Raw genomic sequence first — 57,671 nt, 5'->3', positions numbered from 1 at the left:
CATCTACATGGATGCCGTCCAGGCGATGACCGGGCGTGGCGGCTGGCCGATGACCGTCTTCCTCACCCCCGACGGCAAGCCGTTCTACGGCGGCACGTACTTCCCGAAGGACGCGTTCCTCAAGCTCCTCACCGCCATCGACGACGTCTGGGTCAACAAGCACGACGACGTCACCAAGAACACCAAGCAGCTCATCGAGGCGATCGACAAGACCTCGAAGATCGAACCCGCCGACGACTTCCCCACCGTCGAGCAACTGAACAAGACCGTTCAACTCCTCGGCCGCGCCCACGACCCCGAATGGGGCGGCTTCGGTCAGGCCCCGAAGTTCCCGTCGACGTTCAACACCGAACTGATCCTCCGCGCCTACATGTCGAGTGGTGCCGAAGCTGCCAAAGACGTGGTCGTCACGACCCTCGACGCCATGGCCTCCGGCGGCATCTACGACCACATCGGAGGCGGGTTCGCCCGCTACTCCACCGACCGCGAGTGGCACGTCCCGCACTTCGAGAAGATGCTGTACGACCAGGCGCTCATCACGAAGACGTTCCTCCACGCCCTCGTCGTGCTCCGCCTCCCGCAGTGGCGTCAGGTCGTGCAAGAGACCATCGAATACGTCCTCAACACGCTCACCCATGCCGACGGCGGGTTCTACTCGGCCGAAGACGCCGACTCCCCCGATGCCGACGGCAACGGCGTCGAAGGGCTGTTCTACACGTGGACGCCCGACGAGGTCCGAGGCGCACTCCACGACGTCAAGCCGGAGTTCGTCGAAGAAGCACTCGTGTGGTGGGACATCACCGACGACGGCAACTGGCCCGACGGCCCGGGCGTGCGCCGCTCGATCCCCACCCGACGTCACGCCCGCGGACAGCTCGAACGAAGCGACGCCCAGAACTTCATCCGACAGCGCCTCTTCCAGGCACGCGAGCAACGGCCCCGACCCGGCCTCGACGACAAGGTCCTCCTCGAATGGAACGGACTGTTCCTCGGCGCCATCAGCGAAGCCGGCGCCGTGTTCGGGCACCAACCGTGGCTCGACGCGGCGATCAAGAACGCCGAGTTCCTCTGCGACGAGATGCGCGACGACAACGGCCGCTGGTACCGGAGCTGGCACGCCGACGCCGAGCCCGGCGCCAACGGCCTCAAGGCCCGCCAGATGGCGCTCGCCGCCGACCACGCTGCCATCCTCGACGGCTTCACCCGGCTCGCCGAAGCGACCGGCAAGGCCCGCTGGATCGCCGAGGCCCAACAGGTCGCCGACACGATGCTCGACTGGTTCTTCGACCCGTCGAACGGCGGGCTCCACACCACCGCCGAAGACGCCGAAGCGCTCGTCGTCCGTCAGAAGGACATCAACGACACGGCCACCCCGTCAGCCAACTCGCTCGGAGCGCTCGGGCTGTACCGCCTCGCCGCGCTCACCGGCGAACTGCGCTACGCCAACCAGGCCGACCGCATCCTCCAACTCATCGCCGGCCAGGTCGACGACGGCCCCACCATGTACGCCAACGCGCTGATCGCCACCGACTTCCGCCGGCGCGGAGCCACCGAGGTCACCATCGCCGGTGATCGTCCCGATCTGGTCCGCGTCGCCCAGTCGATCTGGCGCCCCGACCTGGTCCTCGCCTGGGGCGAACGCTACGACGGCCCCATGTGGGACGGTCGCAACGACGGTTTCGCCTACGTCTGCAAAGAGCACGTCTGCAACGCGCCCGTCGACACCGTGCAGGACTTCGCCGAACAACTCCTCGGACGGCCGGTCACCATCCGCGACACCATCACCGACGAGATCACCGACGCCCATCGCGCCAGCGACCCCGGTGAATGATCTCACCGGGAGTGCGGCGCTGACGTCGAGCGCTGCGACCTGACCCGTCACGGCTTCCCTCCGCGTCGGCGAGCGGGTGCCCGAGCGCGAGCGCACCGATCAGTTCGAGATCGTCGGGCACGCCGAACGCCGCCCTGACCTCGACCTCGCGCTGGAACACACCGAAGAACAGCGCGCCCAACCCGGCATCCTCCGCCGCGAGCAGCAGCGTCATCACCGACATCGACGTGTCGATCGTCCAGTACGGAACCGGCCACGCGTCGGTGCCCTCCCCGAGGCCCGACCGGGCCTTGTCGGCTTCCGCATACCGCTGCACGTAGGCACTCGGATCGGCCAACGGCAGCGCGATCACCGGCGCGTCGCGCAGATGCTTCCAGCGAAACGTCGACCGCTTCTCGACGGGCAACGTGATGTCCCAGTATCGCTGGGCATCATCACCTTCGAGCACCAACAGGTGCCAGCCCTGCGTCTTCCCGGCGCTCGGCGCCCGTGACGCCAGATCGACGAGACCGTCGAGCACCGCAGCCTCGATCGGCTCGGACGAGAACGCACGGGTCATCCGCCGATTGCGAACGACCTCGGCGAACTCGGACACCGGACGTGCCCCGGTCACTCGCTCAGCGCTTGCCGAGCTTGACGAGATCTTCGGCCATCGTCCAGCCGTACACGACCATCGCGCCGCCCTTGGCGACCGGGATGGCACTCATCATCTCGACCACATCGGCGTCGAGCTTCTCGGGCTTCGCCGACTCGAAGTCGAGATACCCGTCTTGTGCACCGGCGCTCGCGATGAACGTCTTCGCGTCGTACTTCTTGTCGATACCGAACCGCTTCGCGAGGCGACGGCCCCACGCCCGTTCTTCGCCGACCGCGTTCTCGCCCGGCGACGGCGTCACGTCGTCGAGATCCTTGAACGCTTCACGAGCATCGGCGTTGATGAAACGACACCCGACCACGACGTCTTCGTCGGGGAATGCCATGAGCGCCCGGTGGTACGCCTCGCCCATCAGACCACGCAGGACCTGATCACGCTTGCTGGTGCGCTTCACGCTCATCAGACCGATCAACACGCACGGCGTGCCACCGATGCGTTCGAGCGTCGAGAACGTGAAACCATGCAGCGCCGAGCCGAAACGGGCCGTGGTGATCAACACCCAGTCCTCTCGAGCCTTCGACAGCTCTCCGGCGCTGAACGCATCGTCCATCGACGCCAAATCGTCAAGGTCGGTGTCTTCCAACGCCGATGCGTCATTTGTCACAACATCAAGAGCCATTAGTTCCATTGTACCGCTTCTCTCTGTCGACGGCTCAGACCAACTCGTCGGACACCACGTCTGATCGCCGTCGAGCCAGCCTTGGTCGCTGATGCTCCCGGCGCCGGCCGCGCACCACGGGAACTCCCGCGCGTCATTGGATGCGTCAGGTCGAGCGAAGCGAGCAAGAAAGCGGCGCAACGAGCGAAGCGACGTTGCCTGGAGCGTCCATCGGAACGATTCATGACGGAGTCAGATCTCCCGCGCGTTTCACCCGAGTGCAGCCAGATGTCCCGCGCCGCACCAGAGTGACGGGTGAATGGACACGCGGCCGTGGTCGGGGCCCCCGGGGTCTGGGCGCGCTAGAGCAGGACGGCTTCGTGGCCGAAGGCCATGCGGAGTTCGCCGACCGAGCGGTCGAGGTCGACGCGGAACTCGTCGGCGAGCTTCAGGATCTTGCCCTGACCGAGATCGACCATCACCACCGACTCGCCCGGATGCTCGTTGAGGATGCGCTTGAGCCGCTGCACCTTCAACTCGTCGAGCGAACTCGCCGGCAGACGCAGACGCAACGGCGCCGCCGGGCCGTCGTCGAGCCCCTGCAACACCGTGATCGTCTGGCCGATGATGCCGAAGCGCGACTCGTCGCGACGGTCGAGGCGTCCCTTCACCGACACGATCAGGTCGTCTTCGAGCTTGTGGCCCTGTTCGGCGAGCGTGCGCGGGAAGATCGTCACCTCGATCGACGCATCGAGATCCTCAAGCACGAAGACGGCCATCTGGTCGCCCTTCTTCGTGAACTTACGAGCCAGGTTGGTGATGATGCCGCCCACCACGACCGCCGCGCCGTCTTCCATGTTGGGCAGGTCGATCAGGTTGTGTTCGACCTTGCGCCGCAGCGCTGCCTCCACACCGAACAGCGGGTGATCGGACACGTAGAGCCCGAGCATCTCCTTCTCGAAACGGAGCTTCTCCGACTTGTCGAACTCCATGTTCTCCGGGATCGGCGTGCGTTCGCTGAACGTGTCGCCGGCGCCCGACGAGTCGGCATCGTCGCCGTAGTCGCCGAACAACGACATGACGCCCTTCTCCTCCTCGCGTCGCCGCTTGACCGTGGTGTCGATGATGTGTTCGAACACCGTGAGCAGGGCCCGACGGTCGTGGCCGAGCGTGTCGAACCCGCCGCCCTTGATGAGCGACTCGATGGTGCGCTTGTTGAGCACCTGTTCGGGCACGCGCTCGACGAAGTCGTGGAAACTCGTGAACTGACCGTTCTCCTCGCGTTCGGCGATCAGCAGCTCGACGAGTGCTTCGCCGACGTTGCGCACCGCAGAGAGTCCGAACGTGATGGCACCGGGGCTCCCGATCGGCAGCGTGACGTCGGGCGGCAGCTCGTCGGGCGACAACGCACCGAAGTTCATCAGCGAACGGTTGACGTCGGGCGGCAGCACCTTGATGCCCATCGAACGGCAGTCGGCCAAGTACGTGGCCGCCTTGTCGAGGTTGTTCTTGACGCTGGTGAGCAACGAGGCGATGTACTCGACCGGGTAGTGCGCCTTGAGGTAGGCCGTCTGGTACGTGACCAGCCCGTACCCGAACGTGTGGCTCTTGTTGAAGGCGTAGTCGGCGAACTTCTCGATGATGTCGAACAGTTCGACACCCATCTGCTTGTCGTAGCCGGTGTTGACCACGCCCTCTTCGAAGCCGTTACGGGCCGCGGCCATCACCTCGCGCACCTTCTTGCCCATCGCCTTGCGCAGGTTGTCGGCTTCGGCAAGCGTGTAGCCCGCGAAGTGCTGCGCGACCCGCATCACACTCTCCTGATAAATCATCAGGCCGTATGTGTCTCCGAGCACCTCCTCGGCATCCGGGTGGAAGTACGTGACCTCCTGGCGACCGTTCATCCGGTCGGCGTAGTCGTAGTGCATGTTGACCGACATCGGACCGGGTCGGTACAGCGCGAGCACAGCAGCGATGTGCTCGAACGTCTTCGGCTCCATGGCCTTGAGGAGCTGACGCATCGGTGGGGACTCGAGCTGGAAGATGCCAATCGTGTCGCCGCGCGACAGCAACTCGTAGGTCGCCTTGTCGTCGAGCGGCACCTTCTCGACATCGAGGTCGGGATTGCCGCGCGCACGAATCATCTGCTCGGCGTCGGAGATGACGTCGAGGTTGCGCAGCCCGAGGAAGTCCATCTTCAACAGGCCGAGGTCTTCCACGCCGTGCATCTCGTACTGCGTGACGACCGGCGCGTCCTCGGGGTCCATGCCCGCGGTCGGCTTGCGTTGGATCGGCACGTATTCGGTGACCGGATCCTTGGTGATGACCACAGCAGCGGCGTGGATGCCGTCGGATCGTTTCAGTCCCTCGAGCCCGCGAGCGACGTCGAGCACCTTCTTGACGTCGGGATCGGTGTCGTACATCGCCCGGAGGTCGGCGGCGGCCTTGTAGCCGTCGGCGTACTTCGGGTGATCCTCGAAGCAGTACTTCAGTGGTGTGTCACGCCCCATCACCATCGGCGGCATCGCTTTGGCGATCTTGTCGCCCATGCCATAGGGGTAACCGAGCACACGAGCGGCGTCCTTGGCGGCGTTGCGCGCCTTGATCGAGCCGAAGGTGATGATCTGCGCGACGTGTTCGCGTCCGTACCGCTCGGCGGCGTAGCGGATCATGTCTTCCCGGTATCGGGTCTCGAAGTCCATGTCGATGTCGGGCATCGAGACACGGCTCGGGTTGAGGAACCGTTCGAAGAGCAGATCGTATTTGAGCGGGTCGATGTCGACGATCCAGAGGCAGTACGCCACCGCACAGCCGGCGGCCGAGCCACGGCCGGGGCCGACTCGGATGTTGTTGTCGCGGGCGTACTTGATGAGGTCCCAGGTGATCAGGAAGTACGACGCGAACCCCATGTCGTTGATGACCTTGAGTTCATAGGCGAGGCGTTCCTGGGCCTCGACCGGGATGTTCTCGCCCCACCGCTTCTTCGCACCGTCCATCGTGAGGTGCGTGAGGTAGTCGGCGTCGCTGTCGAAACCCTCGGGGAGCGGGAAGTTCGGCAGCAGCGGTTTGCCGAACTCGATCTCGACATTTGACCGTTCAGCGATCCACAGGCTGTTGTCACAAGCCGTCGGAACCTCGCGGAACAGATACCGCATCTCGGCGGCGGTCTTCAGGTAGTGATCGGTACCGGAGAACTTGAACCGGTTCGGGTCCGACATCAGCGAGCCGGTCTGCACGCACAGCAGTGCGTCGTGACTCTCGTGGTCGTCTCGGTGGACGTAGTGGCTGTCGTTGGTCGCGAGCAGGGGCGCTCTGATCTTCTTCGCGATCTCCATCAGCTTCGGATTGGTCTGATGCTGCTCGGGGATGCCGTGGTCTTGGAGTTCGATGAAGAAGTTGTCGCGTCCGAAGATGTCCTGCAACCGGGCAGCGTGCTCCAGGGCTTGTTCGTCGCGGCCCTGCATCAGCGCCTGCAGCACGTGGCCACCGAGGCAGGCACTCGTCGCGATGAGGCCTTCGGAGTGCTGTTCGAGCAGCTCGAAGTCCATCCGCGGCTTGTAGTAGTAGCCCTCCATGAAGGCCTTTGACGAGAGCTGGATGAGGTTCTTGTAGCCGGTGTTGTTCTCGGCGAGCAGGATCAGGTGGTAGTAGAGCTTCTTGCCGCCCTCGGTCTCACCACCGGAGTCGTCGACGCGACCACGTCGGGTCGGCCGCTCGGAACGGTGCTCGTGGGCCATGTAGGCCTCGGTGCCGATGATCGGCTTGATCCCCTGCTTGTTGCACTCCTTGTAGAAGTCGAGCGTGCCGTACATGTTGCCGTGGTCGGTCATGCCGATCGCTGGCTGCCCGTCTTCGACGGCTTTGGCCACCATCTCGTCGAGGCGCGACGCTCCGTCGAGCATCGAGAATTCGGTGTGGACGTGGAGGTGCGTGAAGGAATCGGCCATGGGACGAGGGCTTACAAAGCTGTGGTTTGAAGATAGCGGGTCGAGCGGGTCAGTCGATCACGTGCTCGACACGAACGGTGACGAATTGCGCAGCGGCGCCCGTCCAGCCACTGGGCGCTTCGACGGCGCCCCATCGACCGCGCTGGTCAGAGGTACGTGCCGGTCTGGGGCGGGGGCTGCGGCGCGTTGGGCTGCCCGGGGCGGCCCGCCGGGCCCTGGCCCGACTGGCCGGGGAGCTCACGCATCTGCTGGAGCTGCTGTTGGGCGGCGAGCTGCTGGGCCATCAGGCTGGCCTGGATGCCGTGGAAGAGGCCTTCGAGCCAGCCGACGAGCTGTGCCTTGGCCACGCGGAGTTCGGCGTCGCTCGGCACTTCGTCGTGCTCGAACGGGAGCGCCAGGTTGCGGAGCTCTTCTTGCAGGTCGGGCGACAGCGCTCCCGACAGCTCGACGATCGAACGCTCGTACACCTCGGCGAGCCGCTCCCGGCTCGCCTGGTCGAGATCGGCGGCCCGCACTTCTTCGAGCAGCTGCTTGATCATCGACCCGATGCGCATCACCTTGCCGGGCTCGGTGACCGACTCGGGGGTCTGCTCGTCGGCATCGTCGGGCTCGTCGCCGGAGTCGTTGTCGGCGTGCTCCGCGTCGGGAGCGTCGTCGCCGGCCGGGTGCTCGATGCCGTCGGGCGACAGTGCAGCAGGGCGCTCGCCGATGCCGGTTTCGGGGGTCGTGTCGTCGGAGGGTTCGGACATGGCGACCGTTCTAGCGCGTCATTCGGCGAGCAGGCCAAGCAACGGCACGTTGACTTCGGCGGAGGTCAACGATCCGTGGCGACACACCAACTCGAACGGACCCGAATCGGCCGGGTCGAAGTAGCTGACGTCGCTCGACGCGACGAGCGCGACGTCGCCGAGTCGGCGCTGGATGGGTGGCGACACGGTGGGACCGAACCAGTGGTCGTCGAGCATCTGTTCTTTGGTCACGACCCATCCGGTGTCGCCGATCTCGTCGGCGGCAGCGGCGGCCAGATCGTCGACGTCGGCCGCTGCGCAGTGGAACCAGCGGAACCGGCCTTCGCCGGACTGCTGCGTGACCATGCGGAGCAACTCGTCGGTCGGGTGGATGATCTGGTCGCCGACGTCGACCTGGCCGTGGTCGGCGGTGACGAGCAACGCCGTGCCGGCCGGGAGCGTCTCGAGCAGGTCGGCGACGAGTCGATCGGAGTAGCGCAGCTCGGCGTCGTAGAACGCTCCGAAGCCTCGTTCGTGGGCGATCTTGTCGATGCCGTTGTAGTAGCAGTACACGAACCGCTCGCCGGCGGTGACTTGCGCTGCGGCCTCGACGGCGATGCTCGACGGCGCTCGCCAACCGACCGGCCGACAGCCCCGCAGGTGCGCTTCGCTGAACGGGGAGTTCTGGAGTTCGCCCTGGGCCACGACCGGAATCTCGTCGCCCATGAACGGCACGAAGGTCTGCACGTCGCGAGGCGGGTGCGAGCGACGCACCTGCTGGTCGCCGACCGCCCAGCGCAGCACGTTGAGCACTTCGCCGCCGAGCATCATGCGGTACCCGACGAGACCGTGCTCGCCGGGCGTCAGGCCGGTGGTGATCGACGTGAGCGCCGTCGCCGTCGTGGTGGGTGCCACGGTGTGGATCGCCTGGCCCTGCATCGACGCCAGCGTCGGGGCGATGGCTCGGTGGTCGTCGAGTTGGTCCCAGCCGAGGCCGTCGAGCACGAGGAGCACCACGGCATCGGCACCCTTGACCGCGTCGGGCATCCACGCCGGCATCTCGTCACCCCAGGCACCGAGTCGGGACTGCGGGCCGAGGATCGCCGGGATGATCCCGCGCACGTTCGGGCCTGAATAGTTCGGAATGATCGGTTCCCCGCCTGGATGACTCACCGCGCACAGTCCACCACCTTCGCGGCCTCGGAACAACACCGAACCTCGGGTCACCCCCTACAGTGCAGTGCGTGCGCATCTCGACCCGCGGGGATTATGCCTGTCGTGCTCTACTCTCGTTGGCGTTGCATGGCGCCGACGCGGGCCCCACGTCGGTCCGCGACATCGCCGAACGCACCGGTCTGCCGCAGCCCTATCTCGAGCAGATCCTGTTGGCCCTCAAGGGCGCCGGACTGGTCCGATCGAAGCGCGGCGTCGGTGGCGGCTACGTCCTGCAACGCGCCCCCGAAGACATCCGCCTGTCCGAGATCGTCTCGGCGGTCGACGGCCCGATCACCCTCGGCGACTTCGGTCGGCCGCATCAAGACGGCGCGTGCGACCACGAGGGCCAGTGCGTGCTGCTCGCGATCTGGGAGCAGGCCGGCGCACACATGAAGAAGCACCTCGACGGGTACACACTCGCGACGATCGCCGAGATCGCGCAGGGCAACTCGCCGTGGCCGACGCCGGTCGACTGACCCGGACGGTTTGTCTCTGAGACAAGGCGTCCGGCGGGTCAGACCTCGGCCTTGTCGAGCCAGGCCTGCAAGTCGGGTGCCAGAGGGCTGTGGAACGTGACCCGCTCCCCCGTCGCCGGGTGCCGGAACTGCAACTCGGCGGCGTGCAGGAACGGACGTTTCAGACCGAGGTTCGGCCGCCGCTGCCCGTATGTCGGATCGCCGAGCAACGGGTGGTTGATCGACGACAGGTGCACGCGGATCTGGTGGGTTCGCCCTGTTTCGAGGCGGCACTCGAGGCGTGACACGACCGCGGGCGACGAGTACTTGCCCACTACCTGGTAGTCGGTGCGCGACGGGCGTCCATCGGCCACGACCGCCATGCGCAACGGGTCGCTTCGACTGCGGCCGAGTGGCGCGTCGATGATGCCGTGCGGGGCATCGGGGACTCCCCACACCATCGCGTCGTAGACACGGGTGGCCGAGTGGTCGGCGAACTGCTCGATCAGGCGATCGACCGACTCGTTGGTGCGGGCGACGACGAGCAGCCCGGAGCTCCCGGCGTCGAGTCGGTGGACGATGCCGGGCCGCATGCGGTCGCCGACGTGCTCCAGCTCGGGAAACCGGGCCAGCAGGCCGTTGGCGAGCGTTCCCGAGTCGTTTCCGGCACCGGGGTGCACGACGAGTCCAGGAGGCTTGTCGACGACGATGACGTCGTCGTCTTCGTGGATGACTCCGAACTCGACACTCGGGTCGGGCCCGGGCAGTTCGGTGGTGGGGAACATCGCCGGGTCGACGGTGACGATCTGTCCGGCTCCGAGCCGCACCTTGCCCGACGGCGCGGTCGTTCCGTCGACCGTCACGCCGCCGGCCTTGACCGTCTTGGTCGCGTCGGAGCGCGAGATGTCGCCGATCAGGGCGACGATGCGGTCGAGGCGCTCTCCGGCCAGGGCGGCCGGCACCTCTTCGGAGATCAACTCACTCATGGGACGCACGCTCCTCGTCACCCGACGAATCGTCGGTCACACCGTCGGCCCCGGCGGCCGCCACCTCACCGGCGTCGGCGGTGTCGTCTGGATTCCGCGACGACAGGAACGCGTTGAGGATCAACGCGCCGGCTCCGACGTTGATCGCCATGTCGGCGATGTTGAAGATCGGGAACCACTGGAAGTCGATGAAGTCGACCACGGCCCCGCGGAACCAGGCGTCGCCGCGGAAGGCGCGATCGACGAGGTTGCCCGCTGCGCCACCGATGACGCAGCCCATCCCGAACGTGGCGAGACGCCCACCGACGCCACGCAGCGAGGCGAGGAGCCACACGATGACAACCGTGGCGACGATCGCGATGAACGGCCCCATCCCTTGGCCGCGGCTGAACGCCATGCCGCTGTTGAATGCAAGGTTGAACTGCAGCGTCCAGACGACCTCGATCGTCCGATTGTCGGACAGTTCGTTGACCGCCCAGTGCTTCGTCACCTGATCGGCGACGACGAGCGCCAGCGCCAGAAGCACCGGGGCCCGCCAAGCTCGGGCGAAGTTCATGTCACTGAGCCGATGAGCCCCTCAGAGCCGGCCGACTCCGCTGGCCTTCTCGGCGGCGAGCACGGTCGTCTCGGGCAACGCTTCGAGCCGCTCGCGCGGAATCGGCTGCCCCGACACCTCGCTGTAGCCGTACGTGCCGGCCTTGATGCGTTCGAGGGCTTCGTCGATCTCGAGCACCGTCTGGCGAGCCTGGCTCGACAGCACACGGTCGAGGTCGCGCTGCACGACCATCGTGTCGCCTTCGCCGCCTTCGTCGTCGAACTGGACATCGCCCATCTCGCCGTCTTCGATCAGGCTCTCGGCTTCGTCCTCGAGACGAGTGGCTCGCTTGATCTCGGACGCCTTGCGAGCTTCGAGCTCGTCACGCTGCGCCTTGAGGAACTTCACGTCGAAGTCCTTGGTGTAGGTGATGCCGTCTTTGGTCGTGCCGCGCGGCGCCGGGATCTCCTGGACTTCGAACGTGTCGTTCGACAGGAGACCCGGAGCGCTGGTACGCGCTGCGGGCTTCTTGGGTGCGGCCTTCTTGGCCGCGGATTTCGTCGCTGGTTTGGCGGGCACCTTCGTTGCTGCTGCCTTCTTCTTGGAGGGTGTGGATGACGCTGACTTCGTTGCCGCTGCCGACTTGGCTGCGGTCTTCTTGGCTGCGGTCTTCTTGGCCGCCGCCTTCTTGACCGGCTTCGCTGCGGTCTTCCTTGCCGCGACCTTCTTGGCTGCGGTCTTCTTGGCCGCCGCCTTCTTGGCCGGCTTCGCTGCGGTCTTCTTTGCTGCGGTCTTCTTGGCCGCCGCCTTCCTGGCCGGCTTGGCCGCCGTCTTCTTGGCCGCGACCTTCTTGCTCGCGGCCTTCTTGGCTCTTGCGGACTTCTTCGCGGCGGCCATGTGCACTCCTTCGCAGCCGGTTGAATCGGCCCTGGTCGGCGGTGTGAGCGCCGGACTCTACCGGATGGCCTGCACTTTCCGCCAGATTGTCACGCGACGATGTGCGAGCGCGTTCGCAGTCGCACACTGCGTCGCCAGGCCCGACGCCGGTTCAGGACGCGACGGCGACCGTGATCACCGGCTCCGCAGCGGACTCGTCGGCAACGCCCGTGACCGACGTCGACAACGTCTCGGAGGCGACGAGGCCCTCGTGAGCGTCGAGCGCCTCGATCCACTCCGGCCCGGCGGTGACCGTGAGGTCGATGCGGTCGGAGACGTGGAGGTCGGCGTCGCGTCGCGCCTGCTGGACCAAGCGCACGAGGTCGCGTGCGCGACCTTCGAGTTCGAGTTCGGGGGTGACGACGATGTCGAGCGCGACGACGCCGGCATGACTGCCGAGTCCGGTGCTCGCCTGATCGTCGGACGCCACCTGCTCGAGCGTGTACTCGCCCTCGACCAGTTCGACGCCGCCGACGACCACGACGTCACCGTCGACGCTCCAGTCGCCCTGCTTGTGCGCCTTGATCACGGTCTGGACGTCTTTGCCCAGACGCGGCCCCAGCTTGGCGGGCACCAGCTTGAGTTCTTCGGACGCCACCGACGACACGTCGGAGGTGAGTTCGACGTGGCGCACGTTGACTTCGTCGGCGATCAGGCCGGCGAAATCGGCGAGTCGCTCGGCGTCGGGCGACGCAACGGTCACCGACGAGAGCGGGAGCCGAACGCGCCGCTGATGCGCCTTGCGCACCGACAGCGTCGACGAGCACACGTCGCGAGCGAGGTCCATCGACGCGACGAGTTCGTCGTCGGCCGGCAACTCGTCGACAGCGGGCCAGTCGGCCAGGTGGACGCTCGACTCGTCGCCGTGCAGCCCGTCGGAGATCGCCTCGGAGATGAACGGCAGGAGCGGAGCAGCGAGGCGCGTCAGCGTCGACAGCACCGTGTGCAGCGTGTCGATCGCATCGTGGTCGCCCTCCCAGAAGCGGCTGCGGCTGCGGCGTACGTACCAGTTCGTGAGCACGTCGAGATACGTGCGCACGTGCTGGCAGGCGCCGAACAGGTCGTAGGCGTCCATCGACTCGGTCATGTCGGCCGTGAGGTCGCGGGTCTTCGCGAGGATGTAGCGGTCGAGCACGTTGGTCGAGTCGGTGCGCACCGTTCCCTGATGGCCGCCGGCGTTGGCGTACAGCGTCAGGAAGTACCACGAGTTCCACAGCGGGAGCAGCACCTGGCGGACGGTTTCGCGCATGCCGGCTTCGGTGACCATGCCGTCGCTGCCGCGCAGGATCGACGAGCTCAGCAGGTGCCAGCGCATGGCATCGGCGCCGTGGCTGTCGAACATCTCGACGGGGTCGGGATAGTTGTTGAGCGACTTCGACATCTTCTGGCCGTCGTCGCCGAGCACGATGCCGTGGCTCACGCACGACGAGAACGCCGGACGGTCGAACAGGGCCGTGGCCAACACGTGGAGGGTGTAGAACCAGCCGCGGGTCTGGCCGATGTACTCGACGATGAAGTCGCCGGGATAGTGGTTCTCGAACCACTCGGTGTTCTCGAACGGGTAGTGCACTTGGGCGAAGGGCATCGAACCCGACTCGAACCAGCAGTCGAGCACTTCGGGCACGCGCCGCATCATCGACTCCCCCGACGGGTCGTCGGGGTTCGGGCGCACCAGGTCGTCGATCGTCGGGCGGTGCAGGTCGGTGACCTCCACGCCGAAGTCGGCCTGGAGTTGCTCGAGCGAGCCGTACACGTCGAGGCGCGGGAAGTCGGGGTTGTCGGACTTCCACACCGGGATCGGTGATCCCCAGAAGCGGTTGCGACTGATCGCCCAGTCGCGGGCGTTGGCGATCCACTTGCCGAAGCTGCCCTCCTTGATGTGCGCGGGCTGCCAGGTGATCTGCTCGTTGAGTTCGACCATGCGGTCACGGAACTTCGTGACCTCGACGAACCACGACGACACGGCGCGGTAGACGAGGGGCTCGGCGCAGCGCCAGCAGTGCGGGTACGAGTGGTCGTAGGTGGCGTGGCGCACGACCGGACCGCCCTCGGCGAGACTGCCGCGGTCTTTGAGCGCCCGGATGATGTCGGGGTTGGCGTCGAACACGTGACGTCCGACGTAGTCGCTGATCTCGGCGGTGTACTGGCCGTGCTCGTCCATCGGGCACAGCGTCGGAATGCCGGCCTCGTTGCACGCGATCTGGTCGTCTTCGCCGAAGCCCGGCGCCATGTGCACGATGCCCGTACCGTCGTCGACCGACACGAAGTCGGCGGCGATGATCTGGAACGCCTGCTCGGTGCCATGCTGAGTGGCATCAGCGAAATAGTCGAACAGCGGCGTGTAGCGGCGTCCGAGCAGGTCGGTGCCCTTCATGCGTTCGACGATCTCGGCCTCACCGAGTTCGGCGGCGTAGTTGGGCAGGAGCGCTTCGGCGATGATGTACCGCTGGCCGTCCTGTTCGGCGACGACGTAGTCGATGTCGGGGCCCACGGCGAGTGCGAGGTTCGACGGGAGCGTCCACGGCGTGGTGGTCCAGGCCAGCACCTTCTCGCCGGTGTCGAGTTCGAAACCGACCGTGAGCGCCGGGTCCTGGCGATCCTGGTAGGTGTCGTCCATGCGGGTCTCGGTGTTCGACAGCGGGGTCTCGCAGCGCCAGCAGTACGCGAGCACGCGGAAGCCTTCGTAGATGAGCCCCTTGTCGTGCAGGGTCTTGAACGCCCACATCACGCTCTCCATGTACGAGAGGTCGAGCGTCTTGTAGTCGTTGTCGAAGTCGACCCAGCGAGCTTGACGGGTCACGTAGCTGCGCCAGTCGTCGGTGTACTGCAGCACGCTCGCCCGGCAGGCGTCGTTGAACTTGTCGATGCCGAACGCGGCGATCTCGGGGTGCCCGGAGATGCCGAGTTCTTGTTCGGCCTTGACCTCGGCGGGCAAGCCGTGGCAGTCCCAGCCGAAGCGACGCTCGACGCGCTTGCCGCGCATGGTCTGGTAGCGCGGGATGGCGTCTTTGACGTACCCGGTCAGCAGGTGCCCGTAGTGCGGGAGTCCGTTGGCGAACGGCGGGCCGTCGTAGAAGACGAACTCGTTCTCACCGTTCTCGCCGGCCTCGCGCTGCGCAATCGAGGCTTCGAACGTCTCGTCTCGCTCCCAGCGGTCGAGAATCGTGCGCTCGAGGGCTGGGAAGTCTGGCTGCGGGTCGACGTTCGGGTATGCCACGTCGGTCAAGGCTACCGACGCGACGGCCCCTGAACGCAGGAGGTTCGCGCGCCGTTCGGCGGCGCCGGCGGTCAGCGGTTCTTGTCGTACGAGAACCCGGTCGGGCCCTCGTCGGAGATGTCGGTCTGGATGACGAGCGGGTCGTCATCACTGGCGTCAGCGTCGGTGTCGTCGGACTCCCCCGACCAGTCGAAGCCGCCGTCGTCGTCGGCAGCCGCATCACCAGCGTCAGCGTCGCTCGCGGCGCGCTCGCTGCCGATCGACGGCATCTCCTGGGTCACGAGATGCTCCGCTGCGGGCTCGGCAGCCGCAGACTCGGGTGCGGCGCCGGCACTGGTGGCCGACGTCGCGGCGATGAGTTCGTCGTCGTCGGAGGCCGACAGCAACGGTCGGCGCACTTCTCCGAGGCCGGCCGGCACGCGCTCGACGAGTTCGAGGATGTCGTTGGCGGCCTCGCGGAGCCGGTTGCGCTCGTCGACGAGGAACGTCTGCAGGTGGTCGACGTCGGATTCGAGGAAGTCACGACGGGCGAGCAGCGCATTGACTTCGCTCTCGACCTGGATCCGCTCGGCCTCGCCCTGCTTGCGCGCTTCTTCGCGGGCTTCGGTCGACAGGCGTTCGCTGATCTCCTGCGCGCTCGCGATGGTCTTCGTGGCCTCGGCTTCGGCTTCGGTCCGCAGACGGGCTGCTTCGGCCTCTGCTTCGGCAATGGCGGTGTCGGCCGTGCGCTGAGCGAGCAACAGCGTGCGGCTGATCGTCTCGGCCTGGTCGACCGAGGGAACGACGTCGGCGGCGGGCTCGGGCACTGCGGCCACGGCGGGCGCAGGCTCGACGGCACCGTCGGCGGGTGCTGCCGGCGTCGCCTCGGAGATCTCCTGGAGTCGAGCGACCGCGGCCCGGGCGCGGGCTTCCATCGCCGTCGACTGGTTCTGCGCTCGTTCGAGCTCGGCGGCGACCTCCTCGAGGAACGCCCGCACTTCGTCGGGGTCGAGACCTTTCTTGACGGTCTTGAACTCAGCGGTGCGCACTCGTTGTGGGCTGATGTCCATGGTGATCCTCTACGTTCTTTCCCGAGGGAAGTCAGTCGTCGTGTTCGTCAGTCGTCGTATTCGTCGTAGCGCTGCGGTCGTGCCGGCGGCTTGAGCAGGTAGACGCCGGTCGCCACCTTCTCCATCGTGCCATCGAGCGCGTAACAGATGCCGCTCGCGAAGTCGATCAGTCGGCGTGCGACATCGCGTTCGGTGCCTTCGAGATTCATGATGACCGGCATGCCGTTCTTGAAGGCGTCGGCCACTTCCTGCGCCTGGTCGAAGCGGCGGGGGCGAACGGTGTGGGGCTCCATGGATCCTCCTGGGATGCTGCGAAGCTGCGGTTGCGGAGCGGGTTGTTCGGGTTGGCTCGGGCGGATGTGCACGCCGCTGTCGTCGGCACCACGTCCGGGAGACTGGTGCGGTTGCTGCATCGACGGCCGCCGGGCCGCCGCCGATGCGTCGAAGTCTTTGGAGGGGAAGCTCGGTCGAGGAGCAACGGTGCGCACCGTCGGCTCACCCTCGGGCTCCCACCCGCCACGGTTCCCGCGAGGGGCGCGCTGATCGGCGGGTTCGACGTCGCGCTGGGCGCGCTGCTGTCGAGCCGGGGGTTCCGGCTCGTCGTATCCGTCGTAGTCGTCGTACGCATCGTCGGGACCGAGACCGAGGTAGTCCATGGTCCGTTTCCAGAGTGACATTTCTTCCTCCTGAGCGCCCGGACTTTAGCCCGACACAGTGGCAATTCGGTGGACACGAGCGGCATTGCTGCGCTGCGCAAGGAACTTCGAACACGCGTGCGTGCCGCGTCGACGTCGCCGGGTCGGCTCGGCGGCACTCGCAGCGACCGTCGAACAGCGGACCACGAGCATCATGCCCGGCTGCCGAACAGGGCGGTCCCGACGCGAACATTGGTCGATCCGGCGGCGACGGCGACCTCGATGTCGCCGCTCATCCCCATCGAGCACACCTCGAGGCCGAGCTCGTCGACGAGTCGCCGTACCGCCTCGAAACCGGGGCGGGCGGCCTCGGGCGGCTCGCCGGTCGGACCGACGGTCATCAACCCGGCCACGTCGAGGCCGGCCTCCCGGGCGCGTTCGACCAGTGCAGCGGTGTCGCCGAGCGCACAACCACCCTTGCCGTCTTCCCCCGTCGAGTTGACCTGGACCAGGATGCGAGCGCCCGGCGCTCGCTTGGCGATCTCGGCGACGAGCGACGGCCGGTCGACGCTCGCCCACAGGTCGACGACGTCGACGAGTTGGCGGACCTTGTTCGACTGCAGCCGACCGATGAACTCGACGGTGGGTCGCCGCTCACCCAGTGCGTCGAGCGTGTCGACCTTGCCGAGCAACTCCTGTGCGTAGTTCTCCCCCACCGCGGAGAAGCCGGCGTCGGCGGCGACCCGGATCACGTCGGCGGCGAAGCCCTTGGTGACCGCGGTGACCGTGATGGGCTGCTCGCGAGCTCTCGACACGCTGTCGATGCGCTCGTCGAGCGCCGCCAGTCGTTCGACCACGACGTCGACGGTGAGGGCGGGTCGAGGAGCGTCAGACCCCATGTGCCCTCGCCGGTTCGTCGTGATCGTGCTCGGCGTCCATCCACCCGATCGTGGCATGTCGGCCCCGGTCGCGTCGGACGCGATGCGAGAACCAGCGATCGTCGCAACCGGTACACGGACCGACGGCATGGAGTTCGACGCCACGGCGGGCGAGGGCGGTTCGCACGGCCAGCGGGACATCGAGCGCGCGGCGGCCGCTCGTGGTGGTTCCTGTGATGGCGGAGGGTTCGGCGCCGACCGCCTCGGCGACGCGGGCGAGGTCGTCACCGCCGAACCCGTAGCAGCACGGATGGATCGTCGGGCCGAGCACCGCAGCGATGGCGGTGTCACCGAGTTCGTCACAGGCGACGTCGATCGCGCCGTCTGCCAGGCCACGCCACCCGGCGTGCACCGCGACGAGGTTGCCGGACGAACCGGCGAGGACGACGACCGCACAGTCGGCGGCCCACATGGCGACGTGCGTTCCCGGCGCGTCGGCTCGCTGCACGTCGGCCACGACCAGTTCGTCTTCACCGGACTCGGCGTGTGTCGGGATCTCGCGCTCGGCGTCGATGCGGTGCACCGCGGTGCCGTGGCACTGGTCGACCATCGACCATCGACGGCCGGTGATCGACCGCTGGCGGTCGGCGAGTACGTCGGGCGCCACGTGGTGCGGATGGACGTCGCCGTCGCTTCGTTCACTCGCCGCGACGACGAAACGCCGTCCGGCGACGCGACGATCGAGCAGGGTCAGCACGCGACGGCGTGCGCTCGGTGCTCGACCGGCCGAGATCGACCGGTTGCGGACGGTCCGCTACTTGAGGAACGACGGGACGTCGAAATCGTCGTCGTCATCGTCAGCCAGCGGATCGGGCTCGTCGGAATCGCCGAAGAGTTCGGTGATGCGCGTCGGGGTCGTGCGCGGCTGGTCGGGAGCGGGCTCCGACGACGACGATGCAGCCGGGGTGTACCCGGTGCCGTCGACGCGGTCGAACCCGGCCGAGATGACCGTGACGCGGACTTCGTCGCCCATCTCGTCGTCGACGACCGTACCGAAGATGATGAGCGCGTCTTGGTGGGCCACGCCGTGGATGATCTCGGCAGCAGCGTTCATCTCGAACAGACCCATGCTCGACGGGCCGGTGATGTTGAGCAGCACGCCGCGGGCGCCGTCGATGGCCGATTCGAGCAGCGGGCTCGAGATGGCCGCCTTGGCAGCCGACACAGCGCGCTCGTCGCCGCTGGCCTGGCCGATGCCCATGAGGGCGGTACCGGCGTCGGCGAGGACCGCCTTGACGTCGGCGAAGTCGGTGTTGATGAGTCCCGGCGTGGTGATGAGGCCGGTGATGCCCGACACACCCTGCAGGAGGACTTCGTCGGCCATCTTGAACGCATTGAGCACGCTCGTCTTGTCGTTGGCGACGGTGAGGAGTCGATCGTTCGGGATGACGATCAGCGTGTCGACCTTCTCCTTCAGGCGCTGCACACCGTTGTCGGCCTGGACCGAGCGGCGGCGTCCTTCGAACGAGAACGGGCGGGTGACGACACCGATGGTCAGGGCGCCGGCTTCACGAGAGATCTCGGCGATGACCGGAGCGGCACCGGTGCCGGTACCGCCGCCTTCACCGGCGGTGATGAACACCATGTCGGCGCCACGCACCATCTCTTCGATCTCGTCGCGGTGCGATTCGGCGGCTTCACGACCGACTTCCGGGTCGCTGCCGGCGCCGAGGCCTCGCGTGAGATCCCGGCCGATGTCGAGCTTGACGTCGGCGTCACTCATGAGCAGCGCCTGGGCATCGGTGTTGACGGCGATGAACTCGACGCCCTTCAGGCCAGCGTCGATCATGCGATTGACGGCGTTGACGCCGCCGCCGCCGACGCCGACGACCTTGATCACGGCGAGGTAATTCTGTGGCGTGCCGACCATCAGTAGGTCTCCCAGCTCATTTGTTTCGGTGGTGTGTACATGGAGTTCTCGATCTGACGTCGTCCGCGATGGACGACATGTCTTGGCGCATTCTGGCAGGTCTGCCAGCACCGTTGAGGGACGCTAGCGCCGCAGCACGGCCGTCTGCGCGATCCGAGCAGGTCAGCGTTCGGTCGCCTCGTCGGTCGAGACGTCGATGATGGTCGTTCCGCCGCCGTCGATGTCGTCGAGAACACGCTCGAGGCGGACCAGTCGTTCGAACTGTTCGTTGTCGCCGATCGCTGCGCCGAGCCGCACTTCGATGTCGGGTGCCGGGTCGCCGTTGATCAGTTCGTTGCGCAGGATCAGGCGAATGTCGGAGCCGTCGGGCGTGGCGCTGATCGACACGAGCCGTGATCGGACCTCGGGGGTCAGCTTGGTCACGAGTGTCGACGCCGCGGCGTACCCGACGTCGGCGAACTGCCCCACCTCGAGGTCGAGCGTGCCGGGCCCGGAGATCAGCACCGGGGCGACCGGTTGACCGGTTTCGATCGCGAGGACGCGCCCTTCGCGGTCGAGGATGCGGTAGCGCTCGTCGGCCCCGCGAATGGTCGCCAGCGGCACGCGTTCACGCAGTTCGATGGACGCTGAGCTGGGGAAATCGGTACGGACCCGCGCCGACTCGACCCACGCGATCTCTTCGAGGCGCCGCTCGGCGGCGGCCGTGTCGACGAGCAGCGTCGGGGTACCGACGAGATCGTCGATGACCTCTTGCACCACGGCGTCGTCGGCATAGCGCTGGCCCGACACGGTGACGTCGTCGACCGAAAACAGCCCCGACCCGAGCACGGCGAGGACACCGATGAGCAGGACGAGCACGACGCCGATGATGGCGACCCACTTGAGTCGTCGGCGCCCCTCGGCGCGCCGCACGCCGATCCGCCGCTGGCGGAGTCGGGGTTCGATGCCGGGCCCGGTGGCGTCTTGCGGCATGATCGCGTCGCCGCGGCCGTCGTCGTCGATGAACACCGTGCCGTCGCCACCCAGACCGATGGCCTCGTCGAGATACACGGCGTCGGGGAGATCGTCGTCGCCGCCGATCGAGATCGTCGCGGCGTCTCGAGCGGGCTCATCGTCGCTCGACTCGGCGCCCTTGCGTTTCGATCGCTTGCTCCGTGGCTCGGGTTCTGGTTCGCCGGCACTGACGACGTCGATCGATTCGGTCGCAGGTGCCCCACGCTGGTGCGCCCCGGTCACCGGAACCCTGCTGGTGAGCACGTCGACCTCGGGGTCGTCGACGTCGTCGAACGCCATCGACAGTTCGTCGAGAACCGAGCCTCCGGGCGTCCCGTCGAGCTCGACGTCGGAGACCAACTCGCCGGTCTCGTCGGCCGACGACGATGCCGGCCCGATGATGCGGACGTCGCCGTCACCGAAGCCGTCGTCGCCGAAACGATCCGGTTCTGGCTGGTTCTTCTTGCGGCGTCGAATCAGTCCCATGGTTCCTCGAATCCGATGAGTTTGATCTCGCTGCGCAGCGCGTAGCCCGTTTCGTCGAGCACCCGCTGACGCACGAACTTCATGAGGTCGACGACGTCGTTCGCGCTGCCGTCGACATCGGCCTGGATGAAGTTGGCGTGCTTGTCGGAGACGCTCGCCGACCCGATGCGGTGTCCGCGGAGTCCGATCTCGTCGATGAGCGCGCCGGCGCTGACCTCGCCGGGGACCGGGTTGACGAACACCGAGCCGGCGTTCTGCCCACCGGGCTGATTGGCGCGCCGCCAGGCGACGATCTCGCTGAGTTCGCGGTCTCCCGCCTCCGGATCGGCGCCCGTGGCGAGTTGCAGCCTCGCCGAGACGACGACGGACGTCGCCGGTAGCGCACTCCCCCGGAACCGCAGTCCGATGTCGGCGGCGGCGATCGTGTCGAGGCGCAGTCCGGCGTCGGGCGCGTCGCCCGCGGCTGCGAGGTCGGCGACGGTCACGTCGATGAGCGACGCCGAGATGTCGGAGCCGTGACCGCCTGCGTTCATCTTGACGGCCCCACCGACGGAGCCCGGCACGCCGACGGCCCATTCGAAGCCGGTCAGGCCGGCCTTGACGGTGCGTCGAGCGAGCACGGGGAGCAGCACGCCGCTCCCGGCGTCGACGATGCCGGTCTGCTCGTCGATGTCGATCGACATCGAGATCTCGGCGATCGAGACGGCGATGCCGGCGAAGCCCGCATCGTTCACCAGCAGGTTCGACCCGCGTCCGACGATCAGGAGCGGCAACTGCGATGCACCGAGCGCCCGGGCGACGATCGCGAGATCGTCGATCGAGGTGACCTCGGCGAAGAGCGCGGCCGACCCTCCGACCTTGTACGTGGTGAACGGGGCGAGCGGGACGTCGCGTCGGGCGAGCGACCCGAGCACGGCGGCTGCCGCCTCGATGCGATCGGCGATGGGCTCAGCGACGCTGGCGTGCATCGAGCACCTCCGACGGGAACGACGCGATGTCACCGCATCCCATCGACACGACGACGTCGCCGTCGCGTGCCTCGCCGGCGACGAAGCTGATCAGGTCGTCACGCTTCGGCAGCCAGACGACGCGCTTGCCGGGGTTCGCTTCGGCGACCGCGTTGACGATGAGCTTGCCGGTCACCCCGGGGATCGGCGTCGTGCCCGACGCGTAGATGTCGGTGAGGACGATCAGGTCGGCGTCGCCGAACGCGTCGGCGTACTCCTGCCAGATCTCGGAGATCCGGTTGTAGCGGTTCGGTTGGAACACCGCGATCACGCGCTTCCATCCGTCACCGCTGTGGCGCGCTCCGCCGAGTACCGCCCGGATCTCGGACGGCAGGTGGGCGTAGTCGTCGACGAACGTCGCTCCGCCGTCGGATCCGCGCACGTCGAAGCGTCGGGCGACGCCACCGAACTTGGCGAGTGAGATGCGGATGTCGTCGAAGTCGACGCCGAGTTCGAGCGCCATGGCGATGGCACCCGTCGCGTTGAGCACGTTGTAGAGGCCACGCATCGGCAGTTCGATCTCGCCGAGCACGGTCGGCGGGCCATCGGGGACGGTGCGTTCGACGCGGAACATCGAGGCGCCCGACTCGACTCGGATGTCGACCGCTCGCACCTGAGCGTCGCCGGCGGTGCCGAACGTGATGGCGTCGTGGCGGCGTGCCAGTCGGGCGGCGACGGGGTCGTCGGCCGACACGACCTTCGGGCCGGGGATCTGCGCCAGGTACCGGTCGAACGAGTCGATGATGGCGTCGAGCGATCCGTAGTGGTCGAGATGGTCGACCTCGACGTTGGTGAGAATGGTGCCGTGGAGCGGGAGTTCGAGGTGAGTGCCGTCGCTCTCGTCGGCCTCGACCACCAACCATTCGCCGCCCGTCCACTGGGCCCCGGTGCCGACGTCGGTGACGTCGCCGCCGACGACGAAGTTGGGACGCAGACCCGCCTCGGCGAGCATCAGCATGAGCATCGACGTCGAGGTGGTCTTGCCGTGTGTGCCCGCCACCGCGATCGACTTGGCCTGCGCACAGATCGACGCCAGCATCCCGGCTCGCCGGAGCACCGTGACGCCGGTGGTGCGGGCCTCGTCGAGTTCGATGTTGCGCTCGGGGATCGCGGTCGACGCCGTGACGGCGTCGACGCCGTGGACGTACGAGCGGTCGTGGCCGATGTGCACCGTCGCCATGGCGGCACGGACCCGTTCGAGCACCGGATGCTCGCGGAGGTCGGATCCAGAGACGTCGTGTCCCATCTCGGCCAGCGCGATGGCGATGGCGCTCATGCCGGGTCCACCGACGCCGACGACGTGGAGTCGATGCGGAATCGACAGGTCGAGGGGCGCCTCGGGAACCGGACGGCGCGGGGCGAGCAGGTCGGTGGCGGCAGTCGATGAGACCGATGCCGGTGTGGTGGCGGAGGGGGTCGTCACAGTGTTGGAGAGGTTAGGGCGACTCGTTCGATCACGTGGGCCAATGCGCCCGATCTGTGCACCTCGCCTCGGTCGGACGCTGCTGCCGACAACGCGGCGAGGGCGGCGGGGTCGCGGCGGAGGCGAACGATCTCGCGCTCCAGTCCCCCGTCGGCGACGTCGTCCTCGGTGAGCAGCACGGCGGCGCCTGCCTCGCTGAGCCACTCGACGTTGCCACGCTGGTGATCGTCGGCGGCGCCGCTCCACGGCACCAGGACGGCCGGGCTTCCGGTGACGGCCACCTCGTGCACGGTGCTCGCACCGCCGCGCCCGACGAGGAGGTCGGCAGCCGCATAGACGGCCGGCATGTCGGATTCGTACCCGATCACCTGGTGGTGGATGCCCGATGATCCGTCGCCGGCCGAGGTGATCGAGTCGGCGAACCGTTCGCCGGCGACCTGCCGGATGGCGAGCGTCGTATCGTCGGCGTGGTCCGCGACGATGCGGCTGATCGCGTCGTTCAGCACGCCGGAACCGAGCGAACCGCCCATGACAGCGACGAGGAATCGGTCGTCGGCGATGCCGAGCGACCTGCGAGCGGCGTCGCGTCCTGCGACCCGATCGACGTCGAGGATCGCCTGGCGAACCGGTGCCCCCGTCATCTCGGCACGGGGCAGCGGCGAGTTCTCGAAGGCGACGGCGCAGACGGCCGCACGTCTGGCAGCGACCGTGCTGGCGCGACCCGGTCGGCGGTCGTACGACACGACGACGACCGGGATGTCGAGCTTGCGGGCGGCGAAGACCGCGGGCATGCTCGCGTAGCCGCCGACCGACACGACGACCTTCGGACGCAGGGTCTCGAGCAGGCGGATCGCCGCCCGTCGGGCGTTCCACATCTTCGGGACGAACCCGAGGTTGCGACGGCTCAGGCTGCGTTGGAAGCCGACGACGTCGAAGAAGGTGTGGTCGTATGCGGTGTCGGGAACGATGTCGGTCTCGATGCCACGCTCGCAGCCGACGTAGTGCAGTTCGCTCGGATCGTGCCCTGCTGCCACGAGCGCGTCGGCGACGGCGAGCGCGGGCAGAACGTGGCCGGCGGTGCCTCCCCCGGTGACGACAGCGAACGTCGACACGGTCAGGCCCCGCGGACGCCGATGCGTCGGGTCACGCTCAAGAGCAACCCTGCCGCGGCCATCGAGACGAACAGCGAACTGCCACCCGCCGAGAAGAAGGGCAGCGTGAGACCGGTCACCGGCATGACGCCGGTGACGCCGCCGAGGTTGATGATCGCCTGCACACCGAACCAGGCGGCGATCCCGCCGGCGAGGAGCATGCCGAAGCGATCCGGTGCGGCCAGTGCGGTCTGCACGCCGAACAGGACGAGCATGGCGAAGCCGCCGATCACGGTGCCGGCCCCGATCATGCCGAGTTCGTCGGCGACGATCGCGAAGATGAAGTCGCTGTGGGCGTACGGCAGGTAGCCGGTCTTGGTGTTGCTGCCGCCGATGCCGGATCCGGCTGGTCCGCCGCTGGCGATGCTGATCGCGGCCTGGCTCATCTGCCAGCCGAGGTGGTCTTTCGTGCCGTCGGGGTCGAGGAAGGCGGTGAACCGGTCGAGGCGGGCCTGGCTCGACACGACGAACGCTGCGCCGACCGCCGTCGAGAGCGCGCCCATCGTGGCGAGCGGCGTGAACGGCACGCCGGCGATCCAGGCGATCGCGAAGACGATCGACCCGAGCACGATGGCCGAGCCGAGGTCTTTCTGAGCGAGGCAGAGTCCGGCGCCGACCGCGGCGATCCCGGCCAACGGGTAGAGGGTGCCGCTGCGGTGGTTCATCGCGTGCTGGCGTCGGGTGAGCAGGTCGGCGGCGAGGATCACCACGGCGAGCTTCAGGAACTCCGATGGCTGGACCGAGAAGCCGGCCACGCGGATCCAGGCGTTGGCGCCGTTGACGTTCGCTCCGATTCCCGGGGCGAAGGGCCCGAGCATCGCCGCGACGCCGATCAGCCCGATCGGCACGACGAACTTGCGCCACATCCGGTACGGGATGCGCGCCATGGCAACGAGGCCGATGAGACCGAACCCGGCCCACATCGACTGCCGGAGGAACACGGAGTACGGCGAGTTGCCCTGGTTGGCCTGCGTGACGGCGGAGGCCGAGAGCACCATCACGAGGCCGAGCATCACAAACACGGCGACGACGGCGATGATGCCGTACCAGGTTCCGGGCGGTGCGCCGAGGCGTTCACGACGCACGGTCGAGTCGCCGTCGGTCCGGGCGATGGCGCGCAGTCGGCTCGGTGTCCGGGTCGCTCGCTGCGGCTTGGTGCGGGTGCGGGGCGGGCGTACGCCCTTGTCGGCGAGCCGGTCGAGAGCGGCTTGGCGGCGGTCGTTGACGGTGAGTGCCGAGGTCATGGGCGTCGTCCTTGGTTCGAAGGCGATGGCGGGCTCGATGGCGAGTCCGTCGGAGTCGGGGTTGCAGACGTTGGCATCGGGGTTGCAGTCGTCGACGCGGCGTCCGGATCGTGGAGGGCGAGGACGAGTGTGCGGAACTCGTCGCCGCGCGCCTCGAACGAGGGGTACTGGTCGAGGCTGGCGCAGCCGGGCGAGAGCAACACGGTCTGTCCTGGGGTGGCGATCGACGCGGCGAGCTCGACCGCTTCGGTCAAGGTCGCGCGGCGTTCGATGCGATCGACCGATGCGAATGCGTCGACGATCTTGTCGGTGGTCTGCCCGATGGCGATGACGGTGTCGACTCGGTCGGCGTCGGTCGCCATTTCGGCGAGGTCGACGTACTTGTCTTTGCCGCCGGCGATCAGCACGATGTGGTCGAACGCCTTGATCGCCACGGCGGCGGCGTGCGGCGTCGTCGCCTTCGAGTCGTTGAACCAGTCGATGCCGTTCCATCGCCCGACGTGTTCGAGCCGATGCGGCGGACCGACGAACGTCTCGAGTGCTCGTGCGACGTCGCCCGGTGTGGCCAGGCCCGATTCGAGCACGAGGGCTGCGGCGGCGAGTGCGTTGGTGATGTCGTGCGGCAGGCTGCGTCGCATGGTCGCGATCTCGCAGATCGGGCCGGCCGGCCCGACGAGTGCGCCGTCTCGCACCGTGTAGTCGGCGTCGTCGGCACCGAACGTCCGGTGCCGCGCCGGCGCCCCGTCGAGGCATGCGATCACGGTGGCGTCGCTCACGAACCCGATGGCGGTGTCGTCGGATCGCTGGTTCGCCCAGATCTGGAACTTGGCCGCCCGGTAGCTGTCCATCGAGCGGTGCCAGTTGAGGTGGTCGGGTGCGAGGTTCAGCCACACGGCTGCGTCGGCCCGGAACGACGGCGTCCAGGCGAGACGGAAGCTCGCACACTCGACGACGAAGGCGTCGAAGCCGTCGTCGTCGATCGCGTCGACGAGCGGTGTGTCGGTGTTGCCAGCATCGATCGTCGACAGCCCGGCGGCGCGGAGCATGCCCACCGCGATCAGCGTGGTCGTGGTCTTGCCGTCGGTGCCGGTGACGGCGAGGAACGGCCGAGGTCCGCCCTCGCGCTGCTGCTCCCACCGATAGGCGAGCTCGATCTCCGACACCAGTTCGACGCCGAGTTCGTTGCTGACCTCGATGAGCCGGTGCGTCTCGGGGATGCCGGGTGCGGGGCTGACGATCGAGCAGGCGGCGACGACCTCGCGCAACTGTTCGGCGGTCGGGGCGTCGAGCAGTTCGACACCCAGTTCGGTGGCCACGTGTCGGCGTTCGTCGGTGACGACGTCGTCGGCGACGACCACGGTGTAGCCGCGTCGCAGCAGTGCCCGTGCGGTCGCCTGACCGGCGACGGCGAGCCCGTAGACCAGCGCAGTCGGTGAATCAGCAGCGGTCACAGGCCACCGTTCGAGAGGCTCGAGAAGTCGGCGATGAAGATGGCGAGCGCGAGCCCGACCGCGATGGCCGAGATCAGCCAGAAGCGGATGATGACGGTGGTCTCGGGCCATCCCATGAGTTCGAAGTGGTGGTGGATCGGCGACATGCGGAACAGTCGCTTCTTGCGCCCCGAGGCCTTGAAGACGCCCATCTGCAAGGCGACCGAACCGGCTTCCATCACGTTGATGGCACAGAGCAGCACGATGAGGAGATGGGTGTTCGTCGTGAGGGCGAGGAAGGCCAGCGCGGCACCGATGGCCAGCGCTCCGACGTCGCCCATGAAGATGCGGGCGGGAGCGGCGTTCCACCACAGGAAGCCGAGGCAGCCGCCGCCGAACGCTGCGGCGAACACGCCGAGGTCGAGCGGGTTGACGACCGAGGGGTACAGGTCGGCGTTGCGGAAGGTGAGGTAGGCGATGATGACGAACGCTCCGAAGCCCATGAGAGCCGAACCGGCGGCGAGGCCGTCGAGTCCGTCGGTGACGTTGACGGCGTTGGTCGTCGCCCAGATGATCGCCCCGGCCCAGAGGATCCACACGATCGTGGGGACTTCGAACCCGAACTCCTCGGCGCGGGTGATCGAGATCGATTCCGAGATGCCGGTGCCGACGACGAGCCACCAGGCCATGCCGAAGCTCGCCGCCATGGTGATGTAGTTCTTCTGCTTCCAGAAGATGCCGCGGTTGTGACGCTTGCGCACCTTGATGTAGTCGTCGAGGAATCCCATCAGCGCCATGAAGGCGACGCCTGCCCACATGATGAGCGACTGGGTGGCGAACGGGAAGTCGCCGCGCACGTGCGCGACCAACCAGCCGAGGAACGCCGCACCGACGATGGCGATGCCGCCCATGGTCGGTGTGCCCTGTTTGGCCATGTGATGTTCGGGACCGAGGTCTTCCTTCCCGAGGATCGGCTGACCCTGACCTCGGTTGCGGAAGAACACGATGAGCGCACGCGTGCCGAACAGGGAGGCGACGGTGGAGATGGCTGCGGCCAGGATGATGGCGATCACGATGTGTGCGTTCTTTCTTCAGCGAGAGGTGCGTCGGCGTCGAGCAGAGCCATCGCCACGCGGCGGTCGTCGAAGTCGATGACGACGTCTCCGAGGTCTTGCGTGGCTTCGTGGCCCTTGCCGGCGATGAGGACGATGTCGCCACGTTCGGCGACATCGAGCGCTTCAGCGATTGCGGCTCGGCGGTCTGGATTCGAAGTCGTCGAGGAACGGTACTCCTCGCCGACCCCCGACAGGACGTCATCGATGATCCGGGCGGGATCTTCGGTTCGCGGGTTGTCGGAGGTCACGATGGTCCGGTCGGCCAGTCGCGAGCTCACGTCGCCCATCGCCGGACGCTTGTCGCGGTCACGGTCACCGCCGCACCCGAACGTGACGATGACCCGATGATCGGGGCCGACCACGCGTCGAGCCGACATCAGCAACTGCTCGAGACCGTCGGGGGTGTGCGCGTAGTCGACCACGACGCTGATGCCGCGTCGGTCGGCCGCAGCGCTCTCGACGCGTTCGAAACGGCCGGGCACGGTCGACAGGCGTGCGACGCCGGCGACGGCCGCGTCGAGGTCGATGCCGAGTTCGGCGGCGATGGTGAGCGCTGCGAGCGAGTTGGCGACGTTGAAGTCGCCTCCGATCGGCACGTCGACGTCGTGGCCACGCCATCGGTACGAGTGGCGTCCGGCTTCGACCGCCACGTCGGTGACCTCGTCGACCGAGATCTCGACGACACGCATCGAGTCGTCGCCGGTGCGGTCGGTGAGCACGTCGGCCAGCACGCGGCCGTGGGGGTCGTCGACGTTGACCACGGCGATCGGTGCGAACGATCGGTCGAACAGCATCGACTTGGCGCGGAAGTACTCCTCGACGGTCTCGTGGAGGTCGAGGTGGTCCTGGCCGAAGTTGGTGAACGCGACGACGTCGAACGTCGTGCCGTCGACGCGGTGCAGCGCGAGCGCGTGCGACGACACTTCCATCACCGCTGCGGTGTTGCCGTCGGTCACGAATCCGGCGAGCGTCTGTTGCAGGTCTGCGGCTTCCGGGGTCGTGCGCGGCCCGTGGAGGGTTCCGATCACGCCGGTGCGGTGTCCCACGTCGTCGAGGATCGTCGCGACGAGCTGCGCCGTGGTGGTCTTGCCGTTGGTGCCGGTGATGCCGACGGTGACGAGGGCGTCGCTGGGGTGCCCGTACACGGCGGCGGCGGCGGGCCCGACGGCGATGCGCGTGTCGTCGACGACGAGTTGGGTCGCGCCGGTTGCGCCGGTCAGTTCGTGGTCGACGAGCAGTGCGCTCGCTCCCGCGGCGACGGCCGAGTCGGCGAACGTGTGACCGTCGAACGCCGCACCACGCAAGCAGGCGAACATCGAGCCGTGCTCGACGGCGCGCGAGTCGTGTGTCGCCCCGATCACCTCGACGCTGCCGTCACCGATGAGTTCGCACCTGACACCGACCGCTCGGACTGCGTCGGCGACCGCCGCAGCGTTCAGTGCCATCTCAGCAGCCGCCGGAGTCTTCGGGGGGTTGGATGTCGAGCTCGTGGATGAGCGACGGGGCGAGTTCGGCGAACACGGGCGCTGCTGCGGTGCCGCCGAAGCGACCACCGGAACCGGCGGGCGGCTGGTCGACGGCGATGAGGACGGTCACCTGCGGGTCTTCGGCCGGGAAGAAGCCGACGAAACTCGAGTAGTAGACGCGGTCACCGTTCTCGTCGTAGTAGGTGCCGTTGTCGGCCGCCTTGAACGCGGTGCCGGTCTTGCCGGCGATCGACAGCCCCTCCACCTGTGCTCGCGTGGCCGTGCCTTCACACACCACTCGGCGCATCATCTCGGTCGTCTGTGCTGCGGCGGTTTCCGACACCACTCGGCGCGTCTCCGACGCCGGCATCATCGTGCTGCTGCCGTCGGGGCCGACGGTCTCGCTGACCAGGCGGGGCGCCACGTAGGTGCCGCCGTTGGCGATCGTGTTGACCGCGGCGACCATCTGGATGGGCGTGCTCGACATGCCCTGGCCGTAGGCGACGGTCACGCGCTCCGAGCCCCACAGTTCGTCGACGTCTTTGAAGATGCCCGGCGATTCGCCCGGGTAGTCGAGCGCCGTCCGCTCGCCGAGTCCGAAGGCCTCCATGTAGTCGTAGTGGACGAAGCGTCCCATCTGTTCCTGCACGGTGATCGTGCCGATGTTCGACGACTCGATGAGGATCTGCGACACCGTGATCGGGTCGGTCGGGTGCTCGTGGGAGTCCTTGAGGAGGTCGTCGTAGTACTGCTTGCGCCACGGGACCTCGAACGTCGTGTCGGGCGTGACGACGCCTTCGTTGAGCGCACCGGCGATGGTGATGACCTTGGCGACCGAACCGGGCTCGTAGCTGTCGACGGCGACGTAGTTGCCGCTCGTCACTTCCGGTTCGCCCGTCTCGTCGTCACGACGGATCGAGACGTTGGCCAGGATCTCGCCGGAGTCGACGTCCATGACCACGGCGAGTCCGCCGCGTGCGCCGAGTTCGGCGACCTGTTCGCGCATGCGCTCCTCGGTCTGGAACTGCAGCGAGCGGTCGATCGTGAGCACGAGATCGTCGCCGTCGACCGGTTCGACCGACACGGTCTCGGTGCCGGGGATCGTACGGCCGCCGGGTGCGATCTCGCGGGAGAGTTCGCCGCCGGTTCCGGTGAGGACGTCGTCGTACTGCAATTCGAGGCCCGATGCGCCGACGCCGTCGATGTCGGTCCGGCCGAGCACACTGCGGCCGGTGGTGCCCCCGGGCATGACGCGGATCGTCTCGGGGTCGACGTTGATGCCGGCCATGCCGAGCGAGGCGATGTGGTCGCCGATCGTGTCGTCGACCTGACGAGCGACGTAGACGAAGCCGCGCTTCTCCTCCGCGTTGACCTCCTCGAGGAGCTCTGCGGTCTTCTCGTCGGAGAGGTCGAGCAGGTCGTCGAGCAACTGGACGGTTGCCGGGCCGTTCTCGAGCAGCTTCGGGTTGATCGAGATCGCAGCAGCCGGCACCGACATGGCGAGCTCGTTGCCGTGGCGGTCGAAGATCGTGCCGCGGTTCGCGGCGATCTGCTCGGTCCGGGTCCACTGTGCGGCACCTGCGGTGCGCAGCGAGTCGGCCTTCGAGGTCTGGAGCAGCACGACTCGTCCGGCGATGAGGGCGAGCAGTGCAACGAGGCCGAGCAACGCGGCGATCAGGCGGCGGCGCGGTCGACCGGCCTTGCGGTCCTGGGCGCGCAGCTGCGGCGACGGTGCGGTGATCCGGCTGCGCACGGCGTCGCGGCGTTCGGCCCGAGTGCGCGGCTTGCTGCGACGGGTGAGACCGCGGGGCGGTGTGGGCGTCGAGCGACGACGACGTGTCTCGGACGGGCTGCGCGTCGTGGCGACACGTCGGCCGCTCCGGTCGCGTCGTCCGTCGTCGGCGACGACTCGCTCTCGCTTGCCGGCGGTGCGGCGCTTCGTCGTGGTCGCGCTCGACCGTCCGGCGGCTGCCCGGCTTCGACCGTGCTGTTTCGAGCCGCTGCGCTTCGGTGAACTCTGCGTTCGTGACGCGCCGGCGCGCTTGGCGGCGCCGACGTCTTTGACCATCGGTGTCCGACGGCTCATGGCTGCCCCGCCGACACGGCCTTGACGTCGCGGAACTGGTCGAGCGGGTCGGCGTCGTCGAGCACGCGGACCACGTCGCCCGACACGACCCCGCCGGCGGCGATCTGGCGAGCGAGCGCGTCGGGGTCGATCGAGACGAACTCGTTGGTGGTGCCGCGGACCATGCCCAGTCGGGTGGCCTCGTCGGCGATCCGTTCGGGCGAGCGCAACACCGCCCGGTCGCGACGCAGCGCCCCGAACCGTTCGCGCGCCTCGTCGACGCTGCGCTCGAGTCCGTCGATCTCGAGTTGCCGCTGGGCGAGTTGGGTGTGGAACACCGCGGCACCGAGCATGCCGCCGATGACGACGAAGATGGCGATGCCGACGAAGATCGCGGGCCATCGACGACGGCGCGGGGCGACCACGCTCAGCTTCGGCGTGCGCTGGCTCTTGCGTCCTGTCGAGATCGACTGCTTCTTGGGAGCACGGCTCCGGAGTGGGACCGCCATCAGCCGTGATCCTCGGCCGACACCGGGCGGCCGTCGCTCTTGCGAATCGGCTCGATCTTCTCGATCACTCGTAGCAGTGCGCTCTTGGCCCGCCGGTTGCGTTCGGCCTCCTCGGTCGACGCTCGTTTGGCGACGCCGCGGACGATGCGCACGGTCTGGATCGCTCCGCACACGCACGGGAGGTCGTGCGGGCAGTCGCAGGCGCCGGCGGCCAGCGCGAACCGTTGTTTCACGATGCGGTCTTCGCCCGAGTGGTACGAGAGCACGGCGACGCGTCCGCCGGGCACGGTCGCCTCGACCGCCTGGTCGAGCGCTCTCGGGAGCACGTCGAGTTCGTTGTTGACCTCGATGCGGATGGCCTGGAACGTCCGCTTGGCAGGGTGTCCGCCGGTGCGTCGGGCCGGTGCCGGAATGGCCGACGTGACGATCTCGGCGAGTTCGGTCGTGGTCTGCACGGGGCGTGCCGCGACGATGGCTTTGGCGATCCGCTTGGCGAAGCGTTCGTCGCCGTGCAACTTGATGATGCGGGCGAGTTCGTGCTCGTCGTAGCCGTTGACGACGTCGTCGGCCGACCACTGCTGCTCGCTGTTCATCCGCATGTCGACCGGGCCGTCGTTGCGGTACGAGAAGCCACGGTCGGCTTCGTCGAGTTGCGGCGACGACACGCCGAGGTCGAACAGGGCGCCGCTGATCTCGGTCACGCCGTGGTCGGCGAGCGCCTCGTCGAACTCGTCGAAGCGACGCTTGCTGGTCTTCACTCGGTCGGCGAACTCGGTGAGTCGTGCGATCGCCGCAGCGATCGCCACCGAATCCTGGTCGATCCCGATGACGTCGAGGTCGGGGCGGCTCGACAGCAGCGCTGCCGTGTGGCCGCCACCGCCGAGCGTCGCGTCGACGATCGTCCCCGAGGGAACGTCGCGGAAGATCTCGGTGATCTCGTCGACCATCACCGGGTCGTGTTCGAACGTGGTCATGATGCTTGCTCCGGTCCACTGGTCGCGCCGGCGAGTTCGTCCTTGCCCGACGCTTCTTCGTTCTCGAATTGGACGGGATCCCACACTTCGATGCGGTCGAGGACGCCCACGACGACCACGGGTTGGTTCACGTCGATGCCGGCGTAGTCACGCAACTTGGCGTCGAGCAGGATCCGTCCCTGCTTGTCGGGGGACACGGTGAGCACCGACGAGGCGTAGGCACGCTGCCGGCTGCGAGACACGCGCCCGGCGTTGACGTCGTCGATCATCTTCTCGGCTTCGGTCCGGAAGGCCGACTCGCTCAGCACCTTGACGCAGGCGTCTTCACCGAAGGTCAGGTAGCAGTGCTCGCCGATGCTGGAACGAAACGATGACGGCAGCGCCACTCGTCCTCGTTCGTCGAGCTGTCGCTCGTGCACACCGGTGAACACCGTCGTACCGCTTTCTGCCACGTGACCCGTGCGTCTGCCATGCCGGAATCAACGGGTCAGCTCCCCCGGCGGCCCCAATGATGCCCCCAAACTCCCCCATCGTCAACCATATTCCCCACATTCCCCCCACATCTCCCCCGCCGCTCCCACGAGCACCGACGTGATCGACGCCGAAAATGTCACGCACACTGTCGATGAACCCCAGCGTGTGGCGCGTGCGGCCGCGCGTCGACCCGCGGCGACGCTTCGAGAGATCGCGCCGTGCCGGACGCGACATGGACGCGACATGAACGCGACGGAACGCGCGGGACTGGTCGGGTCAGGACGCCAGTGGGATGTACTGGCGCCAGGTGTCGGGCATCGCGCTCGTCGACACGACGACCCATGCGGTTGAGCGCGGCGGGCGGCACGGGCGGGCGAGGCGCATGCCCGCTTCCTCCGGCGTGCGGTCGCGCTTGCCCATGTTGCACGGGCGGCATGCGGCCACGACGTTCTCCCAGGTGTTGCCGCCGCCACGCGACCGCGGGAAGACGTGGTCGATCGAGTCGGCCCGGTCGCCGCAGTACTGACAGCGATGGTCGTCGCGAGCGAAGATGGCGCGACGCGACAGTGCGACGCGTCGCACGTAGGGCACCTTCACCATGTAGCGGAGTCGGATCACCGACGGGCAGGCGAGTTCGAGTGACTCGGAGTGCAGCACGCTGCCGTCGCCTTCGAGCAGGTCGGCCTTGTCGGCGAGCACGAGGCAGGTGGCGCGCCGTGACGACACGACGGACAGCGGCTCATAGCTGGCGTTGAGGACGAGCGCGCTGGACATGGAGCGACCCTACTCAGCCACTCCTGGCGGTGTCAGCCGGGGTATTTCCCCGCCTCGAAGTTGCGGCACCATCGGAGATAGTTCACCACATCGTCGGGTTCCCATGCATGCTCGGGATCGCCGTACTGCGTGATCAGCCGGAACCGCAGGTACTCCCCCGACGGCACGGGCAGGAACGGTCGCCGCTTCCACCAACCAGGCGGCGCGGTCCGCCGCATCTGGCGAAGCGCGGTCGGCCACAGCGACGGCCGCCGCAGCACCGCGAGTCCGGCACGAATCACGAATTCACCATCACACCGGCACCCACACCGGCACCCACACCGCCACCGCCTGCATCACAGCACGTCGTCAGCGCCGCAGGCACTGAAAGCGACGCAATCGCCCCCGGGCGATTGCTTGGAGCGACGCGGGCGGGTGGGCGGGTCATGACGGCCGGGGTTCTTTGGGGAGGCCGAGGATCATCTCGCCGATGATGTTGCGCTGCACCTGGCTGGAGCCGGCGTAGATGGTGCCGGCGCGAGCGTTGAGGAACGTGTTGACCCACGAGCCCGAGACGTTGGGTGCGCCGGGGTCGTCGGCGCCGAACGATGACGGCGGCTTGCGTCCTTCGATGACGAGTGCGTCGGCGCCCATGATGTCGACGGCGAGTTCGGTGACGATCTTGTGGTACTCGCTCCAGAAGAGCTTGCCGATCGCGGCGTCGGGTCCGGGGTGGTGGCCGGCGAGGAACTGGGTGAGCACGCGCATGCCGTTGAACTTCATGATGCGCACCTGCGAGTGGCACCAGGCGAGCTTCTGGCGGATCTTGGGGTCGTCGGTGACGCCGCGCTCTTGGGCCATGGCCTTGAGGCGGTCGAATTCGGCTTCGAAGCGGATGGGTGCGGTCGCTGCTGCTTCGCCTCGTTCGAATCCGAGGAGCGACATGGCCACGGCCCAACCGTTGTTGAGGCCGCCGACGATGTTGTCTTTCGGGACGCGGGCGTCGGTGTAGAACACTTCGTTGAATTCGCTGTCGCCGCTGATCATCTTGATCGGGCGGACTTCGATGCCGGGCTGGTCCATCGGGACGAGCATGAAGGAGATGCCCTTGTGCTTCGGCCCGTCGGGATCGGTGCGCGTGAGCGTGAAGATGTGGTCGGCGAGGTGGCCGGCCGAGGTCCAGATCTTCTGTCCGTTGAGGATCCACTCGTCGCCGTCGAGTTCGGCGCGGAGGCCGACGTTGCCGAGGTCGGAGCCGGCGTCGGGCTCGGAGTAGCCCTGGCACCAGGTGTCGTCGCCTTTGAGGAGGCGGGGCAGGTAGTAGGCCTTCTGTTCGTCGGTGCCCCACATGAGGAGGGTGTTGCCGAGCATCTGGATGCTGAACGCGTCGTTGGGTCCGCCGCTGGGCACGCCGGCCTTGGTGAACTCTTCGGCGAGGATGACCTGTTCGGTGGCGGTCAGGCCGCCGCCGCCGTACTCGGCGGGCCAGCCGGGTGCGAGGTAGCGGGCTTCGTAGAGGGTGTTGCGCCAGTTGGCGATGAACTCGTCGAGTTCTTCGCCTTCGAGCTTGCCGGTGCCTTCCCAGTTGGACGGGAGTTTTTCGGCGAGGAATGCCTGGACCTTCTCACGGTAGGCCTCGGCTTCTGCGGTGTACGACGGCTGCATGGCGGCCACCGTAGCAACCCTCGTTACCGATCGGTAACTCGATCTGGGGTGTCTCGTGTGCCGACGGCGAGCGATGCGGCGCGGACGAGCATCGAGATGTGTTCGACCGGTTCGATCAGTTCGAGGTCGGCGACGTAGCCGAGCCGTGAGCGTTGTTTGATTTCGCGCCGGCAGGTGTCGAGTACGGCGTCGCCGAATGCGTCGATGACGCTGCCGGTGACGTACACGGTGTCGATGTCGACCATGGCGGCGGTCGACGAGATCGCCCGACCGAGCATCATGCCGGCGCGTTCGATGATCGAGGGGTTGGCGCGGCGCAGCGGGCGGTTCATCTCGGCTTCGAGCGCGATCGTCGAGAGGTAGGGGTCGAGGCAGCCGCGAGCACCGCACCAGCATTCGAGGCCGCCGGGGTCGACGTTGCTGTGGGCGATCGATCCGGCGTTGCCGTGTGAGCCCGAGAGACGGATGCCGCCGAGTACGACGGCCGAGTCGACGACGGCGTCGGCGACGATGGCCATGAAGCTCGGGGTGGAGGTGGCTTCGCCGAGCCAGCGTTCGGCTTCGGCGGCTGCTCCCCCGGCGCTGTCGAGGATGACCGGGCGACCGGTGAGCGCCTCCACGTGTTCGACGATGGCGAAGTTGAGCCACGACGGCACGTGCGGTGGCGACACCGTGCCCGACTGGAGGTCGATGGGTCCGACGCAGCTGACGCCGACGGCGACGTAGTCGTCGGGTGATCCGGCAGCGGCGAGCACGCGCCGGACGAGTCGCTCGAGCGAACGCCACACGTCGCGGGTCGGCATCGACACGCGGTCGCGGACGAGGACGTTGCCGTCGGTGTCGACGAGTCCGACGGCGAGTCGGCCCGGTTCGATCGCGATGGCGAGCACGGGCCCGTCGGGTCGCGCTGCGGATCGGTCGGTGGGGCGGGTGGCGTCGGTCATCTCGCGGACTCGGCGATCGTCGCTGCTCATGCTGGTCTGCCGTGCATCACCATGGTTCGGCAACCCTATGCGGCGGTGACCGTGAGCCGACGACATCTCCGGGCACTTCGCGTCTAACCTTCCGACCGTGACGACGGATACTTTCGCTGGCGACGCCACCTCTCCGCAGAACGGCGGTGGTCCAGCGGCGGCCGACGTCGCCCCTCGGGGCTTTGCCGGCCTCTTCCAGGCGATCACCGACAACATCGCTCAGGTGATCCACGGCAAGCCCGAGGCGATCGAGTTGGCGGTCATCTGTCTGCTGGCCGAAGGCCATCTGCTCGTCGAGGACGTGCCCGGGGTGGGCAAGACGAGTCTGGCCAAGGCGTTGTCGGCGTCGGTCGACTGTTCGTGGAAGCGTGTGCAGTTCACGCCCGATCTCCTGCCGACCGATCTGGTCGGCATCAGCATCTATCAGCGCTCGACCGAGACGTTCCGGTTCGAGCCGGGGCCGTTGTTCGCCAACATCCTGCTCGCCGACGAGATCAACCGGGCGTCGCCGAAGACGCAGTCGGCGTTGCTCGAAGCAATGGAGGAGCGTCAGGTCACCGTCGATGGTGAGAGCCGTACGCTCGCTCCGCCGTTCATGGTCATCGCCACGCAGAACCCGGTCGAGCAGGAGGGCACCTACCGCCTGCCCGAGAGTCAGCTCGACCGGTTCCTGTTGCGTATCTCGATCGGGTATCCGGGCCGAACGGCCGAGATGCAGATGCTCGACGATCAGGGATCGAGCGACGTGATCCGTTCCCTCTCCCCTGTCGTGTCGGCCGAGGAGGTCCTCGGGATGATCGACGCGGTCAAGTCGGTCTACATGGCGAGTGCGTTGAAGTCGTATCTCGTCGACATCTCCGAGGCGAGCCGTCGCCATCCGTCGATCGAGCTCGGATTGTCGCCTCGGGCGACGTTGCAACTCGCTGCGGGCGCTCGCGCTCACGCTGCTGCTCGCGGCCGCAACTACGCGACGCCCGACGACGTCAAGGCCGTGGGTGTGGCGGCGCTGAGCCACCGCATCGTGATGCGCAACGACGCTGGTTCCCAGCTGAGTGCCGACGACGCGATCCTTGAGGTCTTCCAGGCCGTTCCCGTCCCGGTCGCTCGTTCCTGACGGCGATCGGGTCTCGATCGACCATGGCGTCCTCAATCGAACGAGTCGAGGCGGTGCGTTCGTGCTGACGCGTCAGGGCATCGTCGCCGCGGTGGCCGGCGTCGCTGCGCTCGTCATCGGGCGCATGTTCGGTGTGATCGAGTTGTTCGTGATCGGTGCCGGGTTCCTGGCTGCGGTCGTGGTCGCGCTGGTGTTCGTGTCGCTTCGTGCTCCGTCGGTCACGGGCACGCGTTGGATCCATCCGAAGGTGCTGGTGGCGGGCGATGTCGGTCGTGTCGATCTGCAACTCACCCATCACGGTGTCGTTCGCTCGACTCGCTTCACGCTTCACGAGCGGATCGGCCGCACGCATGCGCCCGAGAACGCTGCCCGCCTCGGCGTCGAGCCGATGGCCGCCCGGTCGCAGGCCGGCGCGGGGTATCGCCTGCCGACGTCGACCCGCGGCCTCGTGCACCTCGGCCCGCTCACGAGTGAGGTCCGCGATCCGCTGGGGATCGCTCGACGGTTCCGGCCGGTCGCCGGCACCGACACGGTCACGGTGGCGCCGCGAGCTCACCTGCTCGACATCCCGACGTTGGGCAGCGGTCCGCTCGGCCGCCAGTTGATGGCGACGGCTCGACGGCTCGGGCCGGGCGAGTTCCATTCGCTGCGCGAGTACGCCGACGGCGACGAGCCGCGTTCGATCCACTGGCGTGCGTCGGCGCGGTCCGAGACGCTGCTGGTGAAGGAGTATGCGGTCGAGGGTCTGCGCCGTGTGCTCATCGTGTTCGATGCCGATCTGGCGTCGTATGCCGATGCGGCGTCATTCGAACGCGGGGTCACCGCTGCGGCCAGCCTGGCCAAGTCGGCCGGTGCGGCGGGGCTCACCACGCGTTTCGTCACCAACGGCGGCAACGACCTGCGCGGCCCCGACGTGGCCGAGCACGCGCTGGCGTTGCTCGCCGAGATCCAGCCGACGAGCGCACCGTTCGGTCAACTCGATCGCGATCCGGGCGAAGGCGTCGGGTTGCTGGTCGTCGTCACGGGCACGACTCGGTCGGCCGGTTGGCGAGCGGCGTCGTCGGTGGTCGACCCGACGCTGACCGTCGTGCCGATCACGACCGACGAGGCGCCCCGTGGTCCGGTCGGTGCTGCGGCGCGGACCGAGGCGGAGTTGGTGTCGTCGTGGCGGGCGATCACCGGTCGCGGGTCGGGCGTGGCGGCACATCGGAAGCGACACGAAACAACCGGTGCCGTGCCGGGCGAGCAGTTCACCGCTCCGACATCATCTGGGGCACCATGAGCGAGCCCCGCGTCACCTCTGAGATCGTCGACGATCATTCGTTGGCCGACGAACTGGTCGCCAGCGCTGCGCTGACCGTGTTCTCGCTCGCCGTCGCCGCCGGGTTCGCCCGAGTGTTCAGCGGCTGGGACTTCTTCGACAATCTGGCGGTCGTGGCGATCGCCGGTCACGCGCTGTCGCTCGTGCTTCGCCGGGCGCGACTGCCGCTGTGGGCGTCGTTCCCGATCATCGTCGCCGCGCTCGTGTGGCTGATCGGTGCGATGTACTACCGGTCGACGTACTCGCTGATGTTGCCCACGTCCGACACGTGGGAGTTGTTCCGGCTCGAACTCGACCTCGTCGGCGAACAGTTCCGTACGGCCGTGGCTCCGGTCGCGTTCCTCGGCGGGTGGGACGTGCTCGCGTCGATCGGCGTCGCCGCCACCGTCGTGCTGTCCGACACGTTCGCGTTCCGCGCCTTTGCCCGGGCCGAGTCGCTGGTGCCTGGCGGCGTGCTGTTCGTGTTCGTCGCTGCGCTCGGCAGCGATCGCAGCAGAGTCGCACTCACCGTCGTGCTCGTCGCCGCCGGCGTGCTCGCGACCGTGGTGTTGCGAGCCCACCACACCCCTGCCCGCTCGGCGACGATCGGCGTCAAACGACGCACGATCGGTGTGGCTCTCCCTGCCGCTGTGGTGACCGCGCTGGTGGTCGGTGTCGTCGCCGGCGCCATCGGCCCGCGCATTCCCGGCGCCGACGCCGAGCCCATCTACGAGACCAAGGGCGGCAACGGCGGCAGCGTCACCGAGGTCATCAGCCCGCTGGTCGACATCAGGTCGCGGCTCACCAATCAGTCGCCGACCGAACTGTTCGTGGTCGAGGCCACGACCGATTCGTACTGGCGGTCGTCGGCACTCCCGAAGTTCGACGGTCGCACGTGGGGCCTTCCCGAACGCGGACTCGAACGGACGAACGGCGCACTGTCGGTCGCCGCGGCGGGCTCGGTCGAGATCCGTCAGAACATCACCGTGTCGGCGCTCGGCGGTCAACTCCTTCCGGCCGCCGCCGATCCGATCGCGGCCAGCGGATCCGACGAGCTGCGCTTCAACGCCGATGCGGCGACCCTCGTCAAGACGGGCGACGAACTGTCGGCGGGCGACACGTTCGAGATCGTGTCGGCGTCGCCCCGGTTCTCGTCGGCCCAACTGTCGGTCGCCTCCAGCCTCGACCCTGGTGATCCGATCTACCTCGAGTTGCCCGAGAACTTCCCGTCGTCGGTCGTCGACACCGCCCGCGCGGTGACCGGTTCGGCGACGACCCCGTACGAGGCGGCGCTCGCGTTGCAGAACTGGTTCCGCGAGGAGTTCACCTACTCGCTCGAGATCCAGGAGGGGCACGGCAACAACGCGATCGAGAACTTCCTTAACGACCGCGTCGGGTACTGCGAGCAGTTCGCCGGCACGTACGCCGCGATGCTGCGAGCGGTCGGCATTCCGTCGCGAGTCGCGGTCGGGTTCACGCAGGGGGCGAACAACGGCGCCAACGAGTTCTCGGTCCTCGGACGCAACGCCCACGCCTGGCCCGAGGTGTGGTTCGACGGTCTGGGCTGGGTCCCGTTCGAGCCGACGCCCGGTCGCGGCGCTCCGGGCGCCGAGGAGTACACGGGTATCGCCCCGCAGCAAGACACCGGTCCGGCGGGTGGCGACCCCGAGCCCGACACGTCCGACGACAGCGCCGCGCCGGCTCCGGCGCCGACCACTCCCCCGACCACCGTGTTCGGCGGCGGGGCCACGCCGACCACCGTCGCCGACGGCAACTCGCTTCCGTCGAACCTTCCGGACGAGACGGTCACCACGGCCGCGCCGCTCCCCGACGATTCGTCGTCATCGCCCTGGCGGCTCCTCGTCGGGTTCCTCGTCATCGCTGCCCTGCTCGCCGCACCCGCCGTAGCGCGGCGCGTCCGGCGGCGTCATCACGAGCAACCGGCGGTCGAGATCCAACGGCTCTGGGCGCGGGCGATCGCCGCGGTGTCGGCGGTGGGCGTCGACGTCCGGCCCGATCTCACCCCCGACGAGACGGCGCAGCGGACGCACGACGGCTTTCCGATGGCCGCTCGGCCGATGGCGGCGCTCGCCGAGTCGGTGACCGCGGCGACGTATGCCCGTGAGGGTGCCGACACGCTCGGCGCCGACGGCACCTACGGCACGACCCTGATCGGCAACTGCTCGGTGTGGTGCCGGCAGATCGAGAAGGCGGTGTCCGACTCGATGCCGACCGGCGCCCGGCTTCGCCGGTACTTCACCACCTGGGCGTGACCGCAGTCAGCGAGGGCTCGGGCGAACGCGTCGATCTCGGCGTCGAGTGCTCGTGAGCGTGTGACCGGAACGGCTGGGCCCGACCGGGAGGGGGGGGAACGACGGAACGACGGAGCGACTCAGTCGCGGACGTCGCTCTGCTCACCGGGACGGTTCCCGCTGAGCCAGGCCGAGATCGGCAGTTGGCCGAGTCGTTCACGACCGATGAGGCGCATCTCGGATTCGAGCATGACCGCCATGGCGAGCACGATCACGAAGCCGACGAACGCGACCACGAAACTGACGGCGAGGCCACCGATGGTGACGGCGAGGCCGACGACGAGGCCGGCGATGAGCAGGAACGAGCGACGACGCGAGACGCGGTAACCGCGCTGCGCGAACGTTGGGTCCTGCTCCAGTTCTTCTTCGATCTGGCGAAGAATCCGCTGTTCGTCTTCCGACAGTGGCACTTCTACATCATCGCACGTCCGCGGGCGTTCCTCAACGCGGCCGAACATCTTCTGTCGGAAACGTTGCAACTCGTTCGTCTCGCCACACCATGTCATGTCGCTGTCCGGTCGGTCCGCACCAACCGGGGCGGCTGCGTCACGACGGGTCATCGGGGCCCCACTGTTGCCCGCCGCGCCGCACCGGGTCGATGCGCCCACGTGAGATCGAGCTCGCCGGGCCGATGGCATCGGTCCCGAAGCGGCTGCGAATCTCGTCGAGCGCATCGGTCGTCGCCGTCCAGTCGGGTGTGTCGACGGCGATGTCGTCGAAGCTCAGTTGAGCGACGGGTTCACCGAGGTTCGAGCCGCTCACGCCGAGGAGGCGGACGCCGGGGCTCGGATCGATGCCGTCGAGCACCGGCCCGAGGAGGTCGATGATCTCGTACGCCTGGTCGACGGTGTCGGAGGTCGTGATCGATCTCGTGATGGTCGTGAATCCGGCGAAGCGAACCTTCAGCGTCCAGGTGCGAGCCCCGACCCCCTGGTTTCTCATCCGTTGCGTCACCGCATCGACGAGGCGAACCAGTTCGCGGCGCACCTCCTGCGGCGTGTGCTTGTCGACCGGGTAGGTCTCCTCGTGCCCGATCGACTTCGCATCTCGATCGGGTTCGACGTCTCGATCGTCGGCGCCGGCCGCCAGCGCCGACAGGTGGCGCGCCTGGTTCGTACCCAGCGACGTCGTCAGAATCGCGAGGTCGACGCGCCGGAGGTCGGCAACGCTGGCGATGCCGATGCGGTGCAGCTTCTCGAGCGTGGCCGGGCCCACGCCCCACAGCCGTTTGACCGGGAGCGGGTCGAGAAACGCCTGCTCGGTTCCGGGTTCGATGACCGTGACGCCGTCGCCCGGTTCGATGCGGTCTCGGTGGGCGATCGGCTTGGCCTCGACCGATGCGAGCTTCGCGAGGAACTTGTTGGGTGCGACGCCGACGCTGCACCCGAGTTCGAGTTCGTCGCGCACCGCCGCTCGGATCTGACGTCCGATCGATCGGCCGTCGCCGAAGAGTCGGAGCGCGCCGGTGACGTCGAGGAACGCCTCGTCGAGCGAGAGCGGCTCGACCAAGGGCGTGAACCGGTCGAAGATCTCGCGGACCTGTTTGCTCACCTCGGAGTAGAGGGCGTGGTCACCGGGCAGGAACACGGCGTGAGGGCATCGACGTTTCGCCACCGACGAGGGCAGCGCCGAGTGCACCCCGAACCGACGCGCTTCGTATGACGCCGCGGCGACGACGCCGCGGTTGCCGGTGCCGCCCACCACGACGGGTTGACCGGCCAGCTCAGGCCGCCGACGCAACTCGACCGACACGAAGAACGCGTCCATGTCGGCGTGCAGGATCGTTCGGTGCTGCGAGGGGCCACTCACCGTCACAGTCTGCCGCAGGGCACCCGGACCGATTCGCCCGGGCGGCGTTAGATTGCGACACATGGAGACGCCTCGGCCGCTCTCGGCCCTGCCCTCAGTCGGCGTTCGCGCCGGTGCCTTCGTGGCCATTCTGCTCAGCGGACTCGCCGGCGGACTCATCGGCTACTCACTCATCGCACTGCAGTGCGATGGCGACTGCGGCCTGCCGAAGGGCATCGGCATCCTCGTCGGCTCGCTCATCGCGGCCGGTGGCATGGCGATCGTCGCCGTGCTCGTCATGCGCGCCCTCGGCGAATGGCGTGAAGTCGAAGACCGCGAACGCGCCGGCCACGCTCCATGAGCGGGCCCGACACCGGATCCGCCGACACTGGGTCCGCGGACACCGGATCATCGAACCCGTCAGCGTCGGAGCTCGACGAACTCCGCCACCTCGCCGTCGACATCGCGTTCGAGGCGGGCAGCCACGCGCAAGCGGCCCGATCCGCGCTCGGTCCTGGCAAGCGAGCCGCGCACGACACGAAGTCGAGCGCGGTCGACCCGGTCACACAGTTCGATCGAGAGACCGAAGCACTGGTGGTCGAGCGACTCCGATCCGAACGGCCCGACGACTCGATCGTCGGCGAGGAAGGCGCCAACCACCGCGGCACCAACGACTTCGAGTGGCACATCGACCCGATCGACGGGACGGTCAACTTCGTCTACGACCTACCGGGCTGGTGCACGTCGATCGGTCTGCTCCATCGTGGTGATCCGGTGGTCGGCGCGGTCTACTCGCCGCCGCTCGGCGACCGCGACACGGCGCTGTTCAGTGCCGCACGAGGTGCCGGGGCCTGGCTCGGCGACGACCCGATCGAGGTCTCGACCGCCACCGACTCGACGACATCACTCGTCGCCACCGGATTCAGCTACCACCTCGATCAGCACCGGGTCGAGCAGGCCGAGCGCATCGCCCGGGTGCTCCCCCACGTACGCGACATCCGCCGCATGGGTTCGGCGGCGCTCGACCTCGCGTTCGTCGCGGCCGGACGCGTCGATGCCTACTTCGAGGAGTTCATCAGCTCGTGGGACGTCGCTGCCGGAGTGCTCATCGTTCGCGAAGCGGGTGGGATCGTCACCACATTCGCCGGAAACGAGCTCGACGTGCGTGCGCCCGCAGGCGTTCTCGCGGCAGGTCACGGCCTCCACGACACGCTTCGGAAGCGCATCCAGACCCCGTCGTAGCAAACGTTCTGCCACAAATTGCCCGCATGTTCGTCGCGAGCAGGTGAAATGCGGCATCATGGGGGCGTGGGTACACGAATCCTTGCGGTCGAAGACGACGAGCGAATCCGATCCGCGGTCAAGCTCGCCCTCGAAGACGAAGGGTGGATCGTCGATGAAGCCGAGAGTGGCGAAGAAGCCATCGACCTCTTTCAGCGGTCGTCACCCGACGTCGTCCTGATCGACATCATGCTGCCGGGCATCGACGGATTCGAACTGTGCCGCACACTGCGCCGCACCAGCGACGTCCCGGTCGTCATGGTCACCGCCCGCAACGACACGCACGACGTGGTCGCCGGGCTCGAAGCGGGCGCCGACGACTACCTCACCAAGCCGTTCGCTCCCAAGGAGTTGTCGGCCCGTATCCGTGCGCTGCTGCGTCGTATCCGCCCCGGTGCTCCTGGTCATGCTCGGCTCGTGTTCGGTGACCTCGAACTCATCCCCGACGAAGGCAAGGTGCTGCGCGAAGGCGCCGAGGTGCACCTCACCAAGACCGAGTTCCGCCTGCTCTGCGAACTCGCCGAGAGCCCCGGCAAGGTGCTCAGCCGTGAAGCGCTGCTCGACAAGGTGTGGGGCTACGACTACTTCGGCGACGGTCGGCTCGTCGACGTGCACATCCGCCGACTGCGCACCAAGGTCGAAAGCGATCCTGCCAACCCGCGCCACGTCGTCACGGTGCGCGGCCTCGGCTATCGCCTCCAGACCTGACCCGGAGATCGTGGCGCCGTCATGATCGGCCCGATCCGCCGTCTCTTTCATCGTTCTCGCCCGGCCGCGCTCGGTCTGCGCCGACGCATCCTGCTGATCATCACCCTCGGCTCGATCGCGCTGTCGATGTTCCTGGCGATCACCACGTACGGCCTCGCCCGGTCGAACCTCGTGCAAGAACGCGACGAGACCGCCATCAGCAGGTCCCTCCGCAACGCGCAGGGCGTGCGTCGTGACCTCGGCACCACGCTGCCCACCGACCCGGCACCCGCGCTCACCGCGCTCGACACCATCGGCGTGCAGCGCTTCCTCATCGAGTACCGCGGCGAGTTCTACGGCGGTGGCGGAACGTTCAGTCAGAACGACATCCCGCCCGAGCTCTTCGACCGCGTCATCGGTGAAGGTGGCTCGGCCCGTCAACTCGTCCGCATCGGCGACGAACTCAACATCGTGGTGGGCTGGTCGGTGCCGCCCGTCGGCTCGTACTTCGAGTTCTTCAGCCTCGACGATGTCGAAGCGTCGTTGTCGAGTTTCCGGTTGTCGCTCATCCTGGCGGCGTTGATCAGCACCGGACTCGGCGTGCTGCTCGGCATCTTCGCGGCGCGCCGCGCCGTCCGACCGCTCGGCACGGCTGCGCAGGCTGCGTCGGCGATCGCCGGCGGTCGACTCGACACTCGCCTCGAGACCACCGACGATCCCGACCTCAGCGTGCTCACCGAGTCGTTCAACGACATGGCCGAGGCGCTCGAGAAGCGCGTCGAGCGCGATGCCCGTTTCGCGTCCGACGTGAGTCACGAGCTGCGTTCGCCGCTCATGACGCTGTCGGCCTCGGTGGAGGTCATGGAAGCGCGTCGTGACGACATTCCCGAGCGCGCCCAAGCGGCGCTCGACTTGTTGTCGAGCGACGTCGTCCGGTTCCAGGGGCTCGTCGAAGACCTGCTCGAGATCTCCCGGTTCGACGCCGGCGCCATCCGCTTGCACATGGAAGAGCTCCTCGCCGCCGAGTTCGTGCGGCAGGCGGTGGCGGTGAGCTCGCTGCCGTCGACGCCGATCCATGTCAGCGAACGCGCCGAGCTCGCGCTGATCCGTGGCGACAAGCGCCGCCTCGCCCGCGTGATCGCCAACCTGATCGACAATGCCCGTGCCTACGGCGGTGGCGAGCCCGAGATCTCGATGTCGATTCCGAACGAACCCGACGAGCGGATGTCGCATCTCATGATCGCGGTCGAAGACCGAGGTGCCGGCGTGGCCGAGGAGGAACGCTCGCTGATCTTCGAGCGGTTCGCTCGCGGCGGTGGTGCCGGCAGGCGTACGGGCAGCGAAGGTGCCGGACTCGGGCTGTCGCTCGTCGACGAACACGTGCGGATGCACGGCGGACGGGTGTGGGTCGAAGATCGCCTCGACGGCGAGTCGGGAGCGCGTTTCGTGATCGAACTGCTGGCCACGGAGTTGACCGACTGATGCGCCTCCTCAAGACGATGATCGTCGTGCTCCTGGTCGGTGTCGCTGCCGGCTGCGCGATCCGGGAGGACTCGTCGCCTCGCGACATTCCCGAAGACCTCATCGGTGACTTCGGCGATGTGGCCACCGGCGATGCGGCGACCGGCGCCAACCGGATCTACCTGCTCACTCCCCCCGACGACGACGAGCAGCGTCGCCTGCGTGCCGTGCCGCGCCAGGACTCGGGTGGCACCGAGGAGCTGCTGCGTTCGCTCATCTCCGGCCCGAACGCCGACGAGGTCGAAGCGTCGCTCGGTACCGCGATTCCGAGCGAGCTCGAGTTGCTGTCGGCTCGAACGGTCGGCACGCGGCTCACGATCGACGTGAGCAACGGGCTGAGCGGGCTGAGCGACGACGGTGTGCGGTTCGCGCTGGCTCAGATCGTGGCGACCGCGTCCGAGCTCGACGGGGTCGAACGGGTACGCATCCAGGTCGAGGGCGTCAATCAGGCGTGGCCGACGGGCGACGGGCGACTCGTCGACGCGGCGCTGAGCATCTACGACTACCCCGGGTTCCTCGAGACGTCGCAACCGCCGTTCACTGCGCTGCCGTCGTCCTGACGCTCACGCTCGGCAACACTTCAACGTCGACCGCTGTGCGGGTCGAGCGCCGTGCGCAGCGGGTGGTCGGATCAGGCGAAGAAGTGGGAGGCGACGCCGTCGAAGAGTTCCATGTCGACGGTGCGGGTCTTGCCGACCGCCACGGTGAGGTCTTCGAGTTCGATGTTCTCGCCGCGCAGCACGGTCATCTTGCCCCACTCCTGCGCGTGCACCGCGTCGATCGCGGCAACGCCGAACCTCGTCGAGAGCACGCGGTCGAACGCGGTGGGCGTGCCGCCGCGTTGGACGTGACCCAGTTGGACCACTCGCGTCTCGAACCCGGTCTGCTCGGCGATCGCGTGGGCGATGCGTGTCGCGACGCCGCCGAGCACGACGTGGCCGAACCGGTCGTAGACCTTCTCTTCCATCTCGAGCGTGCCGGCGGCCGGCTCGGCGCCTTCGGCCACGACGACGATCGAGGCGAACCGTCCGCGTTCGTGGCGACGGGTGAGGCGTTCGCAGAGTTCGCTGATGTCGAACGGAATCTCGGGGATGAGCACTGCGGTCGCACCGCCGGCGATGCCGGCGTGCGTGGCGATCCAGCCCGTGTGCCGACCCATCACCTCGACGACCATGACTCGGTCGTGGCTCTCGGCCGTGGTGTGGAGGCGGTCGATCGCGTCGGTCGCGATCTGTACTGCGGTGGTGAAGCCGAACGTGAGGTCGGTGCCTTCGATGTCGTTGTCGATCGTCTTGGGGACACCGACGATCGGGATGCCGTGTTCGGCGTGCAGCCGGCAGGCGATCGAGAGGCTGCCGTTGCCGCCGATCACGATCAGGCCGTCGAGGCCGAAGTCGGACATCGACTGTTTGACGTGCTCGACGCCGTCGTCGGTCTCGAACGGGCTGCCTCGGCGGGTGCCGAGCACGGTGCCGCCCCGTGGGAGCATCCCCCGCATCGACTCGACGCTGAGCGGTGTGGTGCGCCGGTCGCGCACTCCGTCCCAGGCGTCGAGAAAGCCGACCAGTTCATCGCCGTAGTGGCGTTCGCCCTTTCGCACCGCCGCTCTGATCACTGCGTTGAGACCGGGGCAATCACCGCCACCTGTGAGGATTCCGACACGCACGAGCCCGATCGTAGAGGCAATCTCGCCTCGGTTTGCTGATTGACTGGCGAGAATGGGTTGGGATAGCAGTCGACCGGTTCCTTGGCAGCGCTTGATGCGCGAATGGGTGATCTATGTCGGGATCATGGCGATCATCCTCGTGGTGGCCTTCCGCGACCGCGGGTTGGTGGGTGCGCTCGCCGGATTGCTCGTCAGCGGGCCGCTGTATCTGGCGTTCGGTTTCGTGCTCGCCAAGTTCGGTTATCAGCGCAAGTCGCTCAAAGAACTGCGCACGCCGCGCGCCGAGCCACGCAAGAAGTCGTCGGGTGATTCCGACACCGACGACGGACCGGCACCTCGCAAGCGCCCGCCGGTGACGAGCCGCACCTCGACCGGCATCAACCGCCCCAAGGCGAAGCGCCGCCGCTGACGCGAAACGTGCAGCGCCGCAGCGGAGCCACCAGCATCACAGCGAAGCGCCGCCGCTGACCCGAAGTCCCGCGCCGCAGCGGAGCCTCCAGCATCACAGCGACGCGCCCGCTGACGTTCCGGTGGCGTCGCCGCCGTCGGCACTACTGTGCTCAGGGTGAGCGAGCCGAACACCGACACGACCACTGCCGACTGCGTCATCGCGATCGACGCTGGCACCACCGGGGTGCGCAGTCGAGCGGTCTTCACCGACGACTCCCCCACCGTGGCGTCGTACCGGGAGTTCACCCAGCACTATCCCGAGCCGGGCTGGGTCGAACACGACGCGGACGAGATCTGGGCAGCGGTCGTCGCCACCCTGACCGAGGTGGTCGCCGAGGTGGGGCGCGACCGCGTCGCCGCGATCGGCATCACCAATCAGCGCGAGACGGTTGTGGCCTGGAATCGGGCGACCGGCAAGCCGTACGGCACCGCCATCGTGTGGCAAGACCGCCGGACCGCGCATCGCTGTGACGAACTCGAAGCAGCCGGTCACCTCGACCTGGTCCGCGAGCGAACCGGTCTCGTGCTCGACCCGTACTTCTCGGGCACCAAGTTCGCCTGGTTGCTCGAGCACCGAGACATTCCGAACGACGGCGACCTGGCGCTCGGCACGATCGACGCCTGGCTGATCTGGAACCTGACCGGTGGCGAGGTGTTCGCCACCGATGTCACCAACGCGAGCCGGACGATGCTCTGCGACATCCGCTCGCGGGCGTGGGACCCCGACCTGTGTGATCTGTTGGGCGTGCCCATCGACGCGCTGCCGACGATCGTCGCGTCGAGCGGCCGGATCGGGGTGACGTCCGACGCGTGCGGTGTGCCGGCCGGGATCCCCGTGAGCGGGGTGGCGGGCGACCAGCAGGCGGCGTTGTTCGGCCAGGCCTGTGTCGAACCCGGGATGGCGAAGAACACGTACGGCACCGGCTCGTTCGTGCTGCTCAACGTGGGCGAGACGTGTCCGCCGCCGACCGCCGGCATGCTCACCACCGTGGCGTGGACGCTCGCCGACGGCACGACGCACTACGCGCTCGAAGGGGCGATCTTCGTGACGGGAGCGGCGATCCAGTGGTTGCGCGACGGGCTGAACATCATCGACGACGCTGGCGAGACCGGACCCCTCGCCGAGTCGGTTACCGACACCGGCGGTGTCTACTTCGTCCCGGCGCTCACCGGCCTCGGGTCACCGTGGTGGGATCCGTATGCCCGTGGGGCCATCGTCGGGATCACACGCGGCACGGGTCGGGCCGAGATCGTGCGGGCCACGGTGGAGTCGATGGCGTATCAGACGCGTGACGTCGTCGATGCGATGGTTGCGGCCAGCGGTACGCCGATCATCGATCTGCGCGTCGATGGTGGCGCCGCGGTGATGGATCTGCTGTGCCAGTTCCAGGCCGATCAGCTCGGCGTGACGGTGCAGCGTCCCGTCGAGCAGGAGACGACGGCACTCGGCGCTGCGTTCCTGGCCGGGCTGGCCGAGGGCGTGTGGGCGTCGACCGACGACATCGGTGCGGCGTGGACGCTCGATGCACAGTTCGAACCCACCACCGATCGCGCCGCCGGTGACGCGCTGCACGCCAACTGGCTCCGCGCCGTCGAGCGTTCCCGCCACTGGGAATCCTGACACCGTCGATGAGCCGCTCGGCTGACGCAGCCAACAGGCGCAGCCGGACCGTCAGAGGAGGGCGTCGGCGAGGCGGGCGAGCAGCGAGATGCGGATGCGTTCGCGTTCGTGGATCGGCGGGTCGGTGCGGCCCGCCGCCACCGTCAACCCCGAGGTGACCATGTGTCCCCACACCAGGTCACCGGGCAGCGTCTCGTCGGTTTCGCTGAGGTGCTCGCTGCCGGCGAGAAACGCCACGAGCCACGCGACTTCGGGTGTGTCGCCCTCCTGCGCAATGACCTCCGAGCCGCGGAGCACGACGGCCCAGTCGGCTTCGACCACGCGGTGGACTCCCTGGCACAGCACCTCGAGACGCTCGTCGGACGAACTCTCGGCGAGCGCGGCACCGGCGGCCAGCGTCGACAGGTTGGGGTCGATGCGATCGGGGTCGACGGTGCGGACCGACTCGACCGACACGCCGTCGACGTCGTCGACCTCTTGCAGCAGCAGCGGAACGAGATCGATGTCGGGAAGCGCGACGGTGAGTTCGTCGATGACCTGCTCGACGCCGTGCTCGAGGATCTCGATGCCGAGGACGTCACCGCGCACCGCACCGATGCGACTCGCCACCTGCCCGAGCGCGCCGGGACGATCGGGCATCCAGACACGAATGACGATGGTGACCATCATGCGGAGGGTACGAGGAGGGTGTTTCAGCCGAGTTTCGGCAAACCGGCCTTGAGGTTTCGCACCGCCTGGTTGATGCGCTTCTCGTTCTCGATCAGACCGAACCGGATGAACCCTTCACCGCCGGGGCCGAAGCCGACGCCGGGCGACAACGCCACGTCGGCTTCACGGACGACGTGCGAGCAGAACTCGACGGAATCCATGTCGGCGTACGGCTCGGGGATCGGCCCCCACACGAACATTGAGCCACCGGGCTTGGGCATGTCCCAGCCGATGCGGCTGAGGCCGTCGATGAGGGTGTCACAGCGCGACTCGTAGATGTCGCGGACCTGATCGGGGAAGTCCTGTGCTTCGTTGATCGTGACGGTCGCGGCGATCTGGACGGGCTGGAACATGCCGTAGTCGAGGTAGCTCTTGAGCTTGACGAGCGCTTGGACGACTTCCTTGTTGCCGAGCAGGAACGCCGAGCGCCAGCCGGCCATCTGGAACGACTTGGTCATCGAGTACAACTCGACGGCGCATTCCTTCGCTCCCTCGGCCTGCAGGATGCTCGGCGGCTTGTGGCCGTCGAAGCCGATGTCGGCGTAGGCGAAGTCGTTGACGACGACCATGTCGCGTTCGCGACAGAAGTCGACGACGCGCTGCATGAAGTCGAGATCGACGATGGCGCCGGTCGGGTTGTGCGGGAACGACACGACGAGCACGCGCGGCTTGGGCCAGCCGACGTCATACGCGTTGTGGAGGCTCTCCATGAAGTCGTCGGAGAAGTTCTCGCGGTCGGACGGGTCGGCGAGGAACTTCATCGGCACCTGGCGGAGGTCGGCTCCGGCGAACAGCGGCCCGTAGATGTGGATCGGGTAGCTGGGCGTCGGCACGATCGCAGCGTCGCCTCGTTCGAGCAGCACCCACATGAGGTGGCTGAAGCCCTCTTTGGCCCCGATCGTGTTGGTGATCTCGAGTTCGGGATCGAGGTCGACGTCCCACTTGTTCTTGTAGTAGCCGGCGATGGCTTCGCGCAGCTTCGGGAGGCCGCGGCTCAGCGAGTACCGGTGGTTGCGCGGGTTCTGCGCGGCCTCGGCGAGCTTGCGCACCGCCACGTCGGGAGACGGCATGTCGGGGTTGCCGAAGCCGAGATCCACCACGTCTGCGCCTGCGCGACGTGCCTCGATCTTGAGTCCATTGATGATGGAAAAGACGTACGGCGGCAGGTTTTCGATCCGGCGGAACTCCATGGGTGAGAACCTATCCGTCGAAGGCCCGGCAACGCCGACCAGTTAGCCTCACAAACATGTCACCACAGCCGGCTGCCGACTGCATTCACGTCATCATCGAGATCCCTCGCGGGAGCCGCAACAAGTACGAGATCGACCACGACACCGGCAAGGTGTACCTCGATCGCCGCCTGTTCACCGCCACCACGTATCCGGCTGACTACGGCTTCATCGCCGACACGCTGGCCGGCGACGGCGACCCGTTGGATGCGTTGGTCCTCAACGACGAGCCGGTCTATCCCGGCGTCATCTGCGAAGCGCGTCCGGTCGGCGTGCTGTACATGCAGGACGAAGCCGGGGAAGACGCCAAGTTGATCTGCGTTCCGCCGAAGGAGCCCCGCTTCGACAACGTGCACGACATCGCCGACCTCACGCCGCAACTGGTCGCCGAGATCCAGCACTTCTTCAACGTGTACAAGGCGCTCGAACCCGACAAGCACTCGTCGTCGGAGGGCATGGGCGGTCGCGACGCCGCCTGGCGCGAGATCGAGGCCTCGCGCGCGGCCTTCGTCAAACACTGAGCGCGCCGACTGCGCTGATCCCACGCTCTCAGTCGGGGATGCTCGACAGCAACGCGGCGCCGACGGCCCCGGCGAGCGGCCCCCATCGAGCGAACTCGATCCGCGGGAGCGGGCGAAGGTGCGGCTGGTAGAGCAGTTCGCCGTACCAGCGGGTGATCGGTTCGAGGTAGAGCTCGGCGCCGGCGGCGAGCCCACCGCCGAGCACGAAGATCTCGGGGTCGAAGACGTTGGTGAGGTTCGACAGGCCGAGCGCCACCCATCGACCGAAGTCGTCGATCACCGCGAGCGCTTCGGTGTCGCCGTCGAGCGCTGCGGCCATGACGTGTTCGCCACGGACCGCTTGTGCGTCGCCGTCGGCGTGTTCGACCACCGCACGGAGGCGGTGTCCGGTGGCGGCTTCGCGAGCCAGCATGGCCAGCCCCGAGCCCGAGGCGTACCGCTCCCAGCAGCCCTGTCGACCGCACGGACAGCGTGGACCGTGCGGGTCGACGACCATGTGGCCGAACTCACCGGCGAACCCGTTCGTGCCCCGCTGCAGCGTGCCGTTGGCGACCACGCCGCCGCCGATGCCGGTGCCGAGCGTGACGAGCAGCAGATCGTCGGTTCCGATCCCGACGCCGTTGCGCCACTCGGCGACCGTGGCGCAGGTGGCGTCGTTGTCGACGCGAACGTCGAAGCCCAACCGCTCCCCCAGCAGCTCGCCGATCGGCAGGTCGGCGACACCGTCGAGGTTGGGCGCGGCTCGCAGGCGGCCGTCTCGCGTGACGAGACCGGGCACGCCGATGCCGAGGTCTGCGTCGACCCCGAGCGATTCGGCCAACTCGACGAGGGTGTCGAGCAATGCGTCGATGCTGCCGTCGCCGCGCGGTGTCGGGCGACGGTCTTCGGCCACCACCTCTCCGTCGGCGTCGAGCGCGACGCCCAATGCCTTGGTTCCGCCGACGTCGATGCCGACGCGGCGGCCGATGGCGGTCACGCCTCGGCGCGGACCTTCAGTTCACGAACCGTGTTGAGGATGCGGACCTCGGCGCGGCGCTTCACGAAGCCGGGCAGCGGAACCACGAGGTCGATCGCCAGGTCGTAGCGGACCTCGGTCTTGCCGTCGGCGGTCGGGACGAAGGTGAAGGCACCGTCGATCGAGCGCTGGATGTCGCCGCGGATCATCGACCAGCCGAGTTGGCGCGGCTCGTCGCCGTAGCGGTACTGCAGGGTGTAGTGCGTGCTGCGGCCCAGGGCCGAGGCGCGGAACTCGACTTCGCTCGGGCGTCCGTCGCTGTCGGTGGCGTGGATCGTGACGTCTTTGATGTCGCGGGCCCACTCCGGGTACTTCTCGAGGTCGACCGCCACGTTCCACACCTCGTCGGGGGAAGCGTCGATGGTGATCGTCTCTGTCGCGGTCTCAGCCATGTTCCTCATTCTTGTCGATGGAGCCACCCGATGTGGTCACACTTGAGCGAGTTTCGTCGGTGGGCCGGGCGGCGTACGTTCCGTGGAACGCTGCCCAGAGCCCGTTCATTCCGAGTCCGAACATCGGGACGAGTACGCCGAGCGCCAAGGAGGTGCCCGGGCTGCCGTCGGAGTTGTTCGGGCGAGCGAAGGCCGTGGCCAGACCGGTGACGATCTGGACGGCGAGCAGCGAGGTCATCAGCTTGCGAACGGCGGGCGGGGCGACCCCACCGGCGAGCATGTAGAGCTGGGTGACGGCGACCTGCTCGCCGCGGCTGCGTTGCACCGCGTTCCAGAACGACCAGATGAAGGCGGCGATACCGCCGACGAACAGGGTCATGGCGGTGACCGCTCCGAGCCATTGGACGCCGGTCGTGAAGAGTGCTGCGGCGATCGTTGCGGTGACGACGAAGGCCAGCGTGCCGACGAGGTTGGCGCGAACGATGATGTCGCCTCCGTCGTGAGATCGCTGCGGCTCGTTCACTGGCGTCAACGGTATCTGCAAACCGTGCTCGGCCGAGGGTCTCGGCGGGTGTGACGGGTGCACACGTCAGTCGTACACGCCGAGTGCGTCGCCGAGGCGTTTGGCGAGCACGTCGTAGGCGAAGTCGGTCTCGACGCGTTCACGCGACCGGATCGCCATCGACCGTCGCAGTTCGTCGTCGTCGAGGAGTTGTTCGTAGGCGTCGGCGACGTCTTGGACGTTCTCGGGCTCGGAGATGACGAGCCCGGTCTCGCCGTGTGCGACCGCTTCGGCGGCGCCGCCCGAGTCGCCGGCGACCTGTGGGATGCCGCACGATGCTGCCTCGATGAAGACGATGCCGAATCCCTCCTGCTCCAGGCCTCCCCAGCGGTTGCGGCAGAGCATCGTGTAGAGGTCGCCGCACCCGTAGAAGCGGGGAAGATCGTCGTTCTCGATGCGTCCCATGAACTTGACGGGGGCGTCGAGTTCGTCGGCGAGGCGCTGCAGCCGCTCGGACTCGCGGCCGGTGCCGCCGATGACCAAGAGGAGATCGGGGCGGCGGTGCTTGAGCCGGTTGACCGCTCGGATCGCCGTGTCGAAGCCCTTGCGCGGCACGAGGCGGGAGATGCCGATGATGACTTCCGCGTCGTTCGGGATACCGAAGTGCTCGCGGGCCTCGGCGCGTTGGCTGTCGCTGAGCACGGTGAAGCGGTCGGGGTCGACGCCACACGGAACGATCGTGGTGGGCAGTTCACGGCCCGCCGCGTGTTCGGCTTCGGCCGCGGGATAGCTGCCGGCGGCAATGATGCCGCGGGCCCGACGCAGCGTGTAGGCGAGTGCTTGTTTGGAGCCCGGGAGACGGCCGGGGACGGTGACTTCGGCGCCGTGGAGCACGAGGTCGTACGGCAACTTCAGCGAGGGGCCGACGAGCCCGAGGGGCACCGCCGGATCGAGCACGACCAGGTCGGCACCGACGTCGTCGGCGAGGTCGTTGATCCGCTTGACCATCCACGGATGCGGGAGCAGGACCGGCTCGCGCGTGCGCTCGATGCGGTAGGGCTCACCCGCATCGAACTCGGCGGTTCCTTCGTACGGGCTGGTGAGCACCGCGAACTTGTCGGCCGGCAGGCGTCGCCACCACTCCCACAGCAGCGACTGGATGCCGCCGATCTTGGGTGGGTAGTCGTTGGTGACGAGCAGATGTTTCATGGCGCAGTCGGCAGGTGTCGTTGATCGAGGCGTCGCGCCGCCCAGGTGGCGTGCTCGGCGAGGATCGGGTCGGGGTCAGCACGGTAGCGCTCGACCATCGAACGTACGTGGGTGTCGGCCGGATCGCCGACGTTGCCGATCACCACGAGCGCGTTGCGGCGTAGCCACCGCATCTCTCGGCCGGCGATGTACCAGTAGCCGTAGCGGTCGGCGATCCAGTCGTCGTCGGCGTCGAGCAGGGCGAGCGCGTCGACCCACGCCTGCACGGTGGGGTCGAGCGCGATCGTGTTGCGCTTGCCGAGCCGGATCGAGATCGGGCAGACGTCTTGGCAGTCGTCGCAGCCGTAGATGCGATCGTGCATCGCTTCGCGGAACTCCAGCGGAATGGTCCCCGGCTTCTGCATGATCCAGCTCAGGCACTTGGCGGCGTCGATCACGCCGGGCGCGACGATCGCCGCGGTCGGGCAGTCTGCGATGCAGCGGGTGCACGATCCGCAGCCGTCGTTGGCGGTGGTGTGCTGGTGTTCGTAGTCGGCGGTGGTGATGAGCGACCCGAGCACGAAGAAGCTGCCGGCGCCGGGGAGCAGGAGGTTGGCGTTCTTGCCGAACCAACCGAGTCCGGCACGGTGGGCGATCGCCCGGTCGACGATCGAGTTGTCGTCGGCGAACACGACTGCTCGGTGTCCGGCGGCTTTGAGTTGCTTGGCCACGACGCGCAAGCCGGCGCGCAGCGGTGCGTAGTGGTCGCTCCACGCGTACCGACCGACGCGGGCATGTGGGCCGGAGTTCGGCGGCTCGGGATCGGTGTCGGTGAGGTAGGGCCGCGCGGCCACGATCACCGACCGGGCCCCTTCGACCGCCCGTGCCGGGTCGGTGGAGCGCTCGGGATTGCGATAGGTGAACTCCATCGTGTCGTTGAGCCCGGCGGCCTTGCGACTGATCAGGGTCGAGCGGGTGTCGGCGAGGACGTCGGCGGCGGCGACACCGACGTGGGTGATGTCGAACTCGGCGACGGTCTGGCGGATCTCGTC

Annotated in this window: 53 protein-coding genes (2 of these 53 running past the window's edge); 13 read left to right on the top strand and 40 right to left on the bottom strand. The window is 67.8% G+C overall.

All coding sequences use genetic code 11. The annotated features are described in order from the left end of the window. Positions 1–1,831, top strand: the 3' portion of a protein-coding gene (locus YM304_RS09825) for a thioredoxin domain-containing protein (RefSeq protein ID WP_015441526.1). 263 nt of this gene lie to the left of the window's left edge; 1,831 of the gene's 2,094 nt are visible here — the last part of the coding sequence; its start codon lies beyond the left edge, outside the window; it ends in the stop codon at positions 1,829–1,831. Here the strand turns inward: YM304_RS09825 and YM304_RS09820 are convergent. From YM304_RS09820 to YM304_RS09800, 5 genes are all read right to left on the bottom strand, one after another. Next, positions 1,794–2,444 (bottom strand): nitroreductase family protein, encoded by a 651-nt coding sequence (locus YM304_RS09820; protein ID WP_015441525.1) that lies wholly within the window; start codon positions 2,442–2,444, stop codon positions 1,794–1,796. The two genes, YM304_RS09825 and YM304_RS09820, sit on opposite strands and share 38 nt — an antisense overlap. Before the next feature lie 4 nt (positions 2,445–2,448). Continuing rightward, complete coding sequence (locus YM304_RS09815) at positions 2,449–3,285, bottom strand: hypothetical protein (RefSeq protein ID WP_154723393.1); 837 nt, start codon at positions 3,283–3,285, stop codon at positions 2,449–2,451. A gap of 161 nt (positions 3,286–3,446) precedes the next feature. Continuing rightward, positions 3,447–7,031, bottom strand: a complete 3,585-nt coding sequence (gene dnaE / locus YM304_RS09810) for a DNA polymerase III subunit alpha (RefSeq protein ID WP_015441523.1) — start codon at positions 7,029–7,031, stop codon at positions 3,447–3,449. A gap of 146 nt (positions 7,032–7,177) precedes the next feature. Beyond that, entirely contained in the window at positions 7,178–7,780 is a 603-nt protein-coding gene (locus YM304_RS09805; protein WP_015441522.1) for a proteasome activator, read from the bottom strand. An 18-nt stretch (positions 7,781–7,798) separates the two neighbouring features. Then, positions 7,799–8,932 carry an alkaline phosphatase family protein gene (locus YM304_RS09800; RefSeq protein WP_154723392.1) on the bottom strand — a complete coding sequence of 378 codons (1,134 nt, stop codon included), beginning with the start codon at positions 8,930–8,932 and terminating at the stop codon, positions 7,799–7,801. Positions 8,933–8,994: 62 nt separating this feature from the next. On the opposite strand from YM304_RS09800, the gene YM304_RS09795 reads away from it, so the two are divergent. Then, positions 8,995–9,450: an RrF2 family transcriptional regulator gene (locus YM304_RS09795; protein ID WP_331709129.1), complete on the top strand. Its 456-nt coding sequence runs from the start codon at positions 8,995–8,997 to the stop codon at positions 9,448–9,450. 38 nt (positions 9,451–9,488) lie between these two features. Here YM304_RS09795 and YM304_RS09790 read toward each other — a convergent pair whose 3' ends face one another. From YM304_RS09790 to YM304_RS09675, 25 genes are all read right to left on the bottom strand, one after another. Continuing rightward, the gene (locus tag YM304_RS09790) at positions 9,489–10,415 is read right to left on the bottom strand and encodes an RluA family pseudouridine synthase (protein ID WP_015441519.1); all 927 of its coding nucleotides are present in this window, start codon (positions 10,413–10,415) and stop codon (positions 9,489–9,491) included. Continuing rightward, entirely contained in the window at positions 10,408–10,971 is a 564-nt protein-coding gene (lspA, locus tag YM304_RS09785) for a signal peptidase II (RefSeq protein WP_015441518.1), read from the bottom strand. The genes YM304_RS09790 and lspA overlap by 8 nt, the downstream gene beginning before the upstream one ends. A gap of 21 nt (positions 10,972–10,992) precedes the next feature. Continuing rightward, entirely contained in the window at positions 10,993–11,847 is an 855-nt protein-coding gene (locus YM304_RS24710) for a TraR/DksA family transcriptional regulator (protein ID WP_015441517.1), read from the bottom strand. 151 nt (positions 11,848–11,998) lie between these two features. Continuing rightward, positions 11,999–15,103, bottom strand: a complete 3,105-nt coding sequence (gene ileS / locus YM304_RS09775) for an isoleucine--tRNA ligase (RefSeq protein WP_015441516.1) — start codon at positions 15,101–15,103, stop codon at positions 11,999–12,001. Positions 15,104–15,174: 71 nt separating this feature from the next. Continuing rightward, on the bottom strand, positions 15,175–16,152 hold the full coding sequence (locus YM304_RS09770) for a DivIVA domain-containing protein (RefSeq protein WP_015441515.1): 978 nt from the start codon (positions 16,150–16,152) through the stop codon (positions 15,175–15,177). Between the two features lie 47 nt (positions 16,153–16,199). Continuing rightward, positions 16,200–16,829 (bottom strand): cell division protein SepF, encoded by a 630-nt coding sequence (locus YM304_RS22355; protein WP_015441514.1) that lies wholly within the window; start codon positions 16,827–16,829, stop codon positions 16,200–16,202. A gap of 170 nt (positions 16,830–16,999) precedes the next feature. Then, a complete protein-coding gene (locus YM304_RS09760) occupies positions 17,000–17,644 on the bottom strand; it encodes a YggS family pyridoxal phosphate-dependent enzyme (protein ID WP_041299457.1) in 645 nt (214 codons plus the stop codon). A gap of 31 nt (positions 17,645–17,675) precedes the next feature. Next, the gene (locus YM304_RS09755; RefSeq protein WP_015441512.1) at positions 17,676–18,422 is read right to left on the bottom strand and encodes a polyphenol oxidase family protein; all 747 of its coding nucleotides are present in this window, start codon (positions 18,420–18,422) and stop codon (positions 17,676–17,678) included. Between the two features lie 57 nt (positions 18,423–18,479). Beyond that, positions 18,480–19,595 (bottom strand): cell division protein FtsZ, encoded by a 1,116-nt coding sequence (ftsZ, locus tag YM304_RS09750; RefSeq protein WP_015441511.1) that lies wholly within the window; start codon positions 19,593–19,595, stop codon positions 18,480–18,482. Between the two features lie 162 nt (positions 19,596–19,757). Further along, entirely contained in the window at positions 19,758–21,074 is a 1,317-nt protein-coding gene (locus YM304_RS09745; RefSeq protein ID WP_015441510.1) for a cell division protein FtsQ/DivIB, read from the bottom strand. Then, a complete protein-coding gene (gene murB / locus YM304_RS09740) occupies positions 21,065–22,042 on the bottom strand; it encodes a UDP-N-acetylmuramate dehydrogenase (RefSeq protein ID WP_015441509.1) in 978 nt (325 codons plus the stop codon). Before murB ends, YM304_RS09745 begins: the two co-directional genes overlap by 10 nt. Then, on the bottom strand, positions 22,023–23,504 hold the full coding sequence (murC, locus tag YM304_RS09735; RefSeq protein ID WP_015441508.1) for a UDP-N-acetylmuramate--L-alanine ligase: 1,482 nt from the start codon (positions 23,502–23,504) through the stop codon (positions 22,023–22,025). The genes murB and murC overlap by 20 nt, the downstream gene beginning before the upstream one ends. After that, entirely contained in the window at positions 23,501–24,616 is a 1,116-nt protein-coding gene (locus YM304_RS25045) for a UDP-N-acetylglucosamine--N-acetylmuramyl-(pentapeptide) pyrophosphoryl-undecaprenol N-acetylglucosamine transferase (RefSeq protein WP_015441507.1), read from the bottom strand. The genes murC and YM304_RS25045 overlap by 4 nt, the downstream gene beginning before the upstream one ends. A gap of 2 nt (positions 24,617–24,618) precedes the next feature. Further along, on the bottom strand, positions 24,619–25,899 hold the full coding sequence (gene ftsW, locus YM304_RS09730; RefSeq protein ID WP_015441506.1) for a putative lipid II flippase FtsW: 1,281 nt from the start codon (positions 25,897–25,899) through the stop codon (positions 24,619–24,621). Continuing rightward, positions 25,896–27,350, bottom strand: a complete 1,455-nt coding sequence (gene murD, locus YM304_RS09725) for a UDP-N-acetylmuramoyl-L-alanine--D-glutamate ligase (protein WP_015441505.1) — start codon at positions 27,348–27,350, stop codon at positions 25,896–25,898. The genes ftsW and murD overlap by 4 nt, the downstream gene beginning before the upstream one ends. Then, positions 27,347–28,402 carry a phospho-N-acetylmuramoyl-pentapeptide-transferase gene (gene mraY, locus YM304_RS09720; protein WP_015441504.1) on the bottom strand — a complete coding sequence of 352 codons (1,056 nt, stop codon included), beginning with the start codon at positions 28,400–28,402 and terminating at the stop codon, positions 27,347–27,349. The genes murD and mraY overlap by 4 nt, the downstream gene beginning before the upstream one ends. After that, on the bottom strand, positions 28,399–29,889 hold the full coding sequence (locus tag YM304_RS09715) for a UDP-N-acetylmuramoyl-L-alanyl-D-glutamate--2,6-diaminopimelate ligase (RefSeq protein ID WP_015441503.1): 1,491 nt from the start codon (positions 29,887–29,889) through the stop codon (positions 28,399–28,401). The genes mraY and YM304_RS09715 overlap by 4 nt, the downstream gene beginning before the upstream one ends. Position 29,890: 1 nt before the next feature. Beyond that, positions 29,891–31,996, bottom strand: a complete 2,106-nt coding sequence (locus YM304_RS09710) for a peptidoglycan D,D-transpeptidase FtsI family protein (protein WP_154723390.1) — start codon at positions 31,994–31,996, stop codon at positions 29,891–29,893. Beyond that, on the bottom strand, positions 31,993–32,484 hold the full coding sequence (locus YM304_RS24700; protein ID WP_015441501.1) for an FtsB/FtsL family cell division protein: 492 nt from the start codon (positions 32,482–32,484) through the stop codon (positions 31,993–31,995). The genes YM304_RS09710 and YM304_RS24700 overlap by 4 nt, the downstream gene beginning before the upstream one ends. After that, positions 32,484–33,458 carry a 16S rRNA (cytosine(1402)-N(4))-methyltransferase RsmH gene (gene rsmH / locus YM304_RS09700; RefSeq protein ID WP_015441500.1) on the bottom strand — a complete coding sequence of 325 codons (975 nt, stop codon included), beginning with the start codon at positions 33,456–33,458 and terminating at the stop codon, positions 32,484–32,486. Before rsmH ends, YM304_RS24700 begins: the two co-directional genes overlap by 1 nt. Next, a complete protein-coding gene (locus YM304_RS09695; protein ID WP_083908293.1) occupies positions 33,455–33,910 on the bottom strand; it encodes a division/cell wall cluster transcriptional repressor MraZ in 456 nt (151 codons plus the stop codon). Before YM304_RS09695 ends, rsmH begins: the two co-directional genes overlap by 4 nt. A 298-nt stretch (positions 33,911–34,208) precedes the next feature. Continuing rightward, positions 34,209–34,706, bottom strand: coding sequence for an HNH endonuclease (locus YM304_RS09690; protein ID WP_015441498.1), 498 nt, complete (start codon positions 34,704–34,706; stop codon positions 34,209–34,211). Positions 34,707–34,738: 32 nt separating this feature from the next. Next, on the bottom strand, positions 34,739–34,987 hold the full coding sequence (locus tag YM304_RS09685; protein ID WP_015441497.1) for a hypothetical protein: 249 nt from the start codon (positions 34,985–34,987) through the stop codon (positions 34,739–34,741). Positions 34,988–35,129: 142 nt separating this feature from the next. Next, on the bottom strand, positions 35,130–36,350 hold the full coding sequence (locus tag YM304_RS09680; RefSeq protein WP_015441496.1) for an acyl-CoA dehydrogenase family protein: 1,221 nt from the start codon (positions 36,348–36,350) through the stop codon (positions 35,130–35,132). Between the two features lie 23 nt (positions 36,351–36,373). Continuing rightward, a complete protein-coding gene (locus tag YM304_RS09675; RefSeq protein ID WP_015441495.1) occupies positions 36,374–37,324 on the bottom strand; it encodes an ROK family protein in 951 nt (316 codons plus the stop codon). Positions 37,325–37,421: 97 nt separating this feature from the next. Here YM304_RS09675 and YM304_RS09670 point away from each other — a divergent pair, with 97 nt between their 5' ends. The 3 genes from YM304_RS09670 (at position 37,422) to YM304_RS09660 (ending at position 42,011) form a co-directional block, all read left to right on the top strand. Further along, positions 37,422–38,438, top strand: coding sequence for an AAA family ATPase (locus tag YM304_RS09670; RefSeq protein ID WP_015441494.1), 1,017 nt, complete (start codon positions 37,422–37,424; stop codon positions 38,436–38,438). Positions 38,439–38,499: 61 nt separating this feature from the next. Then, positions 38,500–39,720: a DUF58 domain-containing protein gene (locus YM304_RS09665; RefSeq protein WP_015441493.1), complete on the top strand. Its 1,221-nt coding sequence runs from the start codon at positions 38,500–38,502 to the stop codon at positions 39,718–39,720. After that, entirely contained in the window at positions 39,717–42,011 is a 2,295-nt protein-coding gene (locus YM304_RS09660; RefSeq protein WP_015441492.1) for a transglutaminase TgpA family protein, read from the top strand. Before YM304_RS09665 ends, YM304_RS09660 begins: the two co-directional genes overlap by 4 nt. Before the next feature lie 119 nt (positions 42,012–42,130). Here the strand turns inward: YM304_RS09660 and YM304_RS25040 are convergent, their stop codons facing one another. Together YM304_RS25040 and dinB are read right to left on the bottom strand one after the other, a co-directional pair. Further along, a complete protein-coding gene (locus YM304_RS25040) occupies positions 42,131–42,460 on the bottom strand; it encodes a DUF3040 domain-containing protein (protein WP_015441491.1) in 330 nt (109 codons plus the stop codon). Between the two features lie 136 nt (positions 42,461–42,596). Further along, positions 42,597–43,859, bottom strand: a complete 1,263-nt coding sequence (dinB, locus tag YM304_RS09650; RefSeq protein ID WP_015441490.1) for a DNA polymerase IV — start codon at positions 43,857–43,859, stop codon at positions 42,597–42,599. Between the two features lie 61 nt (positions 43,860–43,920). Between dinB and YM304_RS09645 the strand changes: the two genes are divergently transcribed. From YM304_RS09645 to YM304_RS09625, 5 genes are all read left to right on the top strand, one after another. Beyond that, positions 43,921–44,199 (top strand): hypothetical protein, encoded by a 279-nt coding sequence (locus YM304_RS09645; RefSeq protein ID WP_015441489.1) that lies wholly within the window; start codon positions 43,921–43,923, stop codon positions 44,197–44,199. Then, on the top strand, positions 44,196–45,080 hold the full coding sequence (locus tag YM304_RS09640) for an inositol monophosphatase family protein (RefSeq protein ID WP_015441488.1): 885 nt from the start codon (positions 44,196–44,198) through the stop codon (positions 45,078–45,080). The genes YM304_RS09645 and YM304_RS09640 overlap by 4 nt, the downstream gene beginning before the upstream one ends. Before the next feature lie 66 nt (positions 45,081–45,146). Further along, positions 45,147–45,827 carry a response regulator transcription factor gene (locus YM304_RS09635; protein ID WP_015441487.1) on the top strand — a complete coding sequence of 227 codons (681 nt, stop codon included), beginning with the start codon at positions 45,147–45,149 and terminating at the stop codon, positions 45,825–45,827. A 21-nt stretch (positions 45,828–45,848) separates the two neighbouring features. Further along, positions 45,849–47,288: a HAMP domain-containing sensor histidine kinase gene (locus tag YM304_RS09630; protein WP_015441486.1), complete on the top strand. Its 1,440-nt coding sequence runs from the start codon at positions 45,849–45,851 to the stop codon at positions 47,286–47,288. Beyond that, positions 47,288–47,887 carry a GerMN domain-containing protein gene (locus YM304_RS09625; RefSeq protein ID WP_015441485.1) on the top strand — a complete coding sequence of 200 codons (600 nt, stop codon included), beginning with the start codon at positions 47,288–47,290 and terminating at the stop codon, positions 47,885–47,887. The genes YM304_RS09630 and YM304_RS09625 overlap by 1 nt, the downstream gene beginning before the upstream one ends. A gap of 71 nt (positions 47,888–47,958) precedes the next feature. Here the strand turns inward: YM304_RS09625 and YM304_RS09620 are convergent, their stop codons facing one another. Further along, positions 47,959–48,993, bottom strand: coding sequence for a 6-phosphofructokinase (locus YM304_RS09620; RefSeq protein WP_015441484.1), 1,035 nt, complete (start codon positions 48,991–48,993; stop codon positions 47,959–47,961). Between the two features lie 94 nt (positions 48,994–49,087). On the opposite strand from YM304_RS09620, the gene YM304_RS09615 reads away from it, so the two are divergent. Then, the gene (locus YM304_RS09615; RefSeq protein ID WP_041298164.1) at positions 49,088–49,402 is read left to right on the top strand and encodes a hypothetical protein; all 315 of its coding nucleotides are present in this window, start codon (positions 49,088–49,090) and stop codon (positions 49,400–49,402) included. Between the two features lie 156 nt (positions 49,403–49,558). Next, a complete protein-coding gene (gene glpK / locus YM304_RS09610; RefSeq protein ID WP_015441482.1) occupies positions 49,559–51,064 on the top strand; it encodes a glycerol kinase GlpK in 1,506 nt (501 codons plus the stop codon). A 51-nt stretch (positions 51,065–51,115) separates the two neighbouring features. Here glpK and YM304_RS09605 read toward each other — a convergent pair whose 3' ends face one another. Further along, entirely contained in the window at positions 51,116–51,733 is a 618-nt protein-coding gene (locus tag YM304_RS09605; protein ID WP_015441481.1) for an ACT domain-containing protein, read from the bottom strand. Positions 51,734–51,756: 23 nt separating this feature from the next. After that, complete coding sequence (locus YM304_RS09600) at positions 51,757–52,962, bottom strand: aminotransferase class I/II-fold pyridoxal phosphate-dependent enzyme (RefSeq protein ID WP_015441480.1); 1,206 nt, start codon at positions 52,960–52,962, stop codon at positions 51,757–51,759. 56 nt (positions 52,963–53,018) lie between these two features. Here YM304_RS09600 and YM304_RS09595 point away from each other — a divergent pair, with 56 nt between their 5' ends. Further along, complete coding sequence (locus YM304_RS09595) at positions 53,019–53,522, top strand: inorganic diphosphatase (RefSeq protein ID WP_015441479.1); 504 nt, start codon at positions 53,019–53,021, stop codon at positions 53,520–53,522. Positions 53,523–53,550: 28 nt separating this feature from the next. Here the strand turns inward: YM304_RS09595 and YM304_RS09590 are convergent, their stop codons facing one another. The 5 genes from YM304_RS09590 to queG form a co-directional block, all read right to left on the bottom strand. Continuing rightward, on the bottom strand, positions 53,551–54,498 hold the full coding sequence (locus YM304_RS09590) for an ROK family protein (protein WP_015441478.1): 948 nt from the start codon (positions 54,496–54,498) through the stop codon (positions 53,551–53,553). Further along, positions 54,495–54,929: an SRPBCC family protein gene (locus YM304_RS09585; RefSeq protein WP_015441477.1), complete on the bottom strand. Its 435-nt coding sequence runs from the start codon at positions 54,927–54,929 to the stop codon at positions 54,495–54,497. Before YM304_RS09585 ends, YM304_RS09590 begins: the two co-directional genes overlap by 4 nt. Next, on the bottom strand, positions 54,922–55,452 hold the full coding sequence (locus YM304_RS09580; protein WP_015441476.1) for a hypothetical protein: 531 nt from the start codon (positions 55,450–55,452) through the stop codon (positions 54,922–54,924). The genes YM304_RS09585 and YM304_RS09580 overlap by 8 nt, the downstream gene beginning before the upstream one ends. Positions 55,453–55,518: 66 nt before the next feature. Continuing rightward, entirely contained in the window at positions 55,519–56,640 is a 1,122-nt protein-coding gene (locus YM304_RS09575) for a glycosyltransferase family 4 protein (protein ID WP_015441475.1), read from the bottom strand. Continuing rightward, positions 56,637–57,671, bottom strand: the 3' portion of a protein-coding gene (queG, locus tag YM304_RS22340; RefSeq protein WP_051071384.1) for a tRNA epoxyqueuosine(34) reductase QueG. 39 nt of this gene lie beyond the right edge of the window; the window shows 1,035 of its 1,074 coding nt (coding positions 40–1,074); its start codon lies off the right edge, out of view; the stop codon is at positions 56,637–56,639. The genes YM304_RS09575 and queG overlap by 4 nt, the downstream gene beginning before the upstream one ends.

The organism is Ilumatobacter coccineus YM16-304 (genome assembly GCF_000348785.1).
Taxonomy (GTDB): Bacteria; Actinomycetota; Acidimicrobiia; order Acidimicrobiales; family Ilumatobacteraceae; genus Ilumatobacter_A; species Ilumatobacter_A coccineus.
The sequence above is the reverse complement of the archived record's forward strand: the minus strand, read 5'-3'. Positions and strand labels throughout refer to the sequence as shown.

Bases quoted from the DNA above. Each gene is read 5' to 3' on its own strand.
- dnaE (WP_015441523.1), bottom strand. From the start codon at position 7,031: ATGGCCGATTCCTTCACGCACCTCCACGTCCACACCGAATTCTCGATG.
- YM304_RS09805 (WP_015441522.1), bottom strand. From the start codon at position 7,780: ATGTCCGAACCCTCCGACGACACGACCCCCGAAACCGGCATCGGCGAG.
- YM304_RS09790 (WP_015441519.1), bottom strand. From the start codon at position 10,415: ATGAGTGAGTTGATCTCCGAAGAGGTGCCGGCCGCCCTGGCCGGAGAG.
- lspA (WP_015441518.1), bottom strand. From the start codon at position 10,971: ATGAACTTCGCCCGAGCTTGGCGGGCCCCGGTGCTTCTGGCGCTGGCG.
- YM304_RS24710 (WP_015441517.1), bottom strand. From the start codon at position 11,847: ATGGCCGCCGCGAAGAAGTCCGCAAGAGCCAAGAAGGCCGCGAGCAAG.
- YM304_RS09770 (WP_015441515.1), bottom strand. From the start codon at position 16,152: ATGGACATCAGCCCACAACGAGTGCGCACCGCTGAGTTCAAGACCGTC.
- YM304_RS22355 (WP_015441514.1), bottom strand. From the start codon at position 16,829: ATGTCACTCTGGAAACGGACCATGGACTACCTCGGTCTCGGTCCCGAC.
- ftsZ (WP_015441511.1), bottom strand. From the start codon at position 19,595: ATGGTCGGCACGCCACAGAATTACCTCGCCGTGATCAAGGTCGTCGGC.
- YM304_RS09745 (WP_015441510.1), bottom strand. From the start codon at position 21,074: ATGGGACTGATTCGACGCCGCAAGAAGAACCAGCCAGAACCGGATCGT.
- murB (WP_015441509.1), bottom strand. From the start codon at position 22,042: ATGCACGCCAGCGTCGCTGAGCCCATCGCCGATCGCATCGAGGCGGCA.
- ftsW (WP_015441506.1), bottom strand. From the start codon at position 25,899: ATGACCTCGGCACTCACCGTCAACGACCGCCGCCAAGCCGCTCTCGAC.
- YM304_RS09715 (WP_015441503.1), bottom strand. From the start codon at position 29,889: ATGGCACTGAACGCTGCGGCGGTCGCCGACGCAGTCCGAGCGGTCGGT.
- YM304_RS09710 (WP_154723390.1), bottom strand. From the start codon at position 31,996: ATGAGCCGTCGGACACCGATGGTCAAAGACGTCGGCGCCGCCAAGCGC.
- YM304_RS24700 (WP_015441501.1), bottom strand. From the start codon at position 32,484: ATGGCGGTCCCACTCCGGAGCCGTGCTCCCAAGAAGCAGTCGATCTCG.
- rsmH (WP_015441500.1), bottom strand. From the start codon at position 33,458: ATGACCACGTTCGAACACGACCCGGTGATGGTCGACGAGATCACCGAG.
- YM304_RS09690 (WP_015441498.1), bottom strand. From the start codon at position 34,706: ATGTCCAGCGCGCTCGTCCTCAACGCCAGCTATGAGCCGCTGTCCGTC.
- YM304_RS09680 (WP_015441496.1), bottom strand. From the start codon at position 36,350: ATGCAGCCGTCGTACACCGCAGAAGCCGAGGCCTACCGTGAGAAGGTC.
- YM304_RS09675 (WP_015441495.1), bottom strand. From the start codon at position 37,324: ATGAGCAGCGACGATCGCCGAGTCCGCGAGATGACCGACGCCACCCGC.
- YM304_RS09660 (WP_015441492.1), top strand. From the start codon at position 39,717: ATGAGCGAGCCCCGCGTCACCTCTGAGATCGTCGACGATCATTCGTTG.
- YM304_RS09645 (WP_015441489.1), top strand. From the start codon at position 43,921: ATGGAGACGCCTCGGCCGCTCTCGGCCCTGCCCTCAGTCGGCGTTCGC.
- YM304_RS09640 (WP_015441488.1), top strand. From the start codon at position 44,196: ATGAGCGGGCCCGACACCGGATCCGCCGACACTGGGTCCGCGGACACC.
- YM304_RS09630 (WP_015441486.1), top strand. From the start codon at position 45,849: ATGATCGGCCCGATCCGCCGTCTCTTTCATCGTTCTCGCCCGGCCGCG.
- YM304_RS09625 (WP_015441485.1), top strand. From the start codon at position 47,288: ATGCGCCTCCTCAAGACGATGATCGTCGTGCTCCTGGTCGGTGTCGCT.
- YM304_RS09615 (WP_041298164.1), top strand. From the start codon at position 49,088: ATGCGCGAATGGGTGATCTATGTCGGGATCATGGCGATCATCCTCGTG.
- YM304_RS09605 (WP_015441481.1), bottom strand. From the start codon at position 51,733: ATGATGGTCACCATCGTCATTCGTGTCTGGATGCCCGATCGTCCCGGC.
- YM304_RS09600 (WP_015441480.1), bottom strand. From the start codon at position 52,962: ATGGAGTTCCGCCGGATCGAAAACCTGCCGCCGTACGTCTTTTCCATC.
- YM304_RS09595 (WP_015441479.1), top strand. From the start codon at position 53,019: ATGTCACCACAGCCGGCTGCCGACTGCATTCACGTCATCATCGAGATC.
- YM304_RS09585 (WP_015441477.1), bottom strand. From the start codon at position 54,929: ATGGCTGAGACCGCGACAGAGACGATCACCATCGACGCTTCCCCCGAC.
- YM304_RS09575 (WP_015441475.1), bottom strand. From the start codon at position 56,640: ATGAAACATCTGCTCGTCACCAACGACTACCCACCCAAGATCGGCGGC.